General features: G+C 67.7%; 48 protein-coding genes, 1 tRNA gene and 1 pseudogene (1 of these 50 running past the window's edge). 6 read left to right on the forward strand and 44 right to left on the reverse strand.

The window, feature by feature from the left end; all coding sequences use genetic code 11:
- The 25 genes from map to ACZ6ZT_RS28385 form a co-directional block, all read right to left on the reverse strand.
- Nucleotides 1–476, reverse strand: partial view of a type I methionyl aminopeptidase gene (gene map, locus ACZ6ZT_RS28265; RefSeq protein WP_469722860.1) — the 5' portion only. It extends 376 nt beyond the left edge of the window; 476 of the gene's 852 nt are visible here — the first part of the coding sequence; the start codon lies at nt 474–476; its stop codon lies beyond the left edge, outside the window.
- Nucleotides 477–569: 93 nt separating this feature from the next.
- Complete coding sequence (locus ACZ6ZT_RS28270) at nt 570–1217, reverse strand: adenylate kinase (RefSeq protein ID WP_469722862.1); 648 nt, start codon at nt 1215–1217, stop codon at nt 570–572.
- Nucleotides 1217–2530 carry a preprotein translocase subunit SecY gene (secY, locus tag ACZ6ZT_RS28275; protein WP_469722863.1) on the reverse strand — a complete coding sequence of 438 codons (1314 nt, stop codon included), beginning with the start codon at nt 2528–2530 and terminating at the stop codon, nt 1217–1219. The genes ACZ6ZT_RS28270 and secY overlap by 1 nt, the downstream gene beginning before the upstream one ends.
- Nucleotides 2531–2719: 189 nt before the next feature.
- A complete protein-coding gene (rplO, locus tag ACZ6ZT_RS28280) occupies nt 2720–3175 on the reverse strand; it encodes a 50S ribosomal protein L15 (protein WP_053682613.1) in 456 nt (151 codons plus the stop codon).
- A 2-nt stretch (nt 3176–3177) separates the two neighbouring features.
- Nucleotides 3178–3360 (reverse strand): 50S ribosomal protein L30, encoded by a 183-nt coding sequence (gene rpmD / locus ACZ6ZT_RS28285; protein ID WP_053682614.1) that lies wholly within the window; start codon nt 3358–3360, stop codon nt 3178–3180.
- Complete coding sequence (gene rpsE / locus ACZ6ZT_RS28290) at nt 3360–3962, reverse strand: 30S ribosomal protein S5 (protein WP_136213231.1); 603 nt, start codon at nt 3960–3962, stop codon at nt 3360–3362. Before rpsE ends, rpmD begins: the two co-directional genes overlap by 1 nt.
- Nucleotides 3963–4007: 45 nt before the next feature.
- Nucleotides 4008–4391 carry a 50S ribosomal protein L18 gene (rplR, locus tag ACZ6ZT_RS28295; RefSeq protein ID WP_030026334.1) on the reverse strand — a complete coding sequence of 128 codons (384 nt, stop codon included), beginning with the start codon at nt 4389–4391 and terminating at the stop codon, nt 4008–4010.
- A 2-nt stretch (nt 4392–4393) separates the two neighbouring features.
- A complete protein-coding gene (gene rplF / locus ACZ6ZT_RS28300; protein WP_469722865.1) occupies nt 4394–4933 on the reverse strand; it encodes a 50S ribosomal protein L6 in 540 nt (179 codons plus the stop codon).
- A 20-nt stretch (nt 4934–4953) separates the two neighbouring features.
- Nucleotides 4954–5352, reverse strand: coding sequence for a 30S ribosomal protein S8 (rpsH, locus tag ACZ6ZT_RS28305; RefSeq protein ID WP_007265911.1), 399 nt, complete (start codon nt 5350–5352; stop codon nt 4954–4956).
- A gap of 222 nt (nt 5353–5574) precedes the next feature.
- Nucleotides 5575–5760 (reverse strand): type Z 30S ribosomal protein S14, encoded by a 186-nt coding sequence (locus ACZ6ZT_RS28310; protein WP_003956452.1) that lies wholly within the window; start codon nt 5758–5760, stop codon nt 5575–5577.
- Between the two features lie 5 nt (nt 5761–5765).
- Nucleotides 5766–6317, reverse strand: coding sequence for a 50S ribosomal protein L5 (gene rplE / locus ACZ6ZT_RS28315; RefSeq protein WP_030154702.1), 552 nt, complete (start codon nt 6315–6317; stop codon nt 5766–5768).
- The gene (gene rplX / locus ACZ6ZT_RS28320; protein WP_469722866.1) at nt 6317–6640 is read right to left on the reverse strand and encodes a 50S ribosomal protein L24; all 324 of its coding nucleotides are present in this window, start codon (nt 6638–6640) and stop codon (nt 6317–6319) included. The genes rplE and rplX overlap by 1 nt, the downstream gene beginning before the upstream one ends.
- Nucleotides 6641–6642: 2 nt before the next feature.
- Nucleotides 6643–7011, reverse strand: a complete 369-nt coding sequence (rplN, locus tag ACZ6ZT_RS28325; RefSeq protein ID WP_003956455.1) for a 50S ribosomal protein L14 — start codon at nt 7009–7011, stop codon at nt 6643–6645.
- A gap of 126 nt (nt 7012–7137) precedes the next feature.
- Nucleotides 7138–7419 (reverse strand): 30S ribosomal protein S17, encoded by a 282-nt coding sequence (gene rpsQ / locus ACZ6ZT_RS28330; protein WP_030026328.1) that lies wholly within the window; start codon nt 7417–7419, stop codon nt 7138–7140.
- Nucleotides 7419–7643: a 50S ribosomal protein L29 gene (gene rpmC / locus ACZ6ZT_RS28335; protein WP_008739703.1), complete on the reverse strand. Its 225-nt coding sequence runs from the start codon at nt 7641–7643 to the stop codon at nt 7419–7421. Before rpmC ends, rpsQ begins: the two co-directional genes overlap by 1 nt.
- Nucleotides 7643–8062 (reverse strand): 50S ribosomal protein L16, encoded by a 420-nt coding sequence (rplP, locus tag ACZ6ZT_RS28340; RefSeq protein WP_030026326.1) that lies wholly within the window; start codon nt 8060–8062, stop codon nt 7643–7645. Before rplP ends, rpmC begins: the two co-directional genes overlap by 1 nt.
- 5 nt (nt 8063–8067) lie before the next feature.
- Nucleotides 8068–8910, reverse strand: coding sequence for a 30S ribosomal protein S3 (gene rpsC, locus ACZ6ZT_RS28345; protein ID WP_356811231.1), 843 nt, complete (start codon nt 8908–8910; stop codon nt 8068–8070).
- The gene (rplV, locus tag ACZ6ZT_RS28350; protein WP_007265904.1) at nt 8910–9257 is read right to left on the reverse strand and encodes a 50S ribosomal protein L22; all 348 of its coding nucleotides are present in this window, start codon (nt 9255–9257) and stop codon (nt 8910–8912) included. The genes rpsC and rplV overlap by 1 nt, the downstream gene beginning before the upstream one ends.
- Nucleotides 9258–9300: 43 nt before the next feature.
- A complete protein-coding gene (rpsS, locus tag ACZ6ZT_RS28355; RefSeq protein ID WP_030154697.1) occupies nt 9301–9582 on the reverse strand; it encodes a 30S ribosomal protein S19 in 282 nt (93 codons plus the stop codon).
- 12 nt (nt 9583–9594) lie between these two features.
- Nucleotides 9595–10431 carry a 50S ribosomal protein L2 gene (rplB, locus tag ACZ6ZT_RS28360; RefSeq protein ID WP_030388860.1) on the reverse strand — a complete coding sequence of 279 codons (837 nt, stop codon included), beginning with the start codon at nt 10429–10431 and terminating at the stop codon, nt 9595–9597.
- A 39-nt stretch (nt 10432–10470) separates the two neighbouring features.
- Entirely contained in the window at nt 10471–10794 is a 324-nt protein-coding gene (gene rplW, locus ACZ6ZT_RS28365) for a 50S ribosomal protein L23 (protein WP_007265901.1), read from the reverse strand.
- Nucleotides 10794–11444: a 50S ribosomal protein L4 gene (gene rplD, locus ACZ6ZT_RS28370; protein ID WP_469722867.1), complete on the reverse strand. Its 651-nt coding sequence runs from the start codon at nt 11442–11444 to the stop codon at nt 10794–10796. Before rplD ends, rplW begins: the two co-directional genes overlap by 1 nt.
- A gap of 4 nt (nt 11445–11448) precedes the next feature.
- Nucleotides 11449–12093, reverse strand: coding sequence for a 50S ribosomal protein L3 (gene rplC / locus ACZ6ZT_RS28375; RefSeq protein ID WP_007265899.1), 645 nt, complete (start codon nt 12091–12093; stop codon nt 11449–11451).
- Between the two features lie 14 nt (nt 12094–12107).
- Nucleotides 12108–12416, reverse strand: a complete 309-nt coding sequence (rpsJ, locus tag ACZ6ZT_RS28380) for a 30S ribosomal protein S10 (protein ID WP_003948644.1) — start codon at nt 12414–12416, stop codon at nt 12108–12110.
- 453 nt (nt 12417–12869) lie between these two features.
- A complete protein-coding gene (locus tag ACZ6ZT_RS28385) occupies nt 12870–14048 on the reverse strand; it encodes a hypothetical protein (RefSeq protein ID WP_469722868.1) in 1179 nt (392 codons plus the stop codon).
- A 146-nt stretch (nt 14049–14194) separates the two neighbouring features.
- On the opposite strand from ACZ6ZT_RS28385, the gene ACZ6ZT_RS28390 reads away from it, so the two are divergent.
- The 3 genes and pseudogenes from ACZ6ZT_RS28390 to ACZ6ZT_RS28400 form a co-directional block, all read left to right on the forward strand.
- Nucleotides 14195–14797, forward strand: a complete 603-nt coding sequence (locus ACZ6ZT_RS28390) for a hypothetical protein (RefSeq protein WP_469722870.1) — start codon at nt 14195–14197, stop codon at nt 14795–14797.
- The gene (locus tag ACZ6ZT_RS28395) at nt 14797–15981 is read left to right on the forward strand and encodes a putative T7SS-secreted protein (protein WP_469722872.1); all 1185 of its coding nucleotides are present in this window, start codon (nt 14797–14799) and stop codon (nt 15979–15981) included. The genes ACZ6ZT_RS28390 and ACZ6ZT_RS28395 overlap by 1 nt, the downstream gene beginning before the upstream one ends.
- 700 nt (nt 15982–16681) lie before the next feature.
- Nucleotides 16682–17464, forward strand: a pseudogene (locus ACZ6ZT_RS28400) (RHS repeat-associated core domain-containing protein); the annotation flags it as partial.
- Nucleotides 17465–18479: 1015 nt separating this feature from the next.
- Here the strand turns inward: ACZ6ZT_RS28400 and tuf are convergent.
- The 4 genes from tuf to rpsL all read right to left on the reverse strand — a co-directional run bounded on the left by tuf (nt 18480) and on the right by rpsL (nt 22837).
- Nucleotides 18480–19673: an elongation factor Tu gene (tuf, locus tag ACZ6ZT_RS28405; RefSeq protein ID WP_469722873.1), complete on the reverse strand. Its 1194-nt coding sequence runs from the start codon at nt 19671–19673 to the stop codon at nt 18480–18482.
- 150 nt (nt 19674–19823) lie between these two features.
- Complete coding sequence (gene fusA, locus ACZ6ZT_RS28410) at nt 19824–21953, reverse strand: elongation factor G (RefSeq protein ID WP_469722874.1); 2130 nt, start codon at nt 21951–21953, stop codon at nt 19824–19826.
- A 39-nt stretch (nt 21954–21992) separates the two neighbouring features.
- Entirely contained in the window at nt 21993–22463 is a 471-nt protein-coding gene (gene rpsG / locus ACZ6ZT_RS28415) for a 30S ribosomal protein S7 (RefSeq protein ID WP_007265894.1), read from the reverse strand.
- Between the two features lie 2 nt (nt 22464–22465).
- Entirely contained in the window at nt 22466–22837 is a 372-nt protein-coding gene (gene rpsL, locus ACZ6ZT_RS28420) for a 30S ribosomal protein S12 (protein ID WP_007265893.1), read from the reverse strand.
- Between the two features lie 400 nt (nt 22838–23237).
- Between rpsL and ACZ6ZT_RS28425 the strand changes: the two genes are divergently transcribed.
- Nucleotides 23238–25727, forward strand: a complete 2490-nt coding sequence (locus tag ACZ6ZT_RS28425; RefSeq protein ID WP_469722875.1) for a YfhO family protein — start codon at nt 23238–23240, stop codon at nt 25725–25727.
- 125 nt (nt 25728–25852) lie between these two features.
- Here ACZ6ZT_RS28425 and ACZ6ZT_RS28430 read toward each other — a convergent pair whose 3' ends face one another.
- From ACZ6ZT_RS28430 to ACZ6ZT_RS28480, 11 genes are all read right to left on the reverse strand, one after another.
- Nucleotides 25853–29752 (reverse strand): DNA-directed RNA polymerase subunit beta', encoded by a 3900-nt coding sequence (locus ACZ6ZT_RS28430; protein WP_469722876.1) that lies wholly within the window; start codon nt 29750–29752, stop codon nt 25853–25855.
- Nucleotides 29753–29849: 97 nt separating this feature from the next.
- Nucleotides 29850–33332: a DNA-directed RNA polymerase subunit beta gene (gene rpoB, locus ACZ6ZT_RS28435; RefSeq protein WP_469722877.1), complete on the reverse strand. Its 3483-nt coding sequence runs from the start codon at nt 33330–33332 to the stop codon at nt 29850–29852.
- A 572-nt stretch (nt 33333–33904) separates the two neighbouring features.
- Nucleotides 33905–34285, reverse strand: a complete 381-nt coding sequence (gene rplL, locus ACZ6ZT_RS28440) for a 50S ribosomal protein L7/L12 (protein WP_469722878.1) — start codon at nt 34283–34285, stop codon at nt 33905–33907.
- 110 nt (nt 34286–34395) lie between these two features.
- The gene (gene rplJ, locus ACZ6ZT_RS28445) at nt 34396–34926 is read right to left on the reverse strand and encodes a 50S ribosomal protein L10 (protein ID WP_249767329.1); all 531 of its coding nucleotides are present in this window, start codon (nt 34924–34926) and stop codon (nt 34396–34398) included.
- 291 nt (nt 34927–35217) lie between these two features.
- Complete coding sequence (locus tag ACZ6ZT_RS28450; protein ID WP_469722879.1) at nt 35218–36075, reverse strand: SCO4651 family lipoprotein; 858 nt, start codon at nt 36073–36075, stop codon at nt 35218–35220.
- A 140-nt stretch (nt 36076–36215) separates the two neighbouring features.
- On the reverse strand, nt 36216–37088 hold the full coding sequence (locus ACZ6ZT_RS28455) for an SCO4651 family lipoprotein (RefSeq protein ID WP_469722880.1): 873 nt from the start codon (nt 37086–37088) through the stop codon (nt 36216–36218).
- 200 nt (nt 37089–37288) lie between these two features.
- Entirely contained in the window at nt 37289–38017 is a 729-nt protein-coding gene (rplA, locus tag ACZ6ZT_RS28460) for a 50S ribosomal protein L1 (protein WP_469722881.1), read from the reverse strand.
- 88 nt (nt 38018–38105) lie between these two features.
- A complete protein-coding gene (rplK, locus tag ACZ6ZT_RS28465; RefSeq protein ID WP_469722883.1) occupies nt 38106–38540 on the reverse strand; it encodes a 50S ribosomal protein L11 in 435 nt (144 codons plus the stop codon).
- A gap of 170 nt (nt 38541–38710) precedes the next feature.
- The gene (gene nusG, locus ACZ6ZT_RS28470) at nt 38711–39658 is read right to left on the reverse strand and encodes a transcription termination/antitermination protein NusG (RefSeq protein WP_469722885.1); all 948 of its coding nucleotides are present in this window, start codon (nt 39656–39658) and stop codon (nt 38711–38713) included.
- 84 nt (nt 39659–39742) lie between these two features.
- On the reverse strand, nt 39743–40024 hold the full coding sequence (secE, locus tag ACZ6ZT_RS28475) for a preprotein translocase subunit SecE (RefSeq protein WP_030298162.1): 282 nt from the start codon (nt 40022–40024) through the stop codon (nt 39743–39745).
- Nucleotides 40025–40129: 105 nt separating this feature from the next.
- Nucleotides 40130–40202, reverse strand: a tRNA-Trp gene (locus ACZ6ZT_RS28480).
- A 192-nt stretch (nt 40203–40394) separates the two neighbouring features.
- Between ACZ6ZT_RS28480 and ACZ6ZT_RS28485 the strand changes: the two genes are divergently transcribed.
- A complete protein-coding gene (locus tag ACZ6ZT_RS28485) occupies nt 40395–41621 on the forward strand; it encodes a pyridoxal phosphate-dependent aminotransferase (RefSeq protein WP_469722886.1) in 1227 nt (408 codons plus the stop codon).
- A gap of 262 nt (nt 41622–41883) precedes the next feature.
- A complete protein-coding gene (locus ACZ6ZT_RS28490) occupies nt 41884–42903 on the forward strand; it encodes an adenosine deaminase (protein ID WP_469722888.1) in 1020 nt (339 codons plus the stop codon).
- On the opposite strand, the gene ACZ6ZT_RS28495 is transcribed toward ACZ6ZT_RS28490, so the two are convergent.
- From ACZ6ZT_RS28495 to ACZ6ZT_RS28510, 4 genes are all read right to left on the reverse strand, one after another.
- Nucleotides 42893–43309: a hypothetical protein gene (locus ACZ6ZT_RS28495; protein WP_469722889.1), complete on the reverse strand. Its 417-nt coding sequence runs from the start codon at nt 43307–43309 to the stop codon at nt 42893–42895. The two genes, ACZ6ZT_RS28490 and ACZ6ZT_RS28495, sit on opposite strands and share 11 nt — an antisense overlap.
- Before the next feature lies 1 nt (nt 43310).
- Nucleotides 43311–44366: a UDP-N-acetylmuramate dehydrogenase gene (locus ACZ6ZT_RS28500; protein WP_469722890.1), complete on the reverse strand. Its 1056-nt coding sequence runs from the start codon at nt 44364–44366 to the stop codon at nt 43311–43313.
- A gap of 45 nt (nt 44367–44411) precedes the next feature.
- Nucleotides 44412–45887, reverse strand: coding sequence for a DHA2 family efflux MFS transporter permease subunit (locus ACZ6ZT_RS28505; protein ID WP_469722892.1), 1476 nt, complete (start codon nt 45885–45887; stop codon nt 44412–44414).
- Between the two features lie 141 nt (nt 45888–46028).
- On the reverse strand, nt 46029–46628 hold the full coding sequence (locus ACZ6ZT_RS28510; RefSeq protein WP_469722894.1) for a TetR/AcrR family transcriptional regulator: 600 nt from the start codon (nt 46626–46628) through the stop codon (nt 46029–46031).
- Nucleotides 46629–46772 lie beyond the last annotated feature (144 nt).

A 46772-nucleotide genomic window follows, 5' to 3' on the forward strand; every position in this document is an offset into this window, starting at 1 on the left:
TGGCGCTTGATGTACGTCTCGATCGCCTTGGAGATGTCCACCAGGCGGTTGCCGAGCCGCATCGCGGCGATGCCCGCCCACATCGACTCCTCGGTCACCCGGGACAGCTCGACCAGCTCCGGAGCGTGACCCGTGCCCACGAAGGCCGTGTACGCCGCGTCCCCGTGCCAGCCGTCCACGATCGCGCCGGCGTCGATCGAGATGATGTCGCCGTCCTTCAGGACGGTCTTGTCGTCCGGGATGCCGTGGACGACGACCTCGTTCACCGAGGTGCAGATGGTCGCGGGGAAACCGCCGTAGCCGAGGAAGTTCGACTTCGCCCCGGCGTCCGCGATCACCTTGCGCGCCACCATGTCCAGATCCCGCGTCGTGGCGCCCGGTACGGCCGCCTCACGGGTCGCCGCGTGGATCGCGGCCACGACCAGCCCTGCCTCGCGCATCTTCGCGATCTGCTCGGGGGTCTTGATCTGCACCATGGGGGCGTGCCTTCCAGCTTCGGAACGGGTCTTCTCAACAGTACGGCCGCGATGTCCCGGGGACACCGCGGCCGGACCTGCACAGCAGGGGTACTACTTCTTCAGAGCGTCCATCGCGCGCTGCGTGACGTCCTTGACCTCACCCAGGGCCGGGATCGTCGACACGAGGCCCTGGGCCTTGTAGTAGTCGATGATCGGCTCGGTCTGCGTGTGGTAGACGTCCAGCCGGTTGCGGACCGCGTCCTCGGACTGGTCCTCGCGCACGTACAGCTCCCCGCCGCAGATGTCGCAGACACCCTCGACCTTGGACGGGCGGTAGGCCACGTGGAAGACGTGGGCGCTGTCGTTGCGGCAGGTGCGCCGACCGGCGAGACGCTTGACGATCTCGTCCTCCTCGACCTCCAGGTCGAGGACCGCGTCGAGCTTCATGCCCGACGACTTGAGCATCACGTCGAGCGCCTCGGCCTGCGAGACGTTGCGCGGGAACCCGTCGAGCAGGAAGCCGTTCACGGCGTCCGCCTGCTCCATGCGGTCCTTGGCCATACCGATGGTGACCTCGTCCGGCACCAGGTCGCCGGCGTCCATGAACGCCTTCGCCTGCTTGCCGAGCTCGGTGCCCTGGCTGATGTTCGCGCGGAACAGGTCGCCCGTGGAGATGTGCGGGATGCCGAGGGTCTCGGCAAGCACGACTGCCTGCGTTCCCTTGCCCGCACCGGGAGGTCCAACGAGGACGATTCGCATCAGCGGAGGAACCCTTCGTAATTGCGCTGCTGGAGCTGGCTCTCGATCTGCTTCACGGTTTCCAGACCCACACCCACGATGATGAGGATGCTCGTCCCGCCGAACGGGAAGTTCTGGTTCGCCCCGAAGCCCGCCAACGCCATTGTCGGCACAAGAGCGATCAAGCCCAGGTACAGCGAGCCGGGCCACGTGATGCGGTTGAGTACGTAGCTCAGGTACTCGGCAGTGGGCCGGCCGGCGCGGATGCCCGGGATGAAGCCACCATACTTCTTCATGTTGTCCGCAACTTCCTCGGGGTTGAACGAGATCGCCACGTAGAAGAACGCGAAGAAAACGATCAGGAGGAAGTAGGACGCGATGTAGTACGGGTGGTCGCCCTTGACGAAGTGCTTCTGGATCCAGGTCGCCCAGCCGGCCTGCGAGCCGCTGAACTGCACGATCAGGGCCGGGATGTACAGCAGCGACGAGGCGAAGATGACCGGGATGACACCGGCCTGGTTCACCTTGAGCGGGATGTACGTGGACGTACCCCCGTAAGCCCGGCGGCCGATCATGCGCTTGGCGTACTGGACGGGGATCCTGCGCTGCGCCTGCTCTACGAAGACCACCAGGGCCACCATCGCGAGGCCGACGAGGATCACGACGCCGAACTCGACCCAGCCTCCGGCGATCTTGCCCTGAAGCTTGATCGTCCACAGCGCGCCGACGAAGCCGGCGGCGATGGAGATGAACATGAGGATCGACATGCCGTTGCCGATGCCGCGGTCGGTGATGAGCTCACCGAGCCACATGACGACGCAGGTGCCGGCGGTCATGGTGATCACCATGACGACGGTGGTGAAGATCGAGTGGTTCGGGACGATCTCCCGAGCGACCGGGCAGCTACCGAACAGGGCGCCGGTACGCGCGGTGGCGACGAGACCGGTGCCCTGCAGGATCGCGAGCGCGACCGTCAAATAGCGCGTGTACTGAGTGATCTTCGCCGTGCCGGACTGACCCTCTTTTTTGAGGTTCTCCAGCTTCGGGATGACCACGGTCAGCAGCTGCAGGATGATGCTGGCCGTGATGTACGGCATGATGCCGAGCGCGAAGATCGTGATCTGCAGCAGCGCACCGCCGCTGAACATGTTGACGAGACCGAAGAGGCTGTTGCTGGTGCCCATCGAGTCGACACAGATCTGAACGTTCTTGTAGCTCACGCCGGGTACCGGGATGTGGGACCCGAGCCGATACAGCACGATGATGCCGAGCGTGAAGAGCAGCTTCTTGCGCAGGTCGGGCGTCTTGAACGCCCGGGCGAACGCGGTGAGCACGGTGCCTCCTGCGACCCCCGCGCTACTGCGTCAGAGGTGACGGTCTGAGGGATCGACGAATACGTACAAGCAAAGGTGCAGGCCACCTTACCGGCGTCTGCGCCCCCCGTGGAACGACCAACCGGGGATGCCCCATATGTGAGGCATCCCCGGTCGGGTTTCTAGCTATTTGTCACTGAGTTCTTCGTCTTAGACGAGCTCGGTGACGGTGCCGCCGGCAGCGGCGATCTTCTCCTTGGCGGAGCCGGAGACGGCGTCAACCGAAACCTGCAGCGCCACGGAGATCTCGCCCTGGCCCAGGACCTTGACGAGGCTGTTCTTGCGCACCGCGCCCTTGGCGACCAGGTCGGCCACCGTGACCTCTCCACCCTCGGGGTAGAGAGCGCCGAGCTTGTCCAGGTTCACGACCTGGAACTCGGTGCGGAAGGGGTTCTTGAAGCCCTTGAGCTTCGGCAGACGCATGTGGAGGGGCATCTGCCCGCCCTCGAAGCGCTGCGGGATCTGGTAACGGGCCTTCTGGCCCTTCGTACCACGACCGGCCGTCTTACCCTTCGACGCCTCACCACGACCGACACGGGTCTTCGCGGTCTTGGCACCGGGGGCGGGACGGAGGTTGTGGGCCTTCAGCGGGCTGTTCTCAGCCATGATTAGTCAACCTCCTCAACCGTCACGAGGTGGCGGACGGTCTGCACCATTCCGCGGAACTCGGGGCGGTCCTCCTTGACGACGACGTCGTTCAGGCGCTTGAGCCCGAGCGAACGCAGCGTGTCGCGGTGGTTCTGCTTGCTGCCGATGTACGACTTCGTCTGCGTGATCTTGAGGCGGGCCATCAGACACCCGCCCCGGCACGTGCACGAAGGAGAGCCGCGGGGGCGACGTCCTCGAGGGGCAGACCACGGCGAGCCGCGATCTCCTCGGGACGCTGCAGGCCCTGGAGGGCCGCCACGGTCGCGTGCACGATGTTGATCGCGTTCGAAGAGCCGAGCGACTTCGACAGGATGTCGTGGACGCCGGCGCACTCCAGCACGGCACGCACCGGACCACCGGCGATAACGCCGGTACCCGGGGAAGCCGGCTTGAGCATGACGACACCGGCCGCCTTCTCGCCCTGGATCGGGTGCGGGATGGTGCCCTGGATGCGCGGAACCTTGAAGAAGTTCTTCTTGGCTTCCTCGACACCCTTGGCGATGGCCGCGGGAACTTCCTTGGCCTTGCCGTAACCGACACCTACCGTGCCGTCACCGTCGCCCACCACGACCAGCGCGGTGAAGCTGAAGCGGCGACCACCCTTGACAACCTTGGCGACGCGGTTGATCGCGACAACGCGCTCAACGTAAGCGGTCTTCTCGGCGGCAGGGCCACCGTCGCGACCCTTCCGGTCCCGCCGCTCGCCGCCACCGGCACCGCTTCCGCGGCGCTGGGGTCCAGCCATTGGATTACCTCTCTCTGTTACGTCCGTGAGTCCCGGAACCGGGGCTTAGAACTTCAGCCCGGCTTCGCGGGCGGCGTCAGCCAGAGCGGCAATGCGCCCGGCGTATCGGTTGCCACCGCGGTCGAACACGACGGTCTCGACACCCGCGGCCTTGGCACGCTCGGCGACGAGCGCGCCGACAGCCTGGGCCTGGGCGCTCTTGTCGCCTTCGCCACCGCGGATCGAAGCGTCCAGGGTCGACGCGGACGCCAGGGTGTGACCCTGGAGGTCGTCGATGACCTGAGCAACGATGTTGCGGTTGGAACGCGTCACGACGAGGCGCGGACGCTCCGCCGTACCCGAGACGTTCTTGCGGATGCGGATGTGGCGGCGAGCCTTGGCAGCGCGCTTGTACGCGTCGCCCTTGGCGATCTTCACACCGTATGCCATGGCTACTTACCAGCCTTTCCGACCTTGCGGCGGATGACTTCGCCGGCGTACTTGACACCCTTGGCCTTGTACGGGTCGGGCTTCCGCAGCTTGCGGATGTTGGCGGCGACCTCGCCGACCTTCTGCTTGTCGATGCCCTCGACCGAGAACTTGGTGGGCGACTCGACCTTGAAGGAGATGCCCTCGGGCGCCTCGATCAGGATCGGGTGGCTGTAACCAAGCTGGAACTCCAGGTTGGAGCCCTTCGCGGCGACGCGGTAACCGACACCGCTGATCTCAAGAGCCTTCACGTAACCCGTGGTCACGCCGGTGATCATGTTCGCCACCAGCGTGCGGGACAGGCCGTGCAGGGCCTTGTTCTGACGCTCGTCGTTCGGGCGGGTGACGTTCAGAACGCCGTCCTCACCCTTGACGATCTCGATCGGCGCCTTGACGGTGTGCGAGAGGGAACCCTTGGGGCCCTTCACCGCGACCGTCTGGCCAACGATGGTGACGTCCACACCGGCGGGAACCTGGATGGGGAGCTTGCCGATTCGCGACATTGCTTTTCCTCCGTTCCCGACTACCAGACGTAGGCGAGGACTTCCCCACCTACGCCCTTCTTGCCTGCCTGCTGGCCGGTGAGGAGGCCGTGGGACGTGGAGATGATCGCCACGCCCAGGCCGCCGAGCACCTTGGGCAGGTTGGTGGACTTCGCGTACACGCGCAGACCGGGCTTCGAGATCCGCTTGATGCCCGCGATGGAGCGCTCACGGTTCGGCCCGAACTTCAGCTCGAGGACGAGGTTCTTGCCGACCTCGGCGTCCTCGACCTTCCAGCCGGTGATGAAACCCTCCTGCTTGAGGATCTCCGCGATGTGCGACTTGATCTTGCTGTGCGGCATCACCACGGTGTCGTGGTACGCCGAGTTAGCGTTACGCAGACGCGTGAGCATGTCTGCGATCGGGTCAGTCATGGTCATGAAGTGGCCTTCGGCCTCTCTCGCCGGGGTTTCCTGTATGCGCCATCCCTCTCCCCACTCAGAGGCGGGACGGGTGCGGTGCGGGGACCTACGGCGTAGTAAGTCGTTATGGGCGGCGGACGCCCAACCACACAAGCCTAAGGCATGCGCGGCCGGGCACCCGCCGACCAGATGCTTACCGAGAGTGCCTGGTACTCCTCAAGTCCTTGCGGACAGAGGGAGTTACCAGGAGCTCTTGGTCACGCCCGGCAGCTCGCCACGGTGAGCCATCTCACGAAGGCAGACGCGGCACAGGCCGAACTTGCGGTACACGGAGTGGGGGCGACCGCAGCGCTGGCAGCGGGTGTACGCACGCACACCGAACTTGGGCTTGCGGGCAGCCTTCGCGATGAGAGCCTTCTTCGCCATCTCGCTTACGCCTCCTTGAAGGGGAAGCCGAGGTGACGAAGGAGCGCGCGGCCCTCAGCGTCGTTGGTCGCCGTGGTGACCACGGTGATGTCCATACCCCGGGTACGGTCGATCTTGTCCTGGTCGATCTCGTGGAACATGACCTGCTCCGTGAGACCGAAGGTGTAGTTGCCACGGCCGTCGAACTGCTTCGGCGACAGACCGCGGAAGTCACGGATACGCGGCAGCGCGAGCGACAGCGTACGGTCCAGGAACTCCCACATGCGGTCACCACGGAGGGTGACGTGGCAGCCGATCGGCTGACCCTCGCGCAGCTTGAACTGCGCGATGGACTTGCGGGCCTTCGTGACGGCCGGCTTCTGACCGGTGATCGTCGTCAGGTCGCGGATGGCGCCGTCGATCAGCTTGGAGTCGCGGGCGGCGTCGCCCACACCCATGTTGACCACGATCTTCACGAGGCCGGGGATCTGCATGACGTTCTCGTAGGAGAACTCCTCACGCAGCTTGCCCGCGATGTCCTCGCGGTACTTCGTCTTGAGACGCGGAGTGGTAGCCATCAGATGTCCTCACCCGTCCGCTTGGCAACGCGGATCTTGTTGCCCTCGTCGTCGAAGCGGAAACCGACGCGGGTAACGACCTTCTGGCCGTCCTTCTCCACGACCAGCTGAACGTTGCTGACGTGGATCGGCGCCTCGGTGATCACGATGCCACCGGTCTGCGAGCCACCAGCGGTCTGGCCGGCCTTGGTGTGCTTCTTGACCCGGTTGACACCCTCGACGAGGACGCGGTCGTTGGCGGGGTAGGCCGCGATGACCTTGCCCTGCTTGCCCTTGTCCTTACCGGTGATGACCTGGACCAGGTCGCCCTTCTTGATCTTCATGCTTACAGCACCTCCGGCGCGAGCGAGATGATCTTCATGAACTTCTTCTCGCGCAGCTCACGGCCGACGGGGCCGAAGATACGGGTGCCGCGAGGGTCGCCGTCGTTCTTCAGAATGACGGCGGCGTTCTCGTCGAAGCGGATGTACGAGCCGTCCTGGCGGCGGCGTTCCTTCACGGTGCGAACGATGACCGCCTTGACGACGTCACCCTTCTTCACGTTGCCACCGGGGATCGCGTCCTTGACGGTGGCGACGATGACGTCACCGATGCCCGCGTAGCGGCGACCGGAGCCACCGAGAACACGGATGCAAAGGATCTCCTTGGCACCAGTGTTGTCGGCGACACGCAGTCGCGACTCCTGCTGGATCACGTCTATCTCCTGTTTGTCTGCCGGTTCCCGGCGGGGGCCTCACACTCCGAAGAGCGGTGGCCCCCACCGAGCCTGGCGGAACGAACCTGAGGGGCCCCTGAACCTTTTGTCCAGGGCCTCAGATACTTACTTGGCCTTCTCGAGGATCTCGACGATGCGCCAGCGCTTGCTCGCCGACAGCGGACGCGTCTCCATGATGAGGACGCGGTCGCCGACGCCGGCAGCGTTCTGCTCGTCGTGAGCCTTGAGCTTGTTCGTACGGCGGATGACCTTGCCGTACAGCGCGTGCTTGACGCGGTCCTCGACAGCGACGACGACGGTCTTGTCCATCTTGTCGCTGACGACGAGACCCTCACGGGTCTTGCGGAAGCCGCGCTCGTTCGTCTCAGTCACGTTCTTCTCGCTCATCAGGCGCTCTCCACCGTCTCGATACCGAGCTCACGCTCGTGCATCAGGGTGTAGATGCGAGCGATGTCCTTACGGACGGACTTGAGCCGGCCGTTGTTCTCCAGCTGACCCGTGGCCGCCTGGAAGCGGAGCTTGAACAGCTCCTCCTTGGCCTCGCGCAGCTTGCCAACGAGCTCCTCGTTGCCGAGCTCACGCAGCTCGGACGCCTTGGTTCCCGTCGCCATCACGACTCACCTGCCTCGCGCCGAACAATCCGGCACTTCATCGGAAGCTTGTGAGCAGCGCGGGTGAGCGCCTCACGAGCAATCTTCTCGTTCGGGTAGGACAGCTCGAACATGACCCGGCCCGGGTGCACGTTCGCGATCCACCACTCGGGAGAACCCTTACCGGAACCCATGCGGGTCTCGGCGGGCTTCTTCGTCAGCGGACGGTCCGGGTAGATGTTGATCCAGACCTTGCCGCCACGCTTGATGTGGCGGGTCATCGCGATACGAGCCGCCTCGATCTGGCGGTTCGTCACGTACGCCGGGGTCAGCGCCTGGATGCCGTACTCGCCGAACGAGACCTCAGTACCGCCCTTGGCCATACCGCGGCGCTTCGGGTGGTGCTGCTTGCGGTGCTTGACCCTACGAGGGATCAGCATGTCGGTCAGGCCTCCGTTCCGGTGCTCTCGGCCGGAGCGGCGGCGGGGGCGTCGGCCTTGGGGGCCTCGGCACCAGCAGCCTGCTGCGGCTTGCGGCCACCACGGCCGCCGCGCTCGCCACCACGGCCACCACGGCCGGCGGGACGGTCGCCAGCGCCACCCGCGCCACGAGCCGGGCGGTTGCCCGCACGGGCCGCGGCGTTCTCGGCGCGAACCTCGGCGATGTTCTTGACGTCGCCCTTGTAGATCCAGACCTTCACACCGATACGGCCGAAGGTGGTCTTGGCCTCGAAGAAGCCGTAGTCCACGTTCGCGCGCAGCGTGTGCAGCGGCACACGACCCTCGCGGTAGAACTCGGAGCGGGACATCTCGGCGCCGCCGAGGCGACCGCCGCACTGGATCTTGATGCCCTTGGCGCCGGCCTTCATGGTGCCCTGCATGCTCTTGCGCATGGCACGACGGAAGGAGACGCGGGAGGAGAGCTGCTCGGCAACGGCCTGGGCAACCAGCTGAGCGTCAAGCTCGGGGTTCTTGACCTCGAGGATGTTCAGCTGGACCTGCTTGCCCGTGAGCTTCTCGAGGTCACCGCGGATGCGGTCGGCCTCGGCGCCACGGCGGCCGATGACGATGCCCGGACGAGCGGTGTGGATGTCCACCCGCACGCGGTCACGGGTGCGCTCGATCTCAACCTTCGAGATGCCGGCGCGCTCCATGCCGGACGTCATCATCCGACGGATGGCGACGTCTTCCTTGACGTAGTCCTTGTACAGCTTGTCGGCGTACCAACGCGACTTGAAGTCGGTGGTGATGCCGAGCCGGAACCCGTGCGGGTTTACCTTCTGGCCCATTACCGGGAACCTTCCTTGCTGCTGACGACCACGGTGATGTGGCTGGTCCGCTTGCGGATCCGGTAGGCACGGCCCTGCGCACGCGGACGGAACCGCTTCAGGGTCGGGCCCTCGTCCACGTACGCCTCGCTGATGACCAGCGTGGAGGCGTCCGGGTGGTTGTAGTTGTGTGCGGCGTTGGCAATGGCGCTGTCCAGCACCTTGCCGACCGGCACGCTCGCGGCCTGCGGGGCGAAACGCAGGACCGCCTGAGCCTCCGTGGCATCCATGCCACGGATAAGGTCCACCACGCGGCGGGCCTTCATGGGCGTGACGCGGATGTACCGCGCCTGGGCCCTGGCTTCCATGGTTGTCCCTTCGGTGTAAGTCATAGTCGTAACCACCCCGCCTTTAGCGGCGCTTCGACTTCCGGTCGTCCTTGACGTGGCCGCGGAAGGTGCGAGTCGGCGAGAACTCGCCGAGCTTGTGGCCGACCATCGACTCGGTGACGAACACCGGGACGTGGGTCTTGCCGTTGTGCACCGCGATGGTGTGACCCAGCATGGCCGGGATGATCATCGAGCGACGGGACCAGGTCTTGATGACGTTCTTGGTACCAGCTTCGTTCTGAGCGTCCACCTTCTTAACGAGGTGTCCGTCGACGAAGGGTCCCTTCTTGAGACTGCGCGGCATCTAAACCCGCTCCTAGCGCTTCTTGTTCGTCTTGCGGCGGCGGACGATGTACTTGCTCGAAGCCTTCTTCGGCGAGCGAGTACGACCCTCCTTCTGACCCCACGGGGAGACCGGGTGGCGACCACCGCTGGTCTTGCCCTCACCACCACCGTGCGGGTGGTCAACCGGGTTCATCGCGACACCGCGGACGGAGGGGCGAACGCCCTTCCAGCGCATGCGGCCGGCCTTGCCCCAGTTGATGTTCGACTGCTCGGCGTTGCCGACCTCGCCGACCGTGGCGCGGCAGCGGGCGTCGACGAGACGGATCTCGCCGGACGGCATGCGGAGGTGGGCCATGACGCCCTCCTTCGCGAGCAGCTGCACGGAGGCACCGGCCGAGCGGGCGAACTTCGCGCCGCCACCGGGACGGAGCTCGATCGCGTGGATCGTGGTACCGACCGGGATGTTGCGGAGCGCCAGGTTGTTGCCGGGCTTGATGTCGGCCGTCGGGCCGTTCTCAATCCGGTCACCCTGCTGCAGACCGCGCGGCGCGATGATGTAGCGCTTCTCGCCGTCGGCGTAGTGCAGCAGCGCGATGCGCGCGGTGCGGTTGGGGTCGTACTCGATGTGCGCGACCTTGGCCGGCACGCCGTCCTTGTCGTGACGACGGAAGTCGATCACGCGGTAGGCGCGCTTGTGTCCACCACCCTGGTGGCGAACGGTGATCCGACCGGTGTTGTTACGGCCGCCCTTGCTGTGCAGGGGGCGAACCAGCGACTTCTCCGGCGTGGACCGCGTGATCTCGACAAAGTCGGCGACGCTGGAGCCACGACGGCCCGGGGTCGTCGGCTTGTACTTGCGGATACCCATTTCTCAGTCCTCGTCCGATTCCGGACGACTAGACCTCCGTTAGGAGGCCTGGCCGCCGAAGATGTCGATACGGTTGCCCTCGGCAAGGGTCACGATGGCGCGCTTGGTGTTGGCGCGCTTGCCGAAACCGGTCTTGGTGCGCTTGCGCTTACCCTGACGGTTGATCGTGTTGACCCCGGTGACCTTGACCGAGAAGACCGCCTCGACGGCCTGCTTGATCTGGGTCTTGTTGGCGCCGGGCGCGACGATGAACGTGTACTTGTTCTCGTCCAGCAGCGCGTAGCTCTTCTCCGAGACGACCGGCTTGATGAGCAGGTCGCGCGGGTCGGTGAAGGTCTTGCTGGTAACGGTCGCCTCAGACATCAGGCCTCGTTCCCTTCGGTCTCATCGGCCTTGGGGCCAGACACGAAGGACTCGAAAGCGGCCTGGGTGAAGACCACGTCGTCAGAGACGATCACGTCGTACGTGTTCAGCTGGCCCGGCTCCAGGATGTGAACCTGGGGCAGGTTGCGGGCGGACAGCCACGCGGCCTCGTCGGCGCGCTCGACGACCAGGAGCAGGTTCTTGCGCTCCGAGATCTTGCCGAACAGCGTCTTGGCGGCCTTCGTGGAGGCGGCACCCTCGACCACGCCGGTGACGACGTGGATGCGGGAGTGACGCGCACGGTCCGAGAGGGCACCGCGGAGGGCGGCGGCCTTCATCTTCTTCGGGGTCCGCTGCGAGTAGTCACGCGGCTGCGGGCCGTGGACGACGCCACCGCCGGCGAACTGCGGAGCGCGGGTGGAACCCTGACGCGCGCGGCCGGTGCCCTTCTGGCGGTACGGCTTGCGGCCACCACCACGGACTTCGCCACGGGTCTTGGTCTTGTGCGTGCCCTGACGGGCAGCAGCCAGCTGAGCGACAACGACCTGGTGGATCAGCGGAACGCTGGTCTTGGCGTCGAAGATCTCCGCGGGGAGCTCGACGGTACCGGCCTTGTCGCCTGCCGGCGAAAGGATGTCAATGGTGCTCATTACCTCAAGCCCCCTTGGCCGCGGTACGGACCAGGACGAGGCCGCCGTTCGGACCGGGGACCGCGCCCTTGATGAGCAGCAGACCCTTCTCCGCGTCAACCGCGTGGATGGTCAGGTTCTGGGTGGTGACGCGCTCGTTACCCATGCGACCGGCCATGCGCATGCCCTTGAAGACACGCCCAGGGGTGGCACAGCCACCGATCGAACCGGGGGAGCGGTGCTTGCGCTGCACACCGTGACCGGCGCCGAGGCCCCGGAAGTTGTGCCGCTTCATGACACCGGCGAAGCCCTTGCCCTTGCTGTTGCCCGTGACGTCAACCTTGACGCCGGACTCGAACACCTCAGCAGTGATCTCCTGGCCGAGCGTGTACTCGCTGGCGTCGGAGGTGCGGAGCTCCACCAGGTGGCGGCGGGGGGTCACGTCGGCCTTGGCGAAGTGGCCCTTGAGGGGCTTGTTCACCTTGCGCGGGTCGATCTCGCCGAAGGCGATCTGGACCGACTCGTAGCCGTCGATGTCGTTCGTACGGACCTGGGTAACGACGCAGGGCCCGGCCTTGACAACGGTCACCGGGACGACACGGTTGTTCTCGTCCCAGACCTGGGTCATGCCGAGCTTCTCGCCCAGGACGCCCTTGATCTGCTTTGCCATCTTCTCGACGCCTCTCAGAGCTTGATCTCGATGTCAACGCCGGCCGGAAGGTCCAGGCGCATCAGCGAGTCAACGGTCTTGGGCGTCGGGTCGAGGATGTCGATCAGGCGCTTGTGCGTGCGCATCTCGAAGTGCTCGCGCGAGTCCTTGTACTTGTGCGGCGACTTGATGACGCAGTACACGTTCTTCTCAGTGGGCAGCGGCACCGGGCCTGCGACCGACGCACCAGTGCGGGTCACCGTCTCGACGATCTTCTTCGCCGAGGAGTCGATGACCTCGTGGTCGTAGGCCTTGAGCCGGATGCGGATCTTCTGTCCCGCCATGGCTACTCCGTAGTCCTGTCTGTATGTGGAACGCTCTGGCGCTCGGTCGGCCGCGGGACGGATCCCGCCGCTTCTCTCCGACCCACGCGGTCGGGCGTGTCGCACACCCTCTACAGAAAATTCCCATACGGAAATTCCCTCGTCCAAGGGGATGCGGTCCCGGACCGCGCTTCGGGGGAGAAACACCCACCGAGTGCCTGGTGGGCACCGTGCTGACACTTCCCAGAAGATTCCCGTACGTCCGCCCTCATTGCTGCCCCTAAAGGCAGATTAAGAACGACGAGTACTGTGGGACTCGCTTCCGGTCCTCCCGGCGGGAGGCGCACAGCATCGGCACTCAACCGAGCAACTTGAGTAGTCTGCCATACGAGGCACGTACCTGGCCAATCGGGCGCAGAACAATACCCCGCCACGCGATCACGTCAAACCTCGGCGCGCGGCGGGGATGCCTGGTCAGGACCGCGTGAGGGTGATGCACCCGCCTCCGCCGAGATCTCCGCTGCGGTCGTACGGATCCGTGGCCGGACCGGAGGGACGCGTTCCGCCCGGGCGGTCCTGCGGGAAGTCCGGGTGCAGGAAGCCTCGGTCCGTCTCGCAGCGCACGTTCGACCACTGCGAGTCGAACCGGTCCAGCTGGAGCTTCCCGGGGGTGGCCTGCCAGCGCGCCGGGTCCAGCACCGAGAAGGTGATCTGCCGGCGCACGATCGTCCGCTGGACGCTCCGGTCCCCCTTCGTCATCGGGTGCACGAAGGTGTAGTCGGTCACCACCCGGAGCTCGCCCGGGTCCCCCGCCTCCGCGCGCATGCTGCCGCGCACCTTGACCACGCCGCCGACGGGCCGGACCTCGGCCGGGTCGAAACGCGTGAACAGGGTGACGGGGTTGCCGTCGGGCCCGGCACCGGGCTGCGCCAGGGCGCGCTCCAGGCGCTGCGGCGTCTCCGACTGCCGGGGGTCGAGGAGCGCCAGCGCCGCGGCCGGCCGCTCGCCGCGCAGGGTGGCGGGGTCCAGGTTCGCGGCGACCAGGAACGCCTTCGCCTTGGCCAGCGCGTCGGCGACCTGCTCCTGTGACATCCCGGCCATGGCGGTCGCCGGGGGCACCTCGATGGCGGCGGCGCCCTCGGCCCACCGGAGGGCCGGCGAGCCCCGGAAAGGCTCCTCCAGCGTCGGCTGGTCCGGCTCCACGGCCCCCGGGGCGGCGGTCGGACGTACGGACTCCGCGGGCAGCGGCGTGGCGTTCGCGGACCGCTCACGGGCTTCGGTCCTGCCCGTCAGCCGGTCGATCAGCAGTTCCGGGCGTACGACGACCAGCGCGAGCCCCGCGATGAGCGCGATCGCGGCAGCCGCCTTGAGCCGCCGCCCCTTTCTCCCCCGGCCCTCCCGCTCCTGCCAGGCCGGCCCGGTACGCCACCCCGGCGGCTCGCCCGGCACCGCCCGGCCGCGCCGCCCGAACCGTCCGCGCCCCCGCGCGGCCCTGGCCCGCTCCTCCTCCCGCCGCAGCCGCTCGCTCACCATCCGCGCCCGCGCCGACGGCTCCTTCGGCGCGTCCCCCGCCCCGCCCTCGGCCTCCCGGACGAACCGCGCCCACTCCTCGTCGGAAACGCCGGTTCTGCCCGCGTCGTCCTTGCTCGCCACAAGCCCCCCTTGAGATGTCCACACCATGCGCTTCGGAGCCTCTCACACCCCCTGGACCAGCCGTTTCCCCCTGGCCAAATCCACCCCCACCCGGCACCCCGGGTCCGAGTTGCCGTCTAGCCTGGCCCGGACCATGGGGGTGGATCTTGAGTACGGACAACGGCAAAGACCTGGAGATGGACCCGGTCGCCGTTAAGAACGTCACGGAAGGGCTGCGCGCTGCGATCGCCGAACTCCGCGAGTTCGCTCCGGACGCCGGCGCGACGGTGGGCGCGGGGCTGGAGAAGCTCACCTTGACGGGTATGGAGGCCGGCCACCCGGACGTCACCGCCGTCTTCCACGACCTCTGCACACGCTGGGACTGGGGAGTGCGGGCCCTCGTCAAGGAGGTCAGCGGCCTGACGGCCGCGCTCCACATCTCGGCCGGGATGATCTGGGAAGAGGACCAGTACCGCAGGGGCACGTTCAAGGTCGCAGCCAACTCCGTGATCGGCAATCCACACGCCGACGAGGACACGGTCGAGAAGACCTCCTGGAACGAGATCAAGGCACCGTTCCGCGAGGAGACCCCGGAAGAGGCCCAGAAGGCGCGCCACGAGTTCCGGCAGCAGTGGGAACAAGCCAAGCGGGACGTGGTGACCAAGGGGCACGGCGCCCGGCTGCTGGACGGGGCGGCCGATCTCGGTCAGCTGGACCCGGAGGCCCTCGACCTCGTACGGGAACGCGCCCGGCAGCAGGGTGAGCGCTGATGGGGCGCGACCTGCAGGGGTGGCTGGACGCCGGTACGAAGGCCGTGGGCGACGGCGTCGAATGGGTGGGTGACAAGGCGGGGGCCGGACTCGACAAGGCAGGACTCCACCAGGCCGCCGATGTCGTACGGGACGGCGCCGACAAGGTCGCCAACCGGCACGGCGCGGAGGTCGGGGAGACCGAGCTGGGCCACACCGACGACCCGAAGAAGCTCGTACACGGCAGCCCGTCCAAGCTCCGGGCGACCGCCTCCCACCTGGCGGACTTCCAGGCGGCCTTCACCAAGACCGGCGAGGGCCTCAAAGGGCTCGACGAGGACGGCATCAAAGGCGCGGCCGCCGAAGGCTTCCGGGTGCTCGCGCAGAAGCAGCCGCCGAAGTGGTTCAAGGCGGCGGACGCCTTCGAGACGGCGGCCGGGGCCCTGACCCGGTTCGCGGACACGGTGGAGTGGGCGCAGGGCCGCGCCAATGAGGCCTTGGACGAGTACACGTCCGCCGTCAAGGCGTCGCAGGCGGCCCGCGACGCCTACAACGAGCGGGTCGACACCTACAACGCGGCGATCCACACCAAGCAGGATCCGCTGCCGGCCCGCCCGACGGGCTTCACCGACCCCGGTGCGGACGGCATCAAGGCAGCCCGCGAGAAGCTGGCCGAGGCGCGCCACCAGCGCGACGAGGCGGCACGCTCGGCGGTCCAGGCACTGGAGAAGGCGAGGGACGCCGCGCCGCCCCTGCCGTCCATGGCCAAACAGCTGGTCTACGAGGGGGCCATCCGCGGACTCGGGCTGGAACACCAGGGCGGCGGGTTCATCAAGGGCCTGGCGGGCACGGTGGATTTCTGCCGCGCGGTCGACCCCCTGGACCCGTACAACCGCATGCACCCGACCGAGTACAAGATGCGGCTCAACGGCTTGGGCGTCGGACTGCTGACGATGGCGAACGACCCCGTCGGGGCCACTTCCCTGATGTACGACCAGTTCATGAAGGACCCCGACGAGGCCGTCGGCAAGGTCTACGCCGAAGTCGCCGGATCGAAGGGGACGAGCGCCGTCACCAGAACCCTCCGCGAAGCGTCGCGCGAACCGCACCACGCCCAGCGGGGCCGAATCACACTGGACGTACGACGCGGCCGGTCGCCGCACCGCCCTCACCACCGCGGGCCGCACGATCACCTTCGAGCGTGACGCAGTCGGCCAGGAACTCACCCGCACCCTGGGCCCGGCCCTCTCCCTCGCCCACGAGTACGACGCCATGGGCCGCCTTTTCTCCCGGACGGTCATCGGCCAGGACCGACGCACCCTCCATCGCCGGGGCTACAGCTACCGCGCGGACGGTCACCTCACCGGGATCGGCGACTCCCTGACCGGCCCGCGGACGTTCAGCCTCGACGCGGCCGCCCGTGTCACGGCGGTGGACGCCGGCTCCTGGTCGGAGCGGTACGCCTACGACGCGGCGGGCAACCAGACCCACGCCACCTGGCCGGACCGCCACCCGGGCACCGACGCGCGGGGCGGGCGCTCGTACACGGGCACTCGCATCACCCGCGCGGGGGCTGTCCGCTACGAGCACGACGCACTCGGCCGGGTAACCCTGCGCCGCAAGACGCGCCTGTCCCGCAAGCCGGAGACCTGGCGGTACGAGTGGAACGCGGAGGACCAGCTGTCGGCGGTCATCACCCCGGACGGCACGCGCTGGCAGTACACGTACGACCCCTTGGGCCGCCGTACGGCGAAACGACGCGTGTCACCGGCCGGCACGGTCGCGGAAGAGATCACTTTCACCTGGGACGGCACCACTCTCTGCGAGCAGACCACCGGCCCGGTCACCCTTACCTGGACCCTCCAGGGCCTTCACCCGCTCACCCAGTCCGAGCACATCGACGACGACACGGTGGACGACCGCTTCTTCGCCATCGTGACCGACCTGATCGGCACCCCGACCGAGCTCCTCACCGAGGACGGCACCCCGGCCTGGCGCACCAGCACCACCCTCTGGGGCACCACCACGTGGAACCGCGAAGCGACGGCCTATACCCCACTCCGCTTCCCGGGCCAGTACTACGACCCCGAGTCGGGCCTCCACCACAACCTCTTCCGCACCTACGACCCCGAGACCGCCCGCTACCTCACCCCGGACCCCCTGGGCCTCTCCCCCGCCCCCAACCCGTCCACGTATGTCCACAACCCCCACACCTGGTCCGACCCCCTGGGCCTGGCCCCGGACGGCTGCCCGGAGGACGACCACCTGTTCCGGGGAACGACCGCCGGATTCGCGGGCAGCCCCGGGATGCAGCGGGCTGGTGTTACTCCGATGTCAAGCGACCCCGGTGTGGCAACGGTTTTCGCCACTCATTCAGAACAATTCGACGGGGGCAGAGCCATAGTGCAACTGGTGCCCCGACGAGCCTTGGAAGGGGTCGAAATATATGATGGCTATATCCCTCGCGAGCTGGAAGTGCCAGTAGGACTGACTCCTGCGGGGGTAACGGGAAGATCGGCCGTCCAGATCCCATCATCCGTGGCACGAGACATCCTTTCCGACATGGGCATACATGTTCCGCGAATCGTCAGGTTGGAAGACATAAATACTCTGCTGGAAAGCGAAGTACCAAAACTGAACGCCGAACAAGTCAAGCGATTCATCAGAGAGGCCTACAAGCATGGCTGAAGGTACGCCGGCACGACTCCAGGTGGCGTCGGTGGAGGCAACCTCCGAACTTGAGGCTGTTTGCGCGGTTCGAAACATCGGCGGCGAGGCACACCGTGGAACGATGTTCCGCTCCACCACTTCCCCGCTGGTTAACGTCCGCTTGGAACGGATTCTGTGGTACGGAAGAGAGATTGAAACGCTGGAACAAGCACATACGGCCAAACTGACATTCGTTGGCTCGGGAGCGTCCCAGATCACTCCCGACGACATCCTCACCGCGGAGAACGACTCCGCCGCAGGAGACGCAAACGCCCCGACTGGGTCAGGGTGAGTCGAGCGGTTTCAGCAGCGGAAGAACTGACACGTAACTATCTCGGCACCCTGCCCTACGCCGGACTGGCAAACGACTGTCAAGCCGCCCTCGACAGCTTCCGGAAATGCCTCCTCCCTCGATGAGCGGTCAAAGCAGTCCCAACGCCACACTGGAGGTACTCGACGGGCAACGCTGGGAGGAGCCTCCCGCTGATGTCACCAGCCTGGTAAAGCGGTGCACAGTCTGCGGCGCCGCCCGTCGCCAGCCTGAATGCAGCAAGTTTTGACTTCGCTCTGGGACATCTCTCGCTACCTCGATGACGACATAGAGCAGTTCCTGAGGGAGATTCCTCGGGATCGCTGATGCCGCCTGTGCGAAGTACGCATAGCGGGGGATACCAACCACCTTGCCCAGTACCCCGAGATGTCGCTCGTGGCGATCGGGCTCGCGACGCACATCCCGTCGCTGCCGACCGGTTCACGCTGGTGCCCGTGTCCCGCGCGTCTGCCTAAGTGCAGCCGGACCGTTCCAGACCTGCGCCGACGACGCCTGCCGACTGGCGTTCCGCCCCCGAACGCGGGCTCTGCGGCGAGTGCCGCGCCAACGCCGCGTAGGCGGCAACGACAAAGGGCCCCTCCCCCGCCGCCGGAGCGGTGGGGAAGGGGCCCTTCTGCCGAACATGGTGCCCGCTCGCGCGGGCTACCAGGTCAGAGCACGAAATTACTTCGTGATCTTGGTGACCTGGCCGGCGCCCACGGTACGACCACCCTCGCGGATGGCGAACTTCAGGCCCTCTTCCATCGCGACCGGCTGGATGAGGGAGACCGTCATGTCGGTGTTGTCACCGGGCATGACCATCTCGGTGCCCTCAGGCAGGGTCACGACGCCCGTTACGTCCGTGGTACGGAAGTAGAACTGCGGGCGGTAGTTGTTGAAGAACGGGGTGTGACGGCCACCCTCGTCCTTCGACAGGATGTACGCGGCGGCCTCGAACTCGGTGTGCGGCGTAACCGAACCGGGCTTGATGATGACCTGGCCGCGCTCGACGTCCTCGCGCTTGATGCCACGGAGGAGCAGACCGACGTTCTCGCCGGCCTGGCCCTCGTCGAGCAGCTTGCGGAACATCTCGATGCCGGTGACCGTGGTGGTGGTCTTCTCGGTCTTGATGCCGATGATGTCGACGGTCTCGTTGACCTTGAGGACACCACGCTCGATGCGGCCGGTGACGACGGTGCCACGACCGGTGATCGTGAAGACGTCCTCGACGGGCATCAGGAACGGCTTGTCGGTGTCACGCGGCGGGGTCGGGATCGCGGCGTCCACGGCGTCCATCAGGCCGAGGAGCTTGTCACCCCACTCCTTGTCGCCCTCAAGCGCCTTCAGCGCGGAGACCTGGACGACCGGCAGGTCGTCGCCCGGGAAGTCGTACTCGGAGAGGAGCTCACGCACCTCGAGCTCGACGAGCTCCAGGATCTCCTCGTCGTCCACCATGTCGGCCTTGTTCAGGGCGACGACGATGTACGGAACGCCGACCTGGCGGGCCAGGAGCACGTGCTCCTTGGTCTGCGGCATCGGGCCGTCGGTGGCGGCGACCACGAGGATGGCACCGTCCATCTGCGCGGCACCGGTGATCATGTTCTTGATGTAGTCCGCGTGACCCGGGCAGTCGACGTGGGCGTAGTGACGCGCCTCGGTCTGGTACTCGACGTGCGCGATGGAGATGGTGATACCGCGCTGGCGCTCCTCAGGAGCCTTGTCGATCTGATCGAAGGCCGAAGCCGCGTTCAGGTCCGGGTACTTGTCGTGCAGCACCTTGGTAATGGCGGCCGTGAGGGTCGTCTTACCGTGGTCAATGTGACCGATGGTGCCGATGTTGACGTGCGGCTTAGTCCGCTCGAACTTCGCCTTCGCCACGGGGGTCCTCCTGAGAGTGGTTCTGTACGCCTTGAATCATCGGCGCCAGGTGATCTTTGCTGGATAGCCGGTTCCCCCGGGGCAACGGGAGGGTTGCTCCTGTTGCCCCTGAGGCTCCGGTGGCAAGCCTAAAGCGTGTACTCGGAAGAGTTACTCGCCCTTGGCCTTCGCGATGATCTCCTCAGCGACGTTCCGGGGAACCTCGGCGTAGGAGTCGAACTGCATCGAGTAGCTGGCGCGACCCGAGGTCTTGCTGCGGAGGTCTCCGACGTAGCCGAACATCTCCGAAAGCGGCACGAGGCCCTTCACGACGCGAGCGCCGTGGCGCTCCTCCATGGCCTGGATCTGGCCACGGCGGGAGTTGATGTCACCGATGACGTCACCCATGTAGTCCTCGGGCGTGGTGACCTCGACGGCCATCATCGGCTCCATGAGCACGGGGGACGCCTTGCGCGCGGCCTCCTTGAAGGCCTGCGAACCGGCGATCTTGAAGGCGAGCTCGGAGGAGTCGACCTCGTGGTAGCCACCGTCGAGAAGCGTGACGCGGACGCCCGTCATCTCGTAGCCGGCGAGGATGCCGAACTGCATGGCCTCCTGCGCACCGGCGTCGACCGAAGGGATGTACTCCTTCGGCACGCGGCCACCGGTGACCTTGTTCACGAACTCGTACGCCGGACCGTCGGCCTCGGTGATGGGCTCGATCGCGATCTGCACCTTGGCGAACTGACCGGTACCACCGGTCTGCTTCTTGTGGGTGTAGTCGTGACGCTCCACGGTGCCGCGGATGGTCTCGCGGTACGCGACCTGCGGCTTGCCGACGTTGGCCTCGACCTTGAACTCGCGCTTCATACGGTCGACCAGCACCTCGAGGTGCAGCTCGCCCATACCGCCGAGGATGGTCTGGCCCGTCTCCTCGTCCGAGTGAACGTGGAAGGAGGGGTCCTCCTCCGCGAGACGCTGGATGGCGACACCCAGCTTCTCCTGGTCACCCTTGGACTTGGGCTCGATGGCGACCTGGATGACCGGAGCCGGGAAGTCCATGGACTCCAGGATCACGGGTGCCTTGTCGTCACACAGCGTCTCACCGGTGGTGGTCTGCTTCAGGCCCATGACGGCGACGATGTCGCCGGCGCCCACCGCGTCGATCTCCTCACGCTTGTTCGCGTGCATGCGGTAGATCTTGCCGATGCGCTCCTTCTTGCCCTTGACGGAGTTCAGCACCGAGGTGCCGGCCTCCAGGCGGCCCGAGTAAACCCGGACGAAGGTGAGCTTGCCGAGGTGCGGGTCGCTCATGATCTTGAACGCCAGCGCCGCGAGGGGCTCCTCGTCGGACGGCTTGCGCTTCACGACCAGCTCCGCGTCCTTGACGTCGTGGCCCTCGATGGCCTCGATGTCCAGGGGCGACGGCAGGTAGCGGACGACGGCGTCGAGCAGGGGCTGGACGCCCTTGTTCTTGAACGCCGTGCCACAGAACACCGCGGTGATCGTGGCGCCCGTGCCCTTGCCGGAACCGATGATGATGCGACGCACGGCGGCGTGCAGCTGCTCGACGGTGGGCTCGACGCCCTCCAGGAACAGCTCCATGAGCTGGTCGTCGTTCTCGGCGACCTGCTCCACCAGCTTCGCCCGGTACTCCTCGGCGAGCTCGGTGTGCGTGGCCGGGATGTCGACGATGTCGTACATCTCACCCTTGGTCGCCTCGGCGGACCAGACGAACGCCTTCATGGTGACGAGGTCGACGACACCCTGGAAGTCGGCCTCGGCGCCGATCGGCAGCTGCATGACGATCGGGACCGCGCCGAGGCGGGACTCGATCATGTCGACGCAGCGGTGGAACTCGGCACCGGTGCGGTCGAGCTTGTTGACGAAGCAGATGCGCGGGACGCCGTAGCGGTCCGCCTGTCGCCAGACAGTCTCGGACTGCGGCTCAACACCGGCGACACCGTCGAACACGGTGACGGCGCCGTCGAGGACGCGGAGCGAACGCTCCACCTCGACGGTGAAGTCGACGTGACCGGGGGTGTCGATGATGTTGATGGTGTGGTCGACGTCTTCGAGCGGCCAGTGGCAGGTCGTCGCGGCAGACGTGATCGTGATGCCGCGCTCCTGCTCCTGCTCCATCCAGTCCATCGTGGCAGCGCCGTCGTGGACTTCACCGATCTTGTACGACACACCGGTGTAGAACAGGATGCGCTCGGTGGTGGTCGTCTTGCCCGCGTCGATGTGGGCCATGATCCCGATGTTGCGGACCTTGGCCAGGTCAAGCGAAGTGGTAGCCATAAGGCTTCGGTCTTCTCTCGGTCTCGATGTGGGGTGGGACTACCAGCGGTAGTGCGCGAAGGCCTTGTTGGACTCGGCCATCTTGTGCGTGTCCTCACGCTTCTTGACGGCCGCACCGAGGCCGTTCGAGGCGTCGAGGAGCTCGTTCATGAGGCGCTCGGTCATGGTCTTCTCGCGACGGGCGCGGGAGTAACCCACGAGCCAGCGGAGCGCCAGGGTCGACTGGCGACCCGGCTTGACCTCGACCGGCACCTGGTAGGTCGCGCCACCGACACGGCGGGACTTGACCTCGAGCGACGGCTTGACGTTCTCCAGCGCGCGCTTCAGCGTGATGACCGGGTCGTTGCCGGTCTTCTCGCGGAGGCCTTCCATGGCGCCGTAGACGATGCGCTCGGCGGTGGAGCGCTTGCCGTTGAGCAGGATCTTGTTGATGAGCGACGTCACCAGAGGAGATGCGTAGACCGGGTCGATGATGACCGGGCGCTTCGGGGCGGGGCCCTTACGAGGCATTCTTACTTCTCCTTCTTGGCGCCGTAGCGGCTGCGGGCCTGCTTGCGGTTCTTGACAGCCTGGGTGTCAAGCGCACCGCGGATGATCTTGTAACGAACACCCGGCAGGTCCTTCACACGGCCACCACGCACGAGCACGATCGAGTGCTCCTGCAGGTTGTGTCCCTCACCCGGAATGTAAGCGGTGACCTCGATGCCGGAGGTCAGACGCACACGCGCGACCTTACGGAGCGCCGAGTTCGGCTTCTTCGGGGTGGTCGTGAACACACGCGTGCAGACGCCACGACGCTGGGGCGAAGCCTCAAGCGCGGGAGTCTTTGTCTTCTCGACCTTGTCCTGCCGGCCCTTACGGACCAGCTGCTGGATCGTAGGCACTACTTCTCCGGTTTCTGTGTGCCGTGTAGTGAAGCTAACCTGGAACTTTGCCGACCCACGCGGTCGGGTGTGTCGGATCCGGCGGACCTCCGCGCAAGCACGGAAACGCATGGATCGCGGTGGCCGATACGGCTCGCGTGCGGTTGATGGACACGCACGGGAGCCCAGGCACACCCCAGGCACAAGGTCTGAGCGTACCCACCGCATCCACTCCGGTCAAAACATAAGCCCCGCCGCCCCTCCCCCGACGGCCCCGGAGGTCAGGCGCCGCACGGCCGCGGGCCCGTCCGGCCGGGGTGGCCGTGCGGTCCGCGCACCGGCGTGGTAGTGCGGGCGAACTAGACTGCCAGCGAATCCCAGCGAGTCAGTCCAGATACGTACAAGCGCCAGGAGCAGGACATTGGGGACGGTCACCTCGGAGCCGACGACGGCGGACACTCCGCCCCCCGGCGGCGGCCGGGCCCCCGGGTCACGGCCCCGCGCAGGCCGTCTGACCCGCCTGTACGGACCCCTGCTCGCCTTCCTCGTCACCTCGGGCGCCTTCTGCGCGGCCTGGGCCGCCCGCGGCGCCTTCCCCTTCGGGCACACCGGCCGGGCCGTCAACGACCAGGCCAACCAGTACGTGCCCTTCCACCGGGCCCTGTGGGACCTGGTGCACGGCCAGGCCGCCGGCGACCTGCTGTTCAGCTGGCGCGGCGGCTTCGGACAGCAGTTCCTGTCCGACTACTACACCTACCTCGGCAACCCGTTCTCCTGGCTGGCCGTACTGGTCCCGCGCCAGCACGTGGACCTGGCGGTCTTCGTGGTCACCCCGGTCACCATGGGCACCGCCGCCGCCCTCATGACGGTCTACCTCGGCAAGCTGAAGCCCGGCCCCTGGTGGCAGCGGGGCGTGCTCGGGGCGACGTACGGACTGTGCGGCTGGGCCCTCAGCGACGCCTCGTACATCCCGATGTGGCTGTGGGGCCTGGCCGCGCTCCCGCTGCTCGGCATCGCCGTCGAATGGTGCCTGGAGCAGCGGCGCTGGCCGGGGGTGGCGCTGTTCGTCGCCCTCGCCTGGTTCGGGAACTTCTACACCGCGATGATGGCGACGATGGCCGCCTGCGTCCTGCTCGCCGTCCGGCTGATCACCCTGGACCTGACCGGCGCCCAGCGGCTGCGCGCGGTGGGGCGGGCCGCCTCCGCGGCGGTGGTGGGCATCATGCTCACCCTGCCGCTGCTGCTGCCGTCGTTCCTGTCCAGCGGGGCGGCGCAGCCCACTAAGGCCGCCGCCTTCGACCCGGTGCGGATCGAGGTGTTCCTGACCGGGATGCTCCCGGCCACCCACCTGTGGGGCGGCCGGCCGCGCCTGTACGTGGCCTCGCTGGGGCTGATCCTGGCCGGCAGCTTCCTCTTCAACACCGCCATCGCGCGCAAGACCCGGCTGGTGTGGGCGGCCGCGATCGTGCTCGTCGCCGCGTCCTTCCAGTTCCCGCCGACCCAGTTCGTGTGGCACGGGCTGGCCGTCCCGAACGGCAATCCGTACCGCGAGGCCTTCGTCTTCAGCGCCATGGTGGTCATCGTGGCCTGGCTGGCGCTGGCGAACCGGCCGCGCCCGGCGCACCTGGCGCTCTCCGCCGGCCTGCTGGTCGCGGCCACCCTGGTGCTGAGCCGGACCGACGACTTCGGCGGCTGGACCTGGCCGGCCGTGCTCGGCGGCGGGGCGCTGTCCCTGCTCGCCCTGACCCTGCTCGCGCTGGGGCGGGGGCGCCGCTTCCTCGTGCCGGTCGCCGCCGTCCTGATGGTCGGCGTCGTCTTCGCCGAGTCCACCGCCGCGGCGGCCAACGCCGACGCCCGCCGGGCCCGCGAGCGCTGGGCGCAGCCGGCCGTCACCTCCAGCCAGTCGATCTCCCGCCACTTCGAGGCCGTCCGGCGGGTGGACGGCTGGCCCGCCTACCGGACGGACTCGGGCGCGCCGCAGACCTCGTACAACGACGCCCTGGCCCTGCGCGCCGACGGCCCGCAGTACTACAGCAGCTACCTCCCGGAGGCCACGTACCAGGCCCTGGAGCCGCTGGGCTACGGCTTCAAGAACGACGGCCGGACCTTCTTCGGCGCCGACAACCCGGTGCTCGACGCGATCTTCTCGATCGGCGCCCGGGTGCGCCCCGGCGCCGCCCCGCACACCTGGACGGGCTCCACGTTCCCGGCGCCGCCGCTGGTCACGGTCCGCCCCGCCACCCCGTACGTCTCCCCGCACCCGGCGGACAGCGTCTACGCCCGCCAGGAGACGGTCCTCGGCGCCACGGTCTACCAGGTCCCCGAAGTCACCCGCGGCGGCACCGCCACGGCGCAGACGTACGCCGCCCAGTGCACCCCCGGCTCCGCGGCCTACTGGTTCTCCCCCGAGCTCTACGGCACCCTGCGCACCGGCGACACGCACCGGCCGCTGGAGGACCGCATGAGCGGCGTGCTGCCCCTGGGCCCGGTCCCCGCGTCGGGCCGCCTGGAGGTCACCGTGGACACCCACACCAAGAACGCCACCGCCGGCGCCCACCCCATCGGCTGCCTGGACCGGCCCGCCCTGGACGCGGCGATCGCCCGCCTCACCGCCACCGGCGCCACGAAGGTCACGGCGGACGGCCACACCATCGAGGCCACCCTCCCGAAGGGCGCCACCGGCACCGCCGTCCTCGCGACGACGGCCATCCCCGGCTGGCAGTGCGACGCCCCGCTCCACCCCTTCCACGGCCTCCTCGCCATCCCCCTCACCCCGGCCCGAACCCACCTGTCCTGCACCTTCACCCCCAAGGGCCTCCCCCCCGGCCTCACAGCCGCCGCTCTGGCCCTCCTGACCCTCGCCGCGGTCCCCCTGGCCCCCCGCCTCCGCCGCCGGCGCCGCGGGGCCTGAGCCGCCCCCTCCCGGGGCCCTCCCAGGGCCCCGGGACGGCCCGCCGGGCACGCCCCGGCACCGGAACACGAAGAAGCCCCCCGCCGCTCCTCTCGGAGCTGCGGGGGGCTTCCTCTTACGGGCTATCAGCCGTTGTACGGGCCGTAGTCGTAGTCCTCCAGCGGGACAGCCTGGCCGGAGCCGGTGCCGAAGGGGGAGTAGTCGATGTCGTCGTAGCCGACGGCCGAGTACATCGCGGCCTTCGCTTCCTCGGTGGGCTCGACCCGGATGTTGCGGTAGCGGGACAGACCCGTACCGGCCGGGATGAGCTTACCGATGATGACGTTCTCCTTGAGGCCGATGAGGCTGTCGGACTTGGCGTTGATCGCCGCATCCGTCAGGACTCGGGTCGTCTCCTGGAAGGAGGCGGCCGACAGCCAGGATTCCGTCGCCAGCGAGGCCTTGGTGATACCCATCAGCTGCGGACGGCCGGAGGCGGGGTGACCGCCCTCGGTGACCACACGACGGTTCTCGGTCTCGAACTTCGAGCGCTCGACGAGCTCGCCCGGCAGGAGCTCCGCGTCGCCGGACTCGATGATCGTCACGCGGCGCAGCATCTGCCGGATGATGATCTCGATGTGCTTGTCGTGGATCGACACGCCCTGCGAGTTGTAGACCTTCTGGACTTCGCCGACCAGGTGGACCTGGACGGCACGCTGGCCGAGGATGCGCAGCACGTCGTGCGGGTTGGTGGCACCCATGGTGAGCTTCTGGCCCACCTCGACGTGGTCGCCCTCGTGCACGATGACCTTGGCGCGCTTGGAGATCGGGAAGGCCGTCTCCTCGCTGCCGTCGTCGGGCGTGATGACGATCTTCTTCGTCTTCTCGGTCTCCTCGATCCGCACGCGGCCGGCGGCCTCGGAGATCGGGGCGACACCCTTCGGGGTACGGGCCTCGAAGAGCTCGACGACACGCGGCAGACCCTGCGTGATGTCGTCACCGGCCACACCACCGGTGTGGAAGGTACGCATCGTCAGCTGGGTACCGGGCTCACCGATGGACTGGGCGGCGATGATGCCGACCGCCTCACCGATGTCGACCAGCTTGCCGGTGGCCAGCGAGCGGCCGTAGCAGAAGGCACAGGTGCCGACCGCGGACTCGCAGGTCAGGACCGAGCGGGTCTTGACCTCCTCGACGCCGTTCGCGATGAGGGCGTCGATGAGCACGTCGCCGAGGTCCACGTTCGCCGGCGCGATGACCTTGCCGTCGATGACGACGTCCTCGGCCAGCATGCGGGCGTACACGGAGGTCTCGACGTCGTCCGCCTTGCGGAGGACACCCGCCTCGTCCTTGACACCGATCTTGAGCTTGAGGCCGCGCTCGGTGCCGCAGTCCTCCTCGCGGATGATGACGTCCTGCGAGACGTCCACCAGACGACGGGTGAGGTAACCCGAGTCGGCGGTACGCAGGGCGGTGTCCGCCAGACCCTTACGGGCACCGTGCGTGGAGATGAAGTACTCCAGAACGGTGAGGCCCTCACGGAAGGACGCCTTGATCGGACGCGGGATGGTCTCGTTCTTCGCGTTCGACACCAGACCACGCATACCGGCGATCTGTCGCATCTGCATCATGTTTCCTCGGGCACCCGAGTCAACCATCATGAAGATGGGGTTCGTCTTGGGGAAGTTCGCGTTCATCGCCTCGGCGACCTCGTTGGTCGCCTGCGTCCAGATCTGGATGAGCTCCTGCGTGCGCTCTTCCTTGGTGATCAGACCGCGCTCGTACTGCTTCTGGACCTTCTCGTCCTTGGCCTCGTAGCCCGCGACGATTGCCTTCTTCGCCTCGGGAACCACGACGTCGGAGATGGCCACGGTGACGCCCGAACGGGTCGCCCAGTGGAAGCCGGCCGCCTTCAGGTTGTCGAGCGTCGCCGCCACGATGACCTTGGGGTAGCGCTCCGCCAGGTCATTGACGATCTCGGAGAGCTGCTTCTTGCCCACCGAGTAGTCGACGAACGGGTAGTCCTCGGGCAGCAGCTCGTTGAAGAGCGCGCGGCCCAGGGTCGTGTTCAGCCGGAAGCTGTCGCCCGGCTGGAACTCCTGCTCGCCCTCTTCGGCCACCGGCGCCACCCAGCCGCGCGGCGGGATGGTGCCCACCGGGAAGCGGATGTCGACCTGCGACTGCAGCGCGAGCTCACCGGCGTCGAACGCCATGATCGCCTCGGCGGTGGAGCCGAATGCGCGGCCCTCGCCCTTGACGTCACGGAGCTCACCGTCGGTGGTCAGGAAGAACAGACCGAGGACCATGTCCTGGGTCGGCATCGTGACCGGACGGCCGTCGGCCGGCTTGAGGATGTTGTTCGAGGACAGCATCAGGATGCGGGCCTCGGCCTGCGCCTCCGCGGAGAGCGGCAGGTGCACGGCCATCTGGTCACCGTCGAAGTCCGCGTTGAACGCGGTGCAGACGAGCGGGTGGATCTGGATGGCCTTGCCTTCGACCAGCTGGGGCTCGAAGGCCTGGATGCCGAGACGGTGCAGCGTGGGCGCACGGTTCAGCAGCACCGGGTGCTCGGCGATGACCTCTTCGAGCACGTCGTACACGACCGTGCGGCCGCGCTCGACCATGCGCTTCGCCGACTTGATGTTCTGCGCGTGGTTCAGGTCGACCAGGCGCTTCATCACGAACGGCTTGAAGAGCTCCAGCGCCATGGCCTTGGGCAGACCACACTGGTGCAGCTTCAGCTGCGGACCGACGACGATCACGGAACGCGCGGAGTAGTCCACGCGCTTGCCGAGGAGGTTCTGACGGAAACGGCCCTGCTTGCCCTTGAGCATGTCGCTCAGGGACTTCAGCGGGCGGTTGCCGGGACCGGTCACCGGACGACCACGACGACCGTTGTCGAAGAGGGCGTCGACGGCCTCCTGGAGCATGCGCTTCTCGTTGTTCACGATGATCTCGGGCGCACCGAGGTCGAGAAGGCGCTTCAGGCGGTTGTTGCGGTTGATCACGCGGCGGTACAGGTCGTTCAGGTCGGAGGTCGCGAAGCGGCCACCGTCCAGCTGCACCATCGGACGCAGGTCCGGCGGGATCACCGGCACGCAGTCCAGCACCATGCCCTTGGGGCTGTTGCTGGTCTGCAGGAACGCGGAGACGACCTTGAGGCGCTTGAGCGCACGGGTCTTCTTCTGGCCCTTGCCGGTACGGATGATCTCGCGGAGGCGCTCGGCCTCCTCCTCCAGGTCGAAGGACTCCAGGCGCTTCTGCAGCGCCGCGGCACCCATCGAACCGTCGAAGTACGTGCCGAAGCGGTCACGCAGCTCGCGGTAGAGCAGCTCGTCACCCTCCAGGTCCTGGACCTTGAGGTTCTTGAAGCGGTTCCACACCTCGTCGAGGCGGTCGATCTCGCGCTGGGCGCGGTCGCGGAGCTGCTTCATCTCGCGCTCGGCACCCTCGCGCACCTTGCGGCGCACGTCGGCCTTCGCACCCTCGGCCTCAAGCTCGGCCAGGTCGGTCTCGAGCTTCTTGGCCCGGCCTTCCAGGTCGGCGTCGCGGCGGTTCTCGATCTGCTGGCGCTCGACGGAGACGTGGGCCTCCAGCGACGGCAGGTCGCGGGTACGGCGCTCGTCGTCCACGAACGTGATCATGTACGCGGCGAAGTAGATGACCTTTTCGAGGTCCTTCGGCGCGAGGTCCAGCAGGTAGCCCAGGCGCGACGGGACGCCCTTGAAGTACCAGATGTGGGTGACGGGAGCGGCGAGCTCGATGTGGCCCATCCGCTCGCGCCGCACCTTGGCGCGCGTGACTTCGACGCCACAGCGCTCACAGATGATGCCCTTGAAGCGGACACGCTTGTACTTGCCGCAGTAGCACTCCCAGTCCCGGGTCGGACCGAAGATCTTCTCGCAGAAGAGTCCGTCCTTCTCGGGCTTGAGGGTGCGGTAGTTGATGGTCTCCGGCTTCTTGACCTCGCCGTGCGACCAGGTTCGGATGTCGTCCGCGGTGGCAAGGCCGATCCGCAGCTCGTCGAAGAAGTTGACGTCGAGCACTGTGCGTCAATCCCTCTTTCGGGGTCGAGTCTCAATCATGGTCTGAACGGTCCCGGGGATGACGGGGGGCTCTTGAGCGAGCCCCCCGTCAGGCCCGTCAGACCTCTTCGACGCTGCTCGGCTCACGCCGGGACAGGTCGATACCGAGCTCCTCCGCCGCGCGGAAGACGTCCTCGTCGGTGTCGCGCATCTCGATGGACATGCCGTCCGAGGACAGCACCTCCACGTTGAGGCAGAGCGACTGCATTTCCTTGATGAGCACCTTGAAGGACTCGGGAATGCCCGGCTCGGGGATGTTCTCGCCCTTGACGATGGCCTCGTAGACCTTCACGCGGCCGGTGACGTCGTCGGACTTGATGGTCAGCAGCTCCTGGAGGGCGTAAGCGGCGCCATAAGCCTCAAGCGCCCACACCTCCATCTCACCGAAGCGCTGGCCACCGAACTGCGCCTTACCACCCAGCGGCTGCTGCGTGATCATCGAGTACGGACCGGTCGACCGCGCGTGGAGCTTGTCGTCGACCAGGTGGTGGAGCTTCAGGATGTACATGTACCCGACCGAGATCGGGTCCGGGAACGGCTCGCCGGAGCGGCCGTCGAACAGACGCGCCTTACCGGTCGGGAGCACCATGCGCTCGCCGTCACGGTTCGGGATGGTGTGCTGCAGCAGGCCGGCCAGCTCGTCCTCACGCGCACCGTCGAACACCGGGGTGGCGACGTTGGTGCCGGGGGCGACCTGGTCGGCGCCGATCGCCTGGAGGCGCTGCGCCCACTCGTCCGCCAGGCCGGAGACGTCCCAGCCGCGGCTGGCGAGCCAGCCGAGGTGGATCTCCAGGACCTGTCCCGGGTTCATTCGGGACGGGACACCCAGCGGGTTCAGGATGATGTCGACCGGCGTGCCGTCCTCAAGGAAGGGCATGTCCTCGATCGGAAGGATCTTGGAGATGACACCCTTGTTGCCGTGGCGGCCGGCGAGCTTGTCACCGTCGGTGATCTTGCGCTTCTGGGCGACGTAGACGCGGACCAGCTGGTTCACGCCCGGAGGAAGCTCGTCGCCCTCCTCGCGGTCGAAGACGCGGACACCGATAACCTTGCCGATCTCACCGTGAGGGACCTTGAGCGAGGTGTCACGCACCTCGCGGGCCTTCTCACCGAAGATCGCGCGGAGCAGGCGCTCCTCCGGGGTCAGCTCGGTCTCGCCCTTGGGCGTGACCTTGCCGACCAGGATGTCGCCGGCGACGACGTCCGCACCGATGCGGATGATGCCGCGCTCGTCGAGGTCCGCGAGGACCTCTTCGGAGACGTTCGGGATGTCCCGGGTGATCTCCTCGGGGCCGAGCTTGGTGTCACGGGCGTCGACCTCGTGCTCCTCGATGTGGATCGAGGAGAGGACGTCGTCCTGCACGAGGCGCTGCGACAGGATGATCGCGTCCTCGTAGTTGTGACCCTCCCACGGCATGAACGCGACGAGCAGGTTCTTACCGAGGGCCATTTCGCCCTCTTCGGTCGCGGGACCGTCGGCCAGGACCTGCGCCTCGACGATCCGGTCACCCTCGTTGACGATGACCTTCTGGTTGACCGAGGTGCCCTGGTTCGAGCGGGAGAACTTGGCGACGCGGTACGTGGTGTACGTGCCGTCGTCGTTGGCGACGGTGATGTAGTCGGCCGAGACCTCCTGGACGACACCGTCCTTCTCCGCCTTGATCGAGTCACCGGCGTCGACCGCGCAGCGGTACTCCATGCCGGTGCCGACGAGCGGGGCCTCCGCCTTGATGAGCGGAACGGCCTGGCGCATCATGTTCGCGCCCATGAGGGCACGGTTGGCGTCGTCGTGCTCCAGGAAGGGGATCATCGCGGTCGCGACGGACACCATCTGGCGCGGGGAGACGTCCATGTAGTCGACGTCGTCGCCGGCGATGTAGTCGATCTCGCCGCCACGACGGCGCACCAGCACGCGGTTCTCGGTGAAGCGCATCTCGTCGTTCAGGCCGGCGTTGGCCTGGGCGATCACGAAGCGGTCTTCCTCGTCCGCGGTCAGGTAGTCGACGTCGTCGGTGACGACGCCCTCGACGACCTTGCGGTACGGGGTCTCCACGAAGCCGAACGCGTTGACGCGACCGTAGGAGGCGAGCGAGCCGATCAGACCGATGTTCGGGCCTTCGGGGGTCTCGATCGGGCACATGCGGCCGTAGTGCGACGGGTGCACGTCACGGACCTCGAAGCCGGCCCGCTCACGGGACAGACCACCGGGACCCAGAGCCGAGAGACGACGCTTGTGCGTCAGACCCGACAGCGGGTTGTTCTGGTCCATGAACTGCGACAGCTGGCTGGTGCCGAAGAACTCCTTGATGGAGGCGACGACCGGCCGGATGTTGATCAGGGTCTGCGGCGTGATCGCCTCGACGTCCTGGGTCGTCATGCGCTCACGCACGACGCGCTCCATACGGGCCAGACCCGTACGGACCTGGTTCTGGATGAGCTCGCCGACATTGCGCAGACGACGGTTGCCGAAGTGGTCGATGTCGTCGGTCTCGACGACGATCGAACGGCCCGACTCACCGGTGGTCTCGGTCTCGCCCGCGTGGAGCTTCACGAGGTACTTGATCGTCGCGATGATGTCGTCGGTGGTGAGCACACCGGCGTCCAGCGGCTCGTCCGCGCCGAGCTTCTTGTTCACCTTGTAGCGGCCGACCTTGGCGAGGTCGTAGCGCTTCGGGTTGAAGTAGAGGTTCTCGAGCAGCGTCTGAGCGGCTTCGCGGGTCGGCGGTTCGCCCGGACGCAGCTTGCGGTAGATGTCGAGCAGCGCGTCGTCCTGGCCCTGGGTGTGGTCCTTCTCCAGGGTGGCGCGCATGGACTCGTACTCGCCGAACTCCTCCAGGATCTGCTCGGTGGTCCAGCCGAGAGCCTTCAGGAGGACGGTGACGGACTGCTTGCGCTTGCGGTCGATGCGGACACCGACCATGTCGCGCTTGTCGACCTCCATCTCCAGCCAGGCACCCCGGGACGGGATGATCTTGGCGGAGAAGATGTCCTTGTCGGACGTCTTGTCGATGGAGGAGTCGAAGTAGACACCAGGGGAACGGACGAGCTGCGACACGACGACGCGCTCGGTGCCGTTGATGACGAAGGTGCCCTTGTTGGTCATGAGCGGGAAGTCGCCCATGAAGACCGTCTGAGACTTGATCTCACCGGTCTCGTTGTTCGTGAACTCGGCAGTGACGAAGAGCGGCGCCGCGTACGTGAAGTCGCGCTCCTTGCACTCGTCGACAGAGTTCTTCGCCGGCTCGAAACGGTGGTCGCGGAAGGTCAGCGACATCGACCCGGAGAAGTCCTCGATCGGCGAGATCTCCTCGAAGATCTCTTCCAGACCGGACTTGGTGGGGACGTCCTGTCCACTCTCAAGCGCCGACTCGACGCGTGACTTCCAGGCGGCGTTGCCGAGCAGCCAGTCAAAGCTCTCGGTCTGCAGCGCCAGGAGGTTCGGAACCTCAAGAGGCTCCTTGATCTTTGCAAAGGAGATGCGCAGCGGGGCGGTGCTGGCACCGTTGTTCGTATTGGTCGAGGCGTTGCGCGAGGCGGCCAAGAGGGGGTCCTTCCGAGGGCTCGGACTCACTACGCGCGTACCGGTCCCAGCCGACACAGAAGACGGATTCCCCCCAGCCGGCCGGAAGGCCAGGTCAGGGGCATCAATCAGATGTGTTCAAGCGTGGGCATGACCCTGGCGACGGGCAGGGGTCAGCTAACAGGCAGCGCAAAGGGTCAGTGTAGCCACTCGGCTCACTGATGTCCAGACCAGGTTTCCGGAAACCGGCAACAGGCCTTCCCCATGTTGTTTCGAACCAACCCTGCGTCCCACGCTGCGGCGCCCTCGCATACAGAGCGCGTATCAGTACTGCCCTCTTCGTAGTCGATCCATGCCTCGGATCCCGGATCGGACCGACCGAGTCGGCGACGGCTCTGAGAATTGCGCGCCACCGGCCGTTCGTCAAGGCCCCGTGCTCCGAGCGGATCATCCCGTGACCCCGCTCCCGGGCAACGATGATCACCCTACTCCCCAACAGGACCAGGGCAAGTCAGGCACTACGGGTACGCCAAAGGGCGACCACCCTTACGGGTGATCGCCCTTGGAAGGGGCCTCAGAGGGCCCCAGAGGTGTTACTTGACCTCGACGCCAGCGCCGGCGGCCTTGAGGGCCTCGGCGGCCTTGTCAGCGGCCTCCTTGTTGACCTTCTCCAGAACCGGCTTCGGGGTGCCGTCGACGAGGTCCTTGGCCTCCTTCAGACCCAGGGAGGTCAGCTCACGCACGACCTTGATGACCTGGATCTTCTTGTCACCGGCGCCGGTGAGGATGACGTCGAACTCGTCCTTCTCCTCGACGGCCTCGGCAACGGCGCCCGGGCCGGCCGGGGCAGCGGCGACGGCGGCGGCCGCGGTGACGTCGAACTTCTCCTCGAAGGCCTTCACGAACTCGGAGAGCTCGATGAGGGTCATCTCCTCGAACTGGGCGAGGAGGTCGTCCTGAGAGAGCTTCGCCATGATGGGCGATCCTTCCACTAATTCGGCAGGTGCCGGATGTATTGAGAGGCGGGCGTAACGGCCCGCTACGACCCACGCACTAGGCGGCGTAGATCAGTGCGCGAGCCGAATTACTCGGCACCGCCCTGCTCGGCGAGCTTGACGCGAAGCGCTTCCGCGGTGCGGACGAACTTCGACGGCAGCGCCTGGAAGAGCGAGGCAGCCTGGGACTGCTTGCCCTTGAACGCGCCGGCCAGCTTGCTGAGCAGAACCTCGCGGGACTCGAGGTCCGCGAGCTGCTTGATCTCATCGGCGGTCAGCGCCTTACCGTCAAGGACACCGCCCTTGATGATGAGGTTCGGGTTCTCCTTGGCGAAGTCACGAAGACCCTTCGCCGACTCCACCGGGTCACCGGTGATGAAGGCGGCGCCCGTCGGACCGGTGAACTGGTCGTCGAGCGAGGTGATCCCGGCGTTGTTGGCCGCAATCTTGGTCAGCGTGTTCTTCACCACGGCGTACTGGGCGTTCTCACCGAGCGAACGACGCAGCGTCTTGAGCTGCGCAACGGTGAGACCCCGGTACTCGGTCAGCACAACGGCGTTCGAGCTGCGGAACTGGTCCTCAAGCTCGGCTACCGCAGCAGCCTTGTCGGGCCTTGCCATAGAGCGTCGGCCTCCTTCCGGGTGATGAGGACCGCTCAGAAGGGGCTGGACAAGCAAAACGCCCCGGCGCATGGCGCACGGGGCACGGCTCAACCGAAATGAATTCCGGGAACTTTCCTCGAACACCTGCGCAGGACGTCCGCTCGCAGCGAATCCTTCGGCCACCGCCCTCTTTCGAGCACGGCAACGACCAGCGGTCTTTGGCTTCTCCGGAAGCGTACGCGAAGGCAATCGCAGGAAGCAAATCGCCTCCGGAGCCGCCGGTGACTCAGCAGGGGACTCAGCCGGGACTCAGCCGCCCTTCAGCACCTCGTCGAAGTCGGCCACCTGATCGGCCGGGGGCGCCGCGACCGGCTTGACCTGCCCGAATCCGTCGAAAGTGGCCTCGACCCGAGTGGCGCCCTTGCCGTCCTCGCCGTCCTTGCCGTCCTTGCTCACCGCCGTGAAGCGCGCCGGGTAGCCGTTCTTCCCGATCCACACGTCCGCCTCCAGAGCCGTGAGGTGCTTCACGGACTCGCGGAGGTACTGGCGGTCCTGCTCCGGCATGACCTTGGTGGCCTCGTCGGCCGCCTGGAGGTCCGCGCCGGTCAGGACGGCCCGGTAGTGCCGCGTCCCGGGGGCCTCGGACGAGGACACCGGCTCGACCAGGGTGAGCTTGGACTGGCCCAGGAGGAGGGCGAGGTACTCCGCCGGGTCCTCGTTCATCCGGACACCGGGCTTGCCGTCCACGGAGAGGTCCAGCTTCATCCAGGGCTTGCCGCCCGCCGGATCCTTGCGCTCGGTGTAGACGACGTCCCCCGTCATCACGGAGTGGGCCTCGGAGTCGGGGCTCTTCACCGTCAGGTCGTGGGACGCGGGGTACCAGCCCTTCGTACCGGTCTGGGTGACGGTCCTGCCGTCGCCCCCCGTACTGCGGATCTCCACCATGGCGAACTTCGCCGCCGCCGTCTTGAGCCATGACTCCTTCACCGCCTCCACGGGGGACGCGGGCGCCGACTGGCCCCCGGGCGCCTCACCGGCGGCGCCCACGGCCCCCTTGCCCGTACCGGGCTCCGCCCCGCCGCCACAGGCCGCCAGGCCCCCCACGAGCAGCACGGCCCCCGTCAGCGCCGCGCCGGTCCGTATCCGTATCCGTACCGCCTGATTCATCCGGCCCTCCCCCGTATGTGGATCTTCGTACAGCGCCATGACCCTACGCGGAAGATCACCGGCCCACCACGACGAAACCGGGCCCCCGCTCCCCGGAAGGGAGGCGGAGGGCCCGGTCTCGGATGCGCGCGCGGGGGTGCTCAGGCGCCGCCCGTACCGCCCGAGTCCTTCATCATCTCGGCCAGGTCCATGACCTGGTCGGCCGGCGGCGCGGTGATGTCGACCGGCTTGTTGATGTCCTTGAACTTGACGGTGACGTCCATCGGGCCGGACGTGCCCTGGCCCTGCGTGCGGACCTGCTTGGCCTGGTCGGCCTCGTCGATCCAGATGTCCATGGTCAGGGTCTTGATGCCCTGCTCCTCAAGCACCTTGAAGTTCTTCTCCTGGCGCTCCTTGGCATCGGGGGCCGAGGCGGCGCTACGGGCCTTCAGCTCGTCGAGCGTGACGGTGCCGGCCAGGTGCGTCGTCTTCTGGCCGTCGATGGTCTCCTCGCCGACCGTCTTGAGGTCCTTGGAGGCGCTCAGGCTGTCCGCCGTGTCGGCAGGGTTCTGGCCCTGCTGGGCGGAGCCGAGGGAGTCCAGCTCCTTGGCCTGCTCGGGAGCCAGTGCCTTGAGGTCGAACTTCAGGTACTTGCCTTCGCTGCCCATGTACATGGCACCGTCGAGAAGGCGGAACTCCACCTTCTTGCCCGGCTCCTCCGGCGAGTCCATCGTCATCGACATGGCCACCGTGGGCTTGATCCGCATGGCGGCCTCGCCCGTGATGTTCTGCCCGGCGGCCTTGCCGGACAGGGTGTAGCTGAGGGAGGTGAGCTCCTGGGACTTCTTCTTCGTCTTCTCCAGGTACGCGGCCGGGGCGACCTCCGCCGGCTTCTTGGCGGCCTGGGACGGGGCCGCGGACGCCCCGTTGTCCGTCTTCTTCGCGGCGTCCCCGTTCTCGCACGCGGTGGCGCCGCCTGCGAGCAGCAGCGCGGCCAGGACGGCGCCGGCGGTCTTGTTGCGGTATGCGTTCATGTCTTCCCCACCCCGAGTGCCACGGCAGCGGCTCGCTGCGGGCGGTCCGCCCGGGGCCTGCTGCCGGCGATGACTGTACGTCTCAGCGCTGACAGTAATCGCACAGTGTTCGCACAGGAAACGGAAAACGGGCCCGCCGCCCCCGGGAAGGGGGCGACGGGCCCGTTCAGTTGATCAGGGAGCCGTCAGGCCCCACCGGATCAGACCGCGGCCGGGTCTTCCTCGACGAGGAGGTTCCGGGTGCGGTTGGAGTCCAGCTGGATGCCGGGACCCATCGTGGTGCTGAGGGCGGCCTTCTTGATGTAGCGGCCCTTCGCGGCGGACGGCTTCAGACGGATGATCTCGTCCAGGGCCGCCGCGTAGTTCTCGACCAGCTGCTCATCGGAGAAGGAGACCTTGCCGATGATGAAGTGCAGGTTCGAGTGCTTGTCGACGCGGAACTCGATCTTGCCACCCTTGATCTCGGTGACAGCCTTGGCGACGTCCATCGTGACGGTGCCGGTCTTCGGGTTCGGCATCAGGCCACGGGGACCGAGCACGCGGCCGAGGCGGCCGACCTTGCCCATGAGGTCCGGGGTGGCGACAACGGCGTCGAACTCGTTGAGGCGGTTGCCCTTCGCGATCTCGTTGATCAGCTCGTCGTCGCCGACGATGTCGGCGCCGGCGGCTTCCGCGGCCGCAGCACGGTCACCGGTCGCGAAGACCAGGACCCGGGCGGTCTTGCCGGTGCCGTGCGGGAGGTTCACGGTGCCACGGACCATCTGGTCGGCCTTGCGCGGGTCGACACCCAGGCGGAAGGCGACCTCGACGGTGCTGTCGAACTTGGTCGCGGAGGTCTCCTTGGCGACACGGACGGCCTCGAGCGGGGCGTACAGCTTCTCCCGGTCGATCTTGGCGTCCGCAGCGCGGAGAGTCTTGCTGCGCTTCACTTCTGCTCCTGTGTTGTGACTTCAGGCGTGGAGTCGTGGTGCGGACCAGCGCTTGGTCCTACCACTGTGGTGCTGGGGGGTGGCTGGATCAGCCTTCGACCGTGATGCCCATCGAACGCGCGGTGCCGGCGATGATCTTCTCGGCGGCGTCGATGTCGTTGGCGTTCAGGTCGGGCATCTTCATCGTGGCGATCTCGCGGACCTGGTCACGCGTCAGCTTCGCGACCTTGGTCTTGTGCGGCTCGCCGGAGCCCTTCTCCACGCCCGCGCTCTTCAGGATGAGGCGCGCGGCCGGCGGAGTCTTGGTGATGAAGGTGAAGGAACGGTCCTCGTAGACCGTGATCTCCACCGGCACGACCATGCCACGCTGCGACTCGGTCGCGGCGTTGTAGGCCTTGCAGAACTCCATGATGTTGACGCCGTGCTGACCGAGCGCGGGGCCGACCGGCGGAGCCGGGTTGGCCGCACCGGCCTTGATCTGGAGCTTGATAAGCCCCGTGATCTTCTTCTTCTTGGGAGGCATTGCTCTCTCCGGGTCCTAGTGAGAGTTTTCAGCCACCAACCGGTCATCCGGATGGAGGCATACCGCACCACGATAACGGGTACAGGTGCGGGGCTAAAAACCGAGCAGGTCAGAGCGCCCTTCGCGGGGCGATCTGACCTGTTTCGGAAGCGTCGTTCAGAAGCCCTGGATCAGTTCTTCTGGATCTGGTCGAAGCTCAGCTCGACCGGGGTCTCGCGGCCGAAGATCTCGACGAGACCCTTGACCTTCTTCGAGTCCGGGTTGATCTCGTTGATGGTCGCCTGGAGCGTGGCGAACGGGCCGTCGGTGACGGTGACCGAGTCGCCGACCTCGAAGTCCAGGACCTCGATGGTGCGCTTGACCGCGGGGGCCGGCAGACCGGCTTCCTCGGCGGCCTGCTTGGCGGCCTTCTCCTGCGCCTCGGGGGCGAGCATCTTGACGATCTCGTCGAGGGTCAGCGGGTACGGGTCGTACGCGTTGCCGACGAAGCCGGTGACACCCGGGGTGTTGCGGACGACGCCCCAGGACTCGTTCGTCAGATCCATGCGGACGAGAACGTAACCGGGCAGCTTGTTCTGCCGGACGTTCTTGCGCTCGCCGTTCTTGATCTGGACGATCTCTTCCTCGGGCACCTCGGCCTGGTAGATGAACTCCTCGACGTTCAGCGAGACGGCGCGCTGTTCCAGGTTCGCCTTCACACGCTTCTCGTAGCCCGCGTAGGTGTGGATCACGTACCACTCGCCGGGGAGCAGGCGCAGCTCGTCGCGGAGGGCCTGCACGGGGTCGACCGGCTCGGCGGGCTCGGCGTCGGCGGCCTCTTCGGCCTCCTCGCCGGCCTCGGCCTCGACCTCGGCGGCGTCCTCGTCCTCGGAGTCGTCGGCGTCCTCGACATCGGCGGCGTCTTCAGCCTCGGCGGCGTCCTCGGCCTCGGCGACCTCGGCGGCGTCTTCGTCTTCGTTCTCGACGTGCAGCGCGGCGTCCTCGGCGGCGACACCGGCCTCGGCGTCGGCGAGCTCGGCTTCGTCGGGGTCCACAGCGTCTGCCGCCTCGACGATGTCGAGCTCGTCCTCGACGGACTCGACGGAGTCGTGGCTCGCGTTCAGGTTCGGGTCAGACACGGTGGCTGCTTCTTCCTGGATACAAAAGGTGGTGGAACATGCGAAAACGGGCGGCACCCATCAAGGCGCCGCCCTCCGCGGGGATCAGCCGAAGACGAACTTGATGGCTTCCTGGAACCCATAGTCAATCACGGTCACCAGACCGATCATGATGACGACGAAGACAATCACCACGGTGGTGTACGTCGTGAGCTGGTTACGGGTGGGCCATACGACCTTGCGGAGTTCCGCGACGATCTGGCGGTAGAAAAGCGCGAGCCGGCCCAGAGGGCCCTTCTTGCCGCGCTTGCCGCCCTTGCGGGCCTTCTTCTCGCGAGTGTCGTCCTCGGCGTCAGGCATGTCGATGGAGCCCAGGGCGTCCGTCACGTCTCTCACCTGAATCCGGGTCGTGGCCGTAGCCGCGCCCGGTTGCGCCGCACGGCGTTGCATCGAAGTACGTACCTGCGCACACATCCGACTAGGAGTGTGGAGCAGGGCCGGAGGGACTCGAACCCCCAACCGCTGGTTTTGGAGACCAGTGCTCTACCAATTGAGCTACGACCCTTTGCGCTCCTCAACCTACCGCATCCGAGCGGGTGCACGGAGTGCTCACGCTCTGGGGCGGTTGGTGAGGACCAACGACAGGTGAGTGTACGTGGTCCGGGCCCTGACGTCGAACAGAAGACATCCGGACCTGCTCCGTCCGGTACCTGAAACGGTGTGCGGGGCTTCTCGGCCGTCTGGGACGATTGGCCGCATGACCTCTGCAACGCCTTCCTCCGAGCGCCGGGTGTCCGCCCGTATCGGCGCCATTTCCGAGTCCGCCACCCTCGCCGTGGACGCCAAGGCCAAGGCCCTCAAGGCCGCCGGACGTCCGGTGATCGGCTTCGGCGCGGGCGAGCCCGACTTCCCGACCCCGGACTACATCGTCGAGGCCGCGGTCGAGGCCTGCCGCAACCCGAAGTACCACCGCTACACGCCGGCGGGCGGGCTGCCCGAGCTGAAGGCCGCGATCGCCGCGAAGACGCTGCGCGACTCGGGTTACGCGGTGGACGCCTCCCAGATCCTGGTGACCAACGGCGGCAAGCAGGCCATCTACGAGGCCTTCGCGGCCATCCTCGACCCGGGCGACGAGGTCATCGTCCCGGCCCCCTACTGGACCACCTACCCGGAGTCGATCCGCCTCGCGGGCGGCGTCCCGGTCGAGGTCGTCGCCGACGAGACCACCGGCTACCGGGTCTCCGTCGAGCAGCTGGAGGCGGCGCGCACCGAGCGCACCAAGGTCGTCCTGTTCGTCTCCCCGTCCAACCCGACAGGCGCCGTCTACAGCGAGGCCGACGCCGAGGCCATCGGCCGCTGGGCCGCCGACAAGGGCCTGTGGGTCCTGACCGACGAGATCTACGAGCACCTGGTCTACGGCGACGCCAAGTTCGTCTCCCTCCCGGCGATCGTTCCCGAGCTGGCCGACAAGTGCATCGTCGTCAACGGCGTCGCCAAGACGTACGCGATGACCGGCTGGCGCGTGGGCTGGATCGTGGGCCCGAAGGACGTGGTCAAGGCCGCGACGAACCTCCAGTCGCACGCCACCTCCAACGTCTCCAACGTGGCCCAGGTCGCGGCGCTGGCCGCCGTCTCCGGCAACCTGGACGCCGTCCACGAGATGCGCACCGCCTTCGACCGGCGCCGCCAGACGATCGTGCGGATGCTGAACGAGATCGACGGCGTGTTCTGCCCGACCCCCGAGGGCGCGTTCTACGCGTACCCGTCGGTCAAGGACCTGCTCGGCAAGGAGATCCGCGGCAAGCGCCCGCAGACCTCCGTGGAGCTGGCGGCCCTGATCCTGGACGAGGCCGAGGTCGCGGTCGTCCCCGGCGAGGCCTTCGGCACCCCGGGCTACCTGCGCCTTTCCTACGCCCTGGGCGACGAGGACCTGGTCGAGGGCGTCTCCCGCCTCCAGAAGCTCCTGGCCGAGGCCAAGGCGTAACCCCTTCGGCACCCTGAGCGGCGGCTCCCCCACCGGGGGGGCCGCCGCTCGGTCGTTCCGGGGGCCCCACCCCTTCTGGCAGGCCGGGCGGCACCCCGGCATTTCCAGCCCCGCCGGCGTTTGAGGCGCGGGTCCGGGCGGCGCCCGGCAAGCCCCGCGCAGCGGATTGCGCCCGGCCCGGGACCCCGTTCAGGTGTTCGCGCAAGACCCCGATCGGTAAAACCCCCTCCCGCCGAGCGCAGCGGTACGGCAGGATCAACAAATGGAGCACGCACGCGATCTCACGCTTCTGCCGAAGGCACACCTGCACCTGCACTTCACCGGCTCGATGCGACCGTCGACCCTGCTGGAGCTCGCCGACAAGTACGGCGTCCGGCTGCCGGACGCCCTGACCGGCGGGGAGCCACCCAAACTCCGCGCCACCGACGAACGCGGCTGGTTCCGCTTCCAGCGGCTCTACGACGCCGCCCGCTCCTGCCTGCGCGAACCCGAGGACATCCGGCGCCTGGTCCGCGAGGCGGCCGAGGAGGACGTCCGGGACGGCAGCGGCTGGCTGGAGATCCAGGTCGACCCCACCTCGTACGCGCCCCTCCTCGGCGGGATGATCCCGGCCGTCGAGATCATCCTGGACGCGGTGGACTCCGCCTCCCGGGAGACCGGCCTCGGGATGCGCGTCGTCATCGCCGCCAACCGCATGAAGCACCCCCTGGACGCCCGCACCCTGGCCCGTCTGGCCGTCCGCTACGCCGACCGCGGCATCGTCGGCTTCGGGCTCTCCAACGACGAGCGCCGCGGCATGGCGCGTGACTTCGACCGGGCCTTCGCCATCGCCCGCGACGGCGGCCTGCTGGCGGCCCCGCACGGCGGCGAGCTGACCGGCCCCGCCTCCGTCCGGGACTGCCTGGACGACCTGCACGCCTCCCGCATCGGGCACGGCGTCCGGGCCGCCGAGGACCCCCGGCTGCTCCAGCGGCTCGCCGACCGGCAGATCACCTGCGAGGTCTGCCCGGCGTCCAACGTCGCCCTCGGCGTGTACGAGCGGCCCGAGGACGTGCCGCTGCGCACCCTCTTCGAGGCCGGGGTGCCCATGGCGCTGGGCGCGGACGACCCGCTGCTGTTCGGGTCCCGGCTCGCGGCCCAGTACGAGATCGCCCGCCGCCACCACGCGTTCACCGACCAGGAGCTGGCCGAGCTGGCCCGGCAGTCGGTACGGGGCAGCGCCGCGCCCGACGACGTACAGGCCAAGCTGCTGGACGGGATCGACCACTGGCTCACCGGGTGAGCCGCAGGTCCCCCTGGTAGCAGTCGGCCCGCACCCGGTGGCCGTCCGGGAAGCCGATCTCCAGATGGGTCCGGCCCTGCGCGGGCAGCGCGAACTCGGCGACCGCTTCGACGGTCTGGCCGAGGTGGCGCAGGAAGGGGTGGTCGCCGAGGTCCTCACCGACCTCGATCCGGCCCCACTCCCCCATGTCCCAGGGCTCGTGGGGTGCGGCGGACTCGACGATGAGGCACCGGTCGGAGCCGGTGGTGATCCGGGTGGACTCGCCGGAGCTGTCGATCAGCCAGACGTCGAGCGGCGCCTCGGAGCGCTCGCCCTCGCAGACGTGCCAGGAGGCGACGACCCGGCTGATCTCGCGGCCCACCAGCCGTGTGGGGTCCGTACCGGCCCCGTGCCGGGGGCAGTGCACGTCAGATGCGGACGCCGACCGTCACCGGCTCGTTGACGAGGGTGACGCCGAACGCCGCGTGGACTCCGGCGACGACCTCGCGGGCGAGGTCGAGGAGGTCCTCGGTGGTGGCCTGGCCGCGGTTGGTCAGGGCCAGGGTGTGCTTGGTGGAGATGCGGGCGGGGCCGCTGCCGTAGCCCTTGGTGAAGCCGGCCTTGTCGATCAGCCAGGCCGCGCTGGTCTTCGTACGGCCCTCGCCGGCCGGGTAGGCGGGCGGGGCGGTGTCGGGGCCGAGGCGGTCCTGGACGCGGGCGAGGAAGGAGGCGTACGCCTCGTCGGTCAGGATCGGGTTGTGGAAGAAGGAGCCGGCGGACCAGGTGTCGTGGTCGGCGGGGTCCAGGACCATGCCCTTGCCGGCGCGCAGGCGCAGGACGGTCTCGCGGGCGAGGGCCGCCGGGACGCGGTCGCCGGCCTCGACTCCGAGGGCGCGGGCGGTCTCCGGGTACTTGATCGGGGCGGAGAGGCCGCCCGCGTCCTCCAGGGCGAAGCGCACGCGCAGGACGACGTAGCGGTCGGGCTGGTCCTTGAAGGTGCTGTTGCGGTACCGGAAGTCGCAGTCGGCGGCGGAGAGGGTGACGGTCTCGCCGCTGGTGCGGTCGTACGCGACGACCTCGGTGATGGTGTCGCGGACTTCCTGGCCGTACGCGCCGACGTTCTGGATCGGGGTGGCGCCGGCCGAGCCGGGGATCCCGGCGAGGCATTCGATGCCCGCGAGTCCGGCTTCGACGGTGCGGGCGACGGCGTCGCTCCAGTTCTCGCCGGCGGCGAGTTCCAGGGTGGTGCCGTCGAGGGTGAAGCCGGTGGTCGCGATGCGCAGGGCGGTTCCGGCGAAGCCCTGGTCGCCGATGACCAGGTTGCTGCCGCCTCCGATGATCAGGAGGGGGGTGCCGCTCGTGTCCGCGGCGCGGACGGCGGCGACGACCTCGGCGTCGGTGGTCGCGGTGACCAGGCGGGCCGCGGGGCCGCCGAGGCGGAAGGTGGTCAGCGGGGCGAGGGGAGCGTCGTGGAGTTCCTGCACGGGGACAAGAGTACGGTCCGCTCCCCCCGCATCCCGGCGGGGCACTCAGTGGCTCTGCTTCCGCTCCGCCAGACGGCGCCCGGCCCCGGCGGGGACGGGGGGCGGTACCGAGGCCGGGGCCTGGGGCAGCGGGGCAGACACCTGCTTGGCCCGGCGCGGCACCAGCAGGGTCAGGGCGGCGGCCAGGGCGACCGCGGCGGCGCCGATCCACAGGGCGGGGATGGTGCCGTCGGTGAAGGTCCGCGGGGTCTCGTAGCCGCCCCGGGCGGAGAAGACGGAGGCGAGGACCGCCACGCCGAGGGCTCCGCCGACCTCGCGGAGCGCGCTGTTGGTGCCGGAGGCCCGGCCCTGGTCGGCGGGGGCGACGGTGGACATCAGCACGTTGTTGGCCGGGGCGAAGTAGAGGGACATGCCGATCCCGCTGAGGACCAGGGCCGGGAGCTGGGCGGCGTACGAGATGTCGGGGCTCAGGACGGTCGCGAACCAGCCGAGGCCGATCGCCTGGAGGACCAGCCCGGCGACGACGACGGGCCGGCCGCCGAACCGGTCGGACAGGACGCCCGCGATCGGGGCGACGATCACGGCCATGCCGGTCCAGGGCAGCATGCGCAGCCCGGCCTCGGTGGGCGAGTACCCGGCGACGCCCTGGAGGAACTGGCTGAGCAGGAAGATCGAGCCGAACATGCCGAGGTACATGAGCAGGCTGGCGAAGTTGATCCCGAAGAAGCCCCGGTCACGGAAGAGCCGCATGGGGAGTATGGGGTTCGCGTTGCGGAAGCCGTGGTGGACGAAGCCGCCGACGAGGGCGCTGCCCGCGATCAGGCCGGTGAGGACGGGGGCGCTGGTCCAGCCGTGGGCGTTGGCGTTGACCAGGCCGTAGACGATCCCGAAGAGCCCGCCGCTGATGAGGAGGGTGCCGGGGACGTCCAGGCGGGCGTCGGGGGCGGTGGACTCGGCGAGGCGCAGGCGGGCGAACGGGAGCAGGGCGAGGCCGACGGGCACGTTCAGCCAGAAGATCCACTGCCAGGAGATGTGCTCGGTGAGGCTGCCCCCGATCAGCGGGCCGCTGGCGACGGCCAGGCCGGTGACGGCTCCGTAGATGCCGAGGGCCATGCCGCGCCGGGCGGCCGGGACGGCGACGGTGAGCAGGGTCAGCGAGAGCGGCATCATCACGGCGGCGCCGACACCCTGGACGGCCCGGGCGGCGATCAGCGCCCCGATGCCGGGCGAGAGCGCGGCGGCCGCGGAGGCGACGGTGAAGGTGGCGAGCCCGGCCATGAAGAGCCGACGGCGCCCGAAGCGGTCCCCCAGCGCGGAGCCGAACAGCAGCAGGACGGCGAAGGTGAGCGTGTACGCGTTCACCGTCCACTCCAGGTCCTCCAGCTTCCCGCCGAGGTCGGTGCGGATGGCGGGGAGGGCGGTGGTGACGACGAGGTTGTCGAGGGCGGCCATGAAGCTGGCGACACCGGTGAGGACGAGGGCCCAGACCGCGGGCCGACTGAGGCGGTCTTGCTGGTTCACGTGTTTCCCCCTGAGATTTGTCTCTGTTGTTAGTTATCGCTGACTAACTTTTGCGGGCAGGAGTCTGCCGCGGGGTGGGGCGGGGTTGAACGCTGGCCCGCAGGGAGGGGCAGCTGGGGCAGCCTCCCGGCCGGCTTCGGGTCAGCGCGGCTCCTGGACGGACCCTTCCGCGCGCTCCCCCGTGGGCGCCTTGGCCCGGGCGGAGGGGTAGAGCCCCTCCCAGATGCGATGCCCGGGCGTGAAGCCCATGGCCGCGAGGGTGTTGATGAGCATCCCGAAGGCCATGAAGGTGGTGGTCTCCTTCACGTCGCCACCGAGCGGCACGGCGACGGTGTCCCACAACTCCAGCCAGCCCGCACGCACGAACTCACCGAGCTCGCTGTCGCCGGCCGCTTCGGCGGCGGCGACGGTGACGTACATCTGGAGCTGCATCTGGAGCACGTGCGGATGCTCGGCGATCAACCGCGTGTACGCGTCCGCCATGGAGTGCAGGGCCTCGTCACCCTCCAGCCCCTCGGCCGCCTCGGCGAAGACCCGCCGGGTGGTCTCCATGCAGTGGGCGGCGGCGGCGATGAAGATCGCCTGCTTGCTCGGGAAGAGCCGGAAGAGGTACGGCTGCGAAACCCCGACCCGCTTGGCGATCGCCTCGGTGGACGTCCCGTGGTAACCCCCCCGGGCGAACTCCCGACCCGCCGCCCGGATCACACTCTCACGCCGCTCTTCTGCGCTCATCCTGACCATACGAGAAAGTTAGTGCTCAATCACTAACTAGGTCAAGGGGGTTGCGGGGGGGGGAGGCGAGGGGGTCGGGGTCGGGGGTGCGGGGTCTCAGCTGATCCGCATCAGGGAGGGATTTGGTGATTTCCCGTCCGTCTCATCGTCCTT

The organism is Streptomyces sp. NPDC102258 (assembly GCF_055584685.1).

Bases quoted from the DNA above. Each gene is read 5' to 3' on its own strand.
- ACZ6ZT_RS28510 (WP_469722894.1), bottom strand. From the start codon at position 46,628: ATGGTCAGGATGAGCGCAGAAGAGCGGCGTGAGAGTGTGATCCGGGCG.
- rplB (WP_030388860.1), bottom strand. From the start codon at position 10,431: ATGGGTATCCGCAAGTACAAGCCGACGACCCCGGGCCGTCGTGGCTCC.
- ACZ6ZT_RS28270 (WP_469722862.1), bottom strand. From the start codon at position 1,217: ATGCGAATCGTCCTCGTTGGACCTCCCGGTGCGGGCAAGGGAACGCAG.
- rplO (WP_053682613.1), bottom strand. From the start codon at position 3,175: ATGGCTGAGAACAGCCCGCTGAAGGCCCACAACCTCCGTCCCGCCCCC.
- rplC (WP_007265899.1), bottom strand. From the start codon at position 12,093: ATGGCAAAGCAGATCAAGGGCGTCCTGGGCGAGAAGCTCGGCATGACC.
- ACZ6ZT_RS28485 (WP_469722886.1), top strand. From the start codon at position 40,395: ATGACCTCTGCAACGCCTTCCTCCGAGCGCCGGGTGTCCGCCCGTATC.
- rplW (WP_007265901.1), bottom strand. From the start codon at position 10,794: ATGTCTGAGGCGACCGTTACCAGCAAGACCTTCACCGACCCGCGCGAC.
- rpsG (WP_007265894.1), bottom strand. From the start codon at position 22,463: ATGCCTCGTAAGGGCCCCGCCCCGAAGCGCCCGGTCATCATCGACCCG.
- ACZ6ZT_RS28395 (WP_469722872.1), top strand. From the start codon at position 14,797: ATGGGGCGCGACCTGCAGGGGTGGCTGGACGCCGGTACGAAGGCCGTG.
- ACZ6ZT_RS28455 (WP_469722880.1), bottom strand. From the start codon at position 37,088: ATGAACGCATACCGCAACAAGACCGCCGGCGCCGTCCTGGCCGCGCTG.
- rplJ (WP_249767329.1), bottom strand. From the start codon at position 34,926: ATGGCAAGGCCCGACAAGGCTGCTGCGGTAGCCGAGCTTGAGGACCAG.
- rpsE (WP_136213231.1), bottom strand. From the start codon at position 3,962: ATGGCTGGACCCCAGCGCCGCGGAAGCGGTGCCGGTGGCGGCGAGCGG.
- rplK (WP_469722883.1), bottom strand. From the start codon at position 38,540: ATGCCTCCCAAGAAGAAGAAGATCACGGGGCTTATCAAGCTCCAGATC.
- rplR (WP_030026334.1), bottom strand. From the start codon at position 4,391: ATGGCATACGGTGTGAAGATCGCCAAGGGCGACGCGTACAAGCGCGCT.
- rplL (WP_469722878.1), bottom strand. From the start codon at position 34,285: ATGGCGAAGCTCTCTCAGGACGACCTCCTCGCCCAGTTCGAGGAGATG.
- fusA (WP_469722874.1), bottom strand. From the start codon at position 21,953: ATGGCTACCACTTCGCTTGACCTGGCCAAGGTCCGCAACATCGGGATC.
- ACZ6ZT_RS28450 (WP_469722879.1), bottom strand. From the start codon at position 36,075: ATGAATCAGGCGGTACGGATACGGATACGGACCGGCGCGGCGCTGACG.
- rpsJ (WP_003948644.1), bottom strand. From the start codon at position 12,416: ATGGCGGGACAGAAGATCCGCATCCGGCTCAAGGCCTACGACCACGAG.
- rpmC (WP_008739703.1), bottom strand. From the start codon at position 7,643: ATGGCGACGGGAACCAAGGCGTCCGAGCTGCGTGAGCTCGGCAACGAG.
- rpsC (WP_356811231.1), bottom strand. From the start codon at position 8,910: ATGGGCCAGAAGGTAAACCCGCACGGGTTCCGGCTCGGCATCACCACC.
- rplP (WP_030026326.1), bottom strand. From the start codon at position 8,062: ATGCTGATCCCTCGTAGGGTCAAGCACCGCAAGCAGCACCACCCGAAG.
- rpsS (WP_030154697.1), bottom strand. From the start codon at position 9,582: ATGCCGCGCAGTCTCAAGAAGGGACCCTTCGTCGACGGACACCTCGTT.
- rplF (WP_469722865.1), bottom strand. From the start codon at position 4,933: ATGTCGCGAATCGGCAAGCTCCCCATCCAGGTTCCCGCCGGTGTGGAC.
- ACZ6ZT_RS28490 (WP_469722888.1), top strand. From the start codon at position 41,884: ATGGAGCACGCACGCGATCTCACGCTTCTGCCGAAGGCACACCTGCAC.
- rpmD (WP_053682614.1), bottom strand. From the start codon at position 3,360: ATGGCCCGCCTCAAGATCACGCAGACGAAGTCGTACATCGGCAGCAAG.
- rplV (WP_007265904.1), bottom strand. From the start codon at position 9,257: ATGGAAGCCAGGGCCCAGGCGCGGTACATCCGCGTCACGCCCATGAAG.
- rpsH (WP_007265911.1), bottom strand. From the start codon at position 5,352: ATGACCATGACTGACCCGATCGCAGACATGCTCACGCGTCTGCGTAAC.
- rplE (WP_030154702.1), bottom strand. From the start codon at position 6,317: ATGGCTACCACTCCGCGTCTCAAGACGAAGTACCGCGAGGACATCGCG.
- rpsQ (WP_030026328.1), bottom strand. From the start codon at position 7,419: ATGAGCGAGAAGAACGTGACTGAGACGAACGAGCGCGGCTTCCGCAAG.
- rplX (WP_469722866.1), bottom strand. From the start codon at position 6,640: ATGAAGATCAAGAAGGGCGACCTGGTCCAGGTCATCACCGGTAAGGAC.
- rplD (WP_469722867.1), bottom strand. From the start codon at position 11,444: ATGAGCACCATTGACATCCTTTCGCCGGCAGGCGACAAGGCCGGTACC.
- ACZ6ZT_RS28310 (WP_003956452.1), bottom strand. From the start codon at position 5,760: ATGGCGAAGAAGGCTCTCATCGCGAAGGCTGCCCGCAAGCCCAAGTTC.